Annotated in this window: 47 protein-coding genes; 26 read left to right on the forward strand and 21 right to left on the reverse strand. The window is 65.3% G+C overall.

Annotated features, from left to right (window positions below; translation table 11 throughout):
• Positions 1 to 70 precede the first annotated feature (70 nt).
• The 12 genes from KHO22_RS16610 (at position 71) to KHO22_RS16665 (ending at position 16,431) form a co-directional block, all read left to right on the forward strand.
• On the forward strand, positions 71 to 1,276 hold the full coding sequence (locus tag KHO22_RS16610; protein WP_211948247.1) for a benzoate/H(+) symporter BenE family transporter: 1,206 nt from the start codon (positions 71 to 73) through the stop codon (positions 1,274 to 1,276).
• Between the two features lie 580 nt (positions 1,277 to 1,856).
• Positions 1,857 to 2,723, forward strand: coding sequence for a helix-turn-helix transcriptional regulator (locus tag KHO22_RS16615; RefSeq protein ID WP_211948248.1), 867 nt, complete (start codon positions 1,857 to 1,859; stop codon positions 2,721 to 2,723).
• A gap of 223 nt (positions 2,724 to 2,946) precedes the next feature.
• Complete coding sequence (locus KHO22_RS16620) at positions 2,947 to 3,417, forward strand: response regulator transcription factor (protein ID WP_211948249.1); 471 nt, start codon at positions 2,947 to 2,949, stop codon at positions 3,415 to 3,417.
• 97 nt (positions 3,418 to 3,514) lie between these two features.
• A complete protein-coding gene (locus tag KHO22_RS16625; protein WP_211948250.1) occupies positions 3,515 to 3,793 on the forward strand; it encodes a hypothetical protein in 279 nt (92 codons plus the stop codon).
• A 656-nt stretch (positions 3,794 to 4,449) separates the two neighbouring features.
• Positions 4,450 to 5,433, forward strand: a complete 984-nt coding sequence (locus KHO22_RS16630) for a DUF1839 family protein (RefSeq protein ID WP_211948251.1) — start codon at positions 4,450 to 4,452, stop codon at positions 5,431 to 5,433.
• Positions 5,430 to 7,571: a glycoside hydrolase family 2 protein gene (locus KHO22_RS16635; RefSeq protein ID WP_211948252.1), complete on the forward strand. Its 2,142-nt coding sequence runs from the start codon at positions 5,430 to 5,432 to the stop codon at positions 7,569 to 7,571. Before KHO22_RS16630 ends, KHO22_RS16635 begins: the two co-directional genes overlap by 4 nt.
• A gap of 347 nt (positions 7,572 to 7,918) precedes the next feature.
• Positions 7,919 to 8,641, forward strand: a complete 723-nt coding sequence (locus KHO22_RS16640) for a Crp/Fnr family transcriptional regulator (protein WP_211948253.1) — start codon at positions 7,919 to 7,921, stop codon at positions 8,639 to 8,641.
• Between the two features lie 87 nt (positions 8,642 to 8,728).
• Complete coding sequence (locus KHO22_RS16645) at positions 8,729 to 11,140, forward strand: polysaccharide biosynthesis tyrosine autokinase (protein ID WP_211948254.1); 2,412 nt, start codon at positions 8,729 to 8,731, stop codon at positions 11,138 to 11,140.
• Between the two features lie 252 nt (positions 11,141 to 11,392).
• Entirely contained in the window at positions 11,393 to 11,644 is a 252-nt protein-coding gene (locus KHO22_RS16650) for an acyl carrier protein (protein ID WP_211948255.1), read from the forward strand.
• Positions 11,641 to 12,840: an acyl-CoA dehydrogenase family protein gene (locus KHO22_RS16655; RefSeq protein ID WP_211948256.1), complete on the forward strand. Its 1,200-nt coding sequence runs from the start codon at positions 11,641 to 11,643 to the stop codon at positions 12,838 to 12,840. The genes KHO22_RS16650 and KHO22_RS16655 overlap by 4 nt, the downstream gene beginning before the upstream one ends.
• Before the next feature lie 10 nt (positions 12,841 to 12,850).
• Positions 12,851 to 13,855, forward strand: a complete 1,005-nt coding sequence (locus KHO22_RS16660; RefSeq protein ID WP_211948257.1) for an amino acid--[acyl-carrier-protein] ligase — start codon at positions 12,851 to 12,853, stop codon at positions 13,853 to 13,855.
• A gap of 20 nt (positions 13,856 to 13,875) precedes the next feature.
• The gene (locus KHO22_RS16665; RefSeq protein WP_211948258.1) at positions 13,876 to 16,431 is read left to right on the forward strand and encodes a beta-mannosidase; all 2,556 of its coding nucleotides are present in this window, start codon (positions 13,876 to 13,878) and stop codon (positions 16,429 to 16,431) included.
• Positions 16,432 to 16,674: 243 nt separating this feature from the next.
• Here KHO22_RS16665 and KHO22_RS16670 read toward each other — a convergent pair whose 3' ends face one another.
• Entirely contained in the window at positions 16,675 to 17,709 is a 1,035-nt protein-coding gene (locus KHO22_RS16670; protein WP_211948259.1) for a DUF1839 family protein, read from the reverse strand.
• 257 nt (positions 17,710 to 17,966) lie between these two features.
• On the opposite strand from KHO22_RS16670, the gene KHO22_RS16675 reads away from it, so the two are divergent.
• The 3 genes from KHO22_RS16675 to KHO22_RS16685 all read left to right on the forward strand — a co-directional run bounded on the left by KHO22_RS16675 (position 17,967) and on the right by KHO22_RS16685 (position 20,661).
• Complete coding sequence (locus KHO22_RS16675) at positions 17,967 to 19,085, forward strand: acyltransferase family protein (protein ID WP_211948260.1); 1,119 nt, start codon at positions 17,967 to 17,969, stop codon at positions 19,083 to 19,085.
• 231 nt (positions 19,086 to 19,316) lie between these two features.
• Entirely contained in the window at positions 19,317 to 19,943 is a 627-nt protein-coding gene (locus tag KHO22_RS16680) for a sugar transferase (RefSeq protein WP_211948261.1), read from the forward strand.
• A 52-nt stretch (positions 19,944 to 19,995) separates the two neighbouring features.
• Entirely contained in the window at positions 19,996 to 20,661 is a 666-nt protein-coding gene (locus KHO22_RS16685; protein WP_211948262.1) for a hypothetical protein, read from the forward strand.
• 52 nt (positions 20,662 to 20,713) lie between these two features.
• Here the strand turns inward: KHO22_RS16685 and KHO22_RS16690 are convergent, their stop codons facing one another.
• From KHO22_RS16690 to KHO22_RS16700, 3 genes are all read right to left on the reverse strand, one after another.
• Positions 20,714 to 21,370, reverse strand: coding sequence for an acetyltransferase (locus KHO22_RS16690; protein WP_211948263.1), 657 nt, complete (start codon positions 21,368 to 21,370; stop codon positions 20,714 to 20,716).
• A gap of 83 nt (positions 21,371 to 21,453) precedes the next feature.
• On the reverse strand, positions 21,454 to 23,676 hold the full coding sequence (locus KHO22_RS16695; protein ID WP_211948264.1) for a polysaccharide biosynthesis tyrosine autokinase: 2,223 nt from the start codon (positions 23,674 to 23,676) through the stop codon (positions 21,454 to 21,456).
• 155 nt (positions 23,677 to 23,831) lie between these two features.
• Positions 23,832 to 24,929, reverse strand: coding sequence for a polysaccharide biosynthesis/export family protein (locus KHO22_RS16700; RefSeq protein ID WP_211948352.1), 1,098 nt, complete (start codon positions 24,927 to 24,929; stop codon positions 23,832 to 23,834).
• Between the two features lie 549 nt (positions 24,930 to 25,478).
• Here KHO22_RS16700 and KHO22_RS16705 point away from each other — a divergent pair.
• Positions 25,479 to 26,435, forward strand: a complete 957-nt coding sequence (locus KHO22_RS16705; protein WP_211948265.1) for a glycosyltransferase family 2 protein — start codon at positions 25,479 to 25,481, stop codon at positions 26,433 to 26,435.
• 79 nt (positions 26,436 to 26,514) lie between these two features.
• On the opposite strand, the gene KHO22_RS16710 is transcribed toward KHO22_RS16705, so the two are convergent.
• Positions 26,515 to 28,749, reverse strand: a complete 2,235-nt coding sequence (locus tag KHO22_RS16710; RefSeq protein WP_211948266.1) for a polysaccharide biosynthesis tyrosine autokinase — start codon at positions 28,747 to 28,749, stop codon at positions 26,515 to 26,517.
• Positions 28,746 to 29,210: a low molecular weight protein-tyrosine-phosphatase gene (locus KHO22_RS16715; protein WP_211948267.1), complete on the reverse strand. Its 465-nt coding sequence runs from the start codon at positions 29,208 to 29,210 to the stop codon at positions 28,746 to 28,748. Before KHO22_RS16715 ends, KHO22_RS16710 begins: the two co-directional genes overlap by 4 nt.
• A gap of 617 nt (positions 29,211 to 29,827) precedes the next feature.
• Between KHO22_RS16715 and tviB the strand changes: the two genes are divergently transcribed.
• The 5 genes from tviB (at position 29,828) to KHO22_RS16740 (ending at position 37,133) form a co-directional block, all read left to right on the forward strand.
• A complete protein-coding gene (gene tviB / locus KHO22_RS16720) occupies positions 29,828 to 31,105 on the forward strand; it encodes a Vi polysaccharide biosynthesis UDP-N-acetylglucosamine C-6 dehydrogenase TviB (protein ID WP_211948268.1) in 1,278 nt (425 codons plus the stop codon).
• Positions 31,092 to 32,255 (forward strand): NAD-dependent epimerase/dehydratase family protein, encoded by a 1,164-nt coding sequence (locus KHO22_RS16725; protein ID WP_211948269.1) that lies wholly within the window; start codon positions 31,092 to 31,094, stop codon positions 32,253 to 32,255. The genes tviB and KHO22_RS16725 overlap by 14 nt, the downstream gene beginning before the upstream one ends.
• A gap of 17 nt (positions 32,256 to 32,272) precedes the next feature.
• Positions 32,273 to 34,300: an asparagine synthase (glutamine-hydrolyzing) gene (gene asnB / locus KHO22_RS16730; protein ID WP_211948270.1), complete on the forward strand. Its 2,028-nt coding sequence runs from the start codon at positions 32,273 to 32,275 to the stop codon at positions 34,298 to 34,300.
• Positions 34,288 to 35,427: a glycosyltransferase family 4 protein gene (locus KHO22_RS16735; protein ID WP_211948271.1), complete on the forward strand. Its 1,140-nt coding sequence runs from the start codon at positions 34,288 to 34,290 to the stop codon at positions 35,425 to 35,427. The genes asnB and KHO22_RS16735 overlap by 13 nt, the downstream gene beginning before the upstream one ends.
• A 71-nt stretch (positions 35,428 to 35,498) precedes the next feature.
• Positions 35,499 to 37,133, forward strand: coding sequence for a hypothetical protein (locus KHO22_RS16740; protein ID WP_211948272.1), 1,635 nt, complete (start codon positions 35,499 to 35,501; stop codon positions 37,131 to 37,133).
• Positions 37,134 to 37,216: 83 nt separating this feature from the next.
• Here KHO22_RS16740 and KHO22_RS16745 read toward each other — a convergent pair whose 3' ends face one another.
• The 4 genes from KHO22_RS16745 to KHO22_RS16760 all read right to left on the reverse strand — a co-directional run bounded on the left by KHO22_RS16745 (position 37,217) and on the right by KHO22_RS16760 (position 43,245).
• Positions 37,217 to 38,542: an oligosaccharide flippase family protein gene (locus tag KHO22_RS16745; RefSeq protein ID WP_211948273.1), complete on the reverse strand. Its 1,326-nt coding sequence runs from the start codon at positions 38,540 to 38,542 to the stop codon at positions 37,217 to 37,219.
• A gap of 99 nt (positions 38,543 to 38,641) precedes the next feature.
• Positions 38,642 to 39,724 (reverse strand): glycosyltransferase family 4 protein, encoded by a 1,083-nt coding sequence (locus KHO22_RS16750; RefSeq protein WP_211948274.1) that lies wholly within the window; start codon positions 39,722 to 39,724, stop codon positions 38,642 to 38,644.
• On the reverse strand, positions 39,721 to 40,950 hold the full coding sequence (locus KHO22_RS16755; protein ID WP_211948275.1) for a hypothetical protein: 1,230 nt from the start codon (positions 40,948 to 40,950) through the stop codon (positions 39,721 to 39,723). Before KHO22_RS16755 ends, KHO22_RS16750 begins: the two co-directional genes overlap by 4 nt.
• A gap of 252 nt (positions 40,951 to 41,202) precedes the next feature.
• Entirely contained in the window at positions 41,203 to 43,245 is a 2,043-nt protein-coding gene (locus KHO22_RS16760; protein ID WP_211948276.1) for a polysaccharide biosynthesis protein, read from the reverse strand.
• 289 nt (positions 43,246 to 43,534) lie between these two features.
• Between KHO22_RS16760 and KHO22_RS16765 the strand changes: the two genes are divergently transcribed.
• Together KHO22_RS16765 and KHO22_RS16770 are read left to right on the forward strand one after the other, a co-directional pair.
• Entirely contained in the window at positions 43,535 to 44,731 is a 1,197-nt protein-coding gene (locus KHO22_RS16765) for a DegT/DnrJ/EryC1/StrS family aminotransferase (protein ID WP_211948277.1), read from the forward strand.
• A 217-nt stretch (positions 44,732 to 44,948) separates the two neighbouring features.
• The gene (locus tag KHO22_RS16770; protein WP_211948278.1) at positions 44,949 to 46,025 is read left to right on the forward strand and encodes a GNAT family N-acetyltransferase; all 1,077 of its coding nucleotides are present in this window, start codon (positions 44,949 to 44,951) and stop codon (positions 46,023 to 46,025) included.
• A 28-nt stretch (positions 46,026 to 46,053) separates the two neighbouring features.
• On the opposite strand, the gene KHO22_RS16775 is transcribed toward KHO22_RS16770, so the two are convergent.
• The 4 genes from KHO22_RS16775 to KHO22_RS32735 all read right to left on the reverse strand — a co-directional run bounded on the left by KHO22_RS16775 (position 46,054) and on the right by KHO22_RS32735 (position 49,189).
• Positions 46,054 to 46,971, reverse strand: coding sequence for a glycosyltransferase family 2 protein (locus KHO22_RS16775; protein WP_211948279.1), 918 nt, complete (start codon positions 46,969 to 46,971; stop codon positions 46,054 to 46,056).
• Between the two features lie 81 nt (positions 46,972 to 47,052).
• Positions 47,053 to 48,000, reverse strand: coding sequence for a LuxR C-terminal-related transcriptional regulator (locus tag KHO22_RS16780; protein WP_211948280.1), 948 nt, complete (start codon positions 47,998 to 48,000; stop codon positions 47,053 to 47,055).
• Positions 48,001 to 48,702: 702 nt separating this feature from the next.
• Positions 48,703 to 49,020, reverse strand: coding sequence for a YXWGXW repeat-containing protein (locus KHO22_RS16785; protein ID WP_211948281.1), 318 nt, complete (start codon positions 49,018 to 49,020; stop codon positions 48,703 to 48,705).
• Positions 49,021 to 49,063: 43 nt separating this feature from the next.
• Positions 49,064 to 49,189 (reverse strand): hypothetical protein, encoded by a 126-nt coding sequence (locus tag KHO22_RS32735; RefSeq protein ID WP_268914538.1) that lies wholly within the window; start codon positions 49,187 to 49,189, stop codon positions 49,064 to 49,066.
• A gap of 461 nt (positions 49,190 to 49,650) precedes the next feature.
• Here KHO22_RS32735 and KHO22_RS16790 point away from each other — a divergent pair, with 461 nt between their 5' ends.
• Positions 49,651 to 49,794: a hypothetical protein gene (locus tag KHO22_RS16790; protein WP_211948282.1), complete on the forward strand. Its 144-nt coding sequence runs from the start codon at positions 49,651 to 49,653 to the stop codon at positions 49,792 to 49,794.
• Between the two features lie 164 nt (positions 49,795 to 49,958).
• Here the strand turns inward: KHO22_RS16790 and KHO22_RS16795 are convergent, their stop codons facing one another.
• Together KHO22_RS16795 and KHO22_RS16800 are read right to left on the reverse strand one after the other, a co-directional pair.
• On the reverse strand, positions 49,959 to 51,179 hold the full coding sequence (locus tag KHO22_RS16795; RefSeq protein ID WP_211948283.1) for a cyanate transporter: 1,221 nt from the start codon (positions 51,177 to 51,179) through the stop codon (positions 49,959 to 49,961).
• Positions 51,180 to 51,183: 4 nt separating this feature from the next.
• Positions 51,184 to 51,642, reverse strand: a complete 459-nt coding sequence (locus KHO22_RS16800) for a nucleoside deaminase (RefSeq protein ID WP_211948284.1) — start codon at positions 51,640 to 51,642, stop codon at positions 51,184 to 51,186.
• A 174-nt stretch (positions 51,643 to 51,816) separates the two neighbouring features.
• Between KHO22_RS16800 and KHO22_RS16805 the strand changes: the two genes are divergently transcribed.
• Entirely contained in the window at positions 51,817 to 52,701 is an 885-nt protein-coding gene (locus tag KHO22_RS16805; RefSeq protein WP_211948285.1) for a LysR family transcriptional regulator, read from the forward strand.
• Here the strand turns inward: KHO22_RS16805 and KHO22_RS16810 are convergent.
• Complete coding sequence (locus KHO22_RS16810) at positions 52,694 to 52,858, reverse strand: hypothetical protein (RefSeq protein ID WP_211948286.1); 165 nt, start codon at positions 52,856 to 52,858, stop codon at positions 52,694 to 52,696. The genes KHO22_RS16805 and KHO22_RS16810 overlap by 8 nt on opposite strands.
• Before the next feature lie 241 nt (positions 52,859 to 53,099).
• On the opposite strand from KHO22_RS16810, the gene KHO22_RS16815 reads away from it, so the two are divergent.
• On the forward strand, positions 53,100 to 53,789 hold the full coding sequence (locus KHO22_RS16815; RefSeq protein WP_211948287.1) for a phosphoribosyltransferase: 690 nt from the start codon (positions 53,100 to 53,102) through the stop codon (positions 53,787 to 53,789).
• 16 nt (positions 53,790 to 53,805) lie between these two features.
• On the opposite strand, the gene KHO22_RS16820 is transcribed toward KHO22_RS16815, so the two are convergent.
• The 4 genes from KHO22_RS16820 to KHO22_RS16835 form a co-directional block, all read right to left on the reverse strand.
• Positions 53,806 to 54,312 (reverse strand): LeuD/DmdB family oxidoreductase small subunit, encoded by a 507-nt coding sequence (locus tag KHO22_RS16820; protein ID WP_211948288.1) that lies wholly within the window; start codon positions 54,310 to 54,312, stop codon positions 53,806 to 53,808.
• A 14-nt stretch (positions 54,313 to 54,326) separates the two neighbouring features.
• Positions 54,327 to 55,631, reverse strand: coding sequence for a 3-isopropylmalate dehydratase large subunit (locus KHO22_RS16825; protein ID WP_420839610.1), 1,305 nt, complete (start codon positions 55,629 to 55,631; stop codon positions 54,327 to 54,329).
• Positions 55,628 to 56,641: a tripartite tricarboxylate transporter substrate binding protein gene (locus KHO22_RS16830; RefSeq protein WP_211948290.1), complete on the reverse strand. Its 1,014-nt coding sequence runs from the start codon at positions 56,639 to 56,641 to the stop codon at positions 55,628 to 55,630. Before KHO22_RS16830 ends, KHO22_RS16825 begins: the two co-directional genes overlap by 4 nt.
• A 117-nt stretch (positions 56,642 to 56,758) precedes the next feature.
• A complete protein-coding gene (locus tag KHO22_RS16835; RefSeq protein ID WP_211948291.1) occupies positions 56,759 to 57,541 on the reverse strand; it encodes a GntR family transcriptional regulator in 783 nt (260 codons plus the stop codon).
• Positions 57,542 to 57,671 lie beyond the last annotated feature (130 nt).

Below are 57,671 nucleotides of genomic sequence, written 5' to 3' on the forward strand. Positions count from 1 at the left end.
CGGCTTGTCGGCGTCCCGCAGAAGAAGACCCGGAACGGAGACAAGAAGGACCCCGCGCCTTCACCACCCCATGCAAGAACCCCTCATCTCGTCCGCCCAGAGCCCCGCGGAACGCGCCGGCAGCGCGTGGTCGCTGTCCGCGATCACGGCCGGCTTCCTTGCCGTGCTGATCTCGTATTCCGGCCCGCTGGTGATCTTCTTCCAGGCGGCGCACGCGGCCAGCCTGCCGGCCGGGATGGTCACGTCGTGGGTGTGGGGAATCTCGATCGGCGCGGGCGTGTCGGGTTTGCTGTTGAGCTGGCGGCTCAGGGTGCCGGTCATCACGGCATGGTCCGCGCCCGGGACGGCGCTGCTGGTGACGCTGTTCCCGCAGCTGGGTCTTGCCGACGCAGTGGGCGCCTACGTGAGCGCTGCGGCGATCCTGTTCGTGATCGGGATCTCTGGCAGCTTCGACTGGCTGGTGCAACGGATTCCGCGCGGCATCGCGGCCGGCATGATGGCGGGCATCCTGTTCCAGTTCGGCGCGGGCGCATTCAAGGCCGCCGGAACCATGCCGCTGCTCGCGGGCGTGATGATCGTGACTTACCTCGTGTGCCGGCGCTGGTTGCAGCGCTACTGCATGGTGGTGGTGCTGGCCGTCGGTGTCGCGGTGGCCACGGCGCTGGGGCTCACGCACGCGGGCGATCTCCACCTGGCGCTGGCCAGGCCCGTCTTCACCGCGCCGCACTGGTCGCTCGGCGCGACGCTGAGCCTGGCCATCCCGCTGGTGATCGTCAGTCTCACCGGGCAGTTCCTGCCCGGCATGGCAATCCTGCACCTGTCGGGGTACCGCACGCCGGCGCGGCCCATTCTTGCGGCGACCAGCCTCGCCAGCGCCGCGGTTGCCTGCTTCGGCGGCATCACCATCGTGACGGCAGCCATTACCGCGGCGCTGTGCACGGGGAAGGATGCGCATGAAGATCCCGCGCGCCGCTATGTGGCGGGCATCGCCAATGGCGTGTTCTACCTCGTGGGCGGCACGTTCGCGGGCACCATCGTGCTGCTGTTCGATGCGCTGCCGCACGCCTTTGTCGCGGTCCTTGCCGGGCTGGCGCTGGTCGGCGCCATCATGTCCAACGTGATGGAGGCCATCTCGCAGGACGATCACCGTGAAGCGTCGGTCATCACCTTCCTTGCCACGGCTTCGGGCATGACCCTGTTCGGACTGGGCTCGGCCTTCTGGGGGATCGTTATTGGCAGCGTGGCCTGGCTCATCCTGCACTGGAAACGGCGCTAGGCAGCGGGAGCCTGGCCGGCACTGCAAGTGGCTTTCGCGCGATATCTGACACAAATTCAGGGCACCCCTCTTCAGCGGGGAGCGGCATTCAAGTCCATGTCGCCATACCACCCGATCGGGGGGCGTCAAGCGTGCGGATTTGCCAGCGAAGCATCGCTTTCCACACAGTGCGGGTACTGACGCGCCTGTCGCGCCACATTCAGCCTTTCGCGCTGCGATAGTTAACGGCCCGCGCGCATCATGAATATTGATCATGGGGAAAACCCGCGCGGGTTGGCCCAGTCTTGCTTTCGACAAGACCGTTTCATATGCTTGTTACCAGAGTTACGTTTTCTTACATCTGATTTCAATGGCGTCTAAGAACGCCATCGGGTTGATAAGCGTCGGATAGACGCAAACGGGGCGGTTTGACACCTCCAGGGGAAGGGACCCTCGGCTGGCCGGACGGGCAGGCTGAGGGGGCTGGAGCTCTGTCGGATCGTAGGGAAGATGCATCCCGCAGGATAGCGAGGCATTTTCCGACTGCAAGTGCGGGTTGTCTTTGGGTTCGCGCTTGCCGCTACAAGAAAAGAGAGCGGCCATGGCCACCATCCTCTTGATCGAGCCTCATCCACTGTTGCGCCTGGGGCTGCGCCATCTGCTGGCGCAAGCACATATACCCGGGGACCTGATCGATATCGATCCGCTGGCACCCATTGAATCTGACCTCTGGCTGCATGGTGCCGACCTGCTGGTGTTCGGACTGCCGTCCGACCATGGCAGCGGCTGCCAGCAGCTTGCCGACCTGTGCGAACAACTGCAGCCGCAGCGTGTGCTCGTACTGGCCGAGTCTCCGGCCGCCGCCCTTGCCAGCACCGGGTTGCCCGAGTCCGTGCGCGGCTGCATGCACAAGCACAGCAGCGCCGCGGCGCTGGACGCGGCGGTGCGCCTGGTGCTGGCCGGCGGCGAGTGTTTTCCGTCCCGCATCCAGATGGAAAGCGCGGCCGCTGCCATGATCGATACGGGCGTGCTGTCCGGCGCGGCGGCCTCAGGCGAGGACCGGAACGTCGTGGCGCTGCAACGCGGCCATGGCGTGCTGGCCATCGGGGGGACGGTCCACATCGAGGACGCGGCTCAGCCGGCGCCGCGCACCTTGTCGCTGGCGCATGTGGGCGGCTTCGAAACGCCGTCGGCCGGCGCGCACCTGCTCAATATCACCGAGCGGCAGTACGAGGTGCTCGCACTGCTTGCGCGCGGCTATCCGATCAAGACCGTCAGCCGGATCCTCAACATCTCCGTGGCCACCGCCAAGACGCATGCGTGCACGCTGTACCAGCGGCTGCATGTGCGCAACAAGGGCGAAGCGGTCTACGTCGCGCTGCAGCGTGGCGCCACGCTCAACTGGGCCGGTCCGCCGTCCGCCGGCCAGCCGCAGATCTCCGCGGGCGCGGGCATGGCGGCGGCATAGTCGCAGCCACGCCGTCTCATCCTTCTGGAGAGCCTGGCTCATCCAAAAGCATGAGGCAGCCGCTGCGGCGGGTTGCTACGTTCTAGGTGAAGGCACTGGCATGCACTTGCGCGCGGCGCGTGGCGCGCTCCGCATGCCGTGCCGGGCAGGCGGGGCACACCGTGCCCCGATTCTCCAACGGTGGTATTGCTTCTGCGGCCAGGCCCGCCACCCTGCACCATCAATGTCGACCTATCTGATTGCCAGCAACGAAGTGATGTGCCGGGTCCTGGCCCGCCGACTGCAGGCGCTCAGCCTGCCCAGCCCGATCCGCTGGCGCGCGCCGCAATGGCTCGACCAGGCCGATGCTTCCATTCTTTCCGAGCAAGCCCAAGACCCTGCCGACTTCGCACTGCTCGATTGCAGTGGAGTCGAAGGCGATCAACGGGCGCTGCTTGACCGCCTGCACGCCAGGCTGGCGCCGCGCCGCTGGCTGGTGATCTCCGACCGGCTCGATGCTTCGCTCATGCTGCATGCCGCGCTGTTGGGTGCGAGCGGCTGCCTGGCAGCGCCGGTATCGTCGGAACTCGTGTGCGCCGCGATGGCGCTGATCTGGGCCGGCGGCCAGTGTTTCCCGCGCACCGCGCTCACGCTGGGCGGCGGCACGCCCTTGTCCTCCCTCGTTTGCCCGGTGGGGACTACGGCCACCGGATGAGGGCGAACCGCGCGCAACGCGGCTATGCTTGATTTGCCTGCGACAGAAGCTGGTCCCCATTTCAGAGGCCGCCGCCGCGGGAGTGCAAGGGGGTCGTATGGAGTGCGGTCTGGAATTCCTCATCGTGCGCGGCTTCGCCGTGCGCGAAGGGCGAGGCAAGTGGGCTTGTTGCTTCGAAATCCGGCTGGCGACGCAGAGCGATGAACCGCTGCTGTACCGCGGTGAACTGCATGGCCGGCAATTCGACTGCGAACTGGCCGCAGCCGAAGCGGCACGCGAAGCGGGCGAACGTGAGGCCCGCTTGCGCGTGGAAAGCCTGAAGGCGCTCATCATTGCTCAGCACCGGCACCGGCTGCCGACGTCATTTGTTCCCTGAAATGTGGACCGCCGCGTGCGCTGCCGCGTGAGATGGGACGCGCCGGCGCCAGCGACGTTGATGCCAGAAGCGCCTCGCTGATGGCCAGCCGCCAGGCGACGCGCTACTTGCCTGCTCCCTGTCGCCCGGACACGTAGGTCGCCGCCTACGCCGGCGAAACAGCGGCGCATGCCAGGCGCGGCAACCCCATCATCACCCCCACCCCCCATCCTCCATTCCGCGAGGAACAAAAAAGAAGCCCGCCGACCGGGGGACCATGCGGGCTTTGAACCGTGCAAGCCACGTAGTGCACTTGCACGTCCCATCGACGATAGGCAATCGCGGTCCCGGCCTCCATCGGCCAGAAGCACCATGCGTGCGGGGCTGCACGCCAGGTGTTCATCCCTGTTTCAACCATGCCGCAGGCATGCGGCGACACGCTGCGCGACCCGCCGCGCGCAGGGCCGCGGAACTCTGTGCGCCGTCCAACAGACTGCCGGGAACGCGCCGCGCAATGATCGCCAGCACGACTGGTCAGGCAACAGTGGATACGGTCGAGGGAGGCGCGCAGGACAGGAGGAGATGCACGGGCAATCGAACTGCAGGCGCACTGGCGTTTGCAGCCCGGTCCGTGCGCGCCCGCGAACGCAATGTCTTGGCACGCGCGGAGGCCAATAGTGTACGGCGACACGAAGATGCGTGGGCGCGGCGGTCCGGGTTTGCGCGGTGGAAATCCGGTCTGGTCGCACGTGAACAGCCACGTCGATCTATGGATTGAACTGCTGCATGGCCTGGACCTGCCGCCGATAGCTGTGCTGCCTTGCACCGTCAGGCAGGCGTTTGAAGCGGACCATTTCACGCAATGCCGGATACCCGACGCCGATCTCGAGCGCTTGTTCGGCCTGAACATCCATGCGCTGACGTTGTATGACTCGCTCGAGAACCACGTAGCCGCGCAGACCAGCCGCGGCAACATCGTGGTGATGGAGGTCGACAGCAGCCAGCTGCCGCCTGCGCCGGGCACGGCTTACCACCGACAGCGGACGCTTTCGTGCATCGGCATCGACGTGATGATCCCCGATGCGCTGGCCGTGGGCTATTTCCATTCCGACGGCTATCACACTGCCAGCGGCGAGGACTACACCACCCTCTTCGGCCGGGGGCCCGGCGCACGCAACCCGGAAGTCCAGATCTTCACCCATGCCGACGTGGTGCGCCGCAATCCCTGCACGCACAGCGAGGCGTCGTTGCTGCAGGCATCCCTGGAGCTCTTTCGCTTTCACCTGGCGAACCGCCCGCCCGACAATCCGGTCAGCACCTTCCGCGCTGCGTTCCCCGAACATCTCGAGCGCCTGATGGCGCGCGGCGAGCCGGGCTTTCATCACTATGCGGCCGGCGTGCTGCGCCAGCTCGGTGCCAACTTCGAACTGCTCGCGCGCTATCTGCGCTGGCTGGTCATGCAGGGCGAGCAGGTGCCCGACAAGACGGCCGAGGCCTGCTACACGATGGCCTCGGAGGCGATGGTCATGCAGTTCCGGCTGATGCGCGCGGTGATCAGCCGCAAGCCCGACACCTGCGAGGACTGCCTGGACCAGCTCGAAGCCTCTTACCAGGCGTGCGTGCCGGTGCTGGCGCGGCACTTCGCGGGGAGCAAGACGTGACGGTTCCCGCCACCGCCGCGCGCAGCCGCGGCGATGCGCGTCCACCCGCCGTCCCGCGCGTGCCGGGCGACTGGTCGTGGCTGGAAACGCTGCCTGGTGCCGCGCACAGCCCGGCGTGCCTGGACGAGCGGGCCGCCTGGCTGCCGGCTCCGGTGCCGGGTACCGTGGCCGACGCCATGCGCGTAGCGGGCCGCTGGCAAGAGACAACGCCGGTCGCCGTGCATCGGCACGATTACTGGTACCGCCTGCGCTTTGCCGCCACCGGGCGCCGGCTGCTGCGCCTGCGCGGCGTGGCCGGCGCGGCGCAGGCATGGGTGAACGGGCGACCGATCGCCGCACCGCAGGCACTATGCGATGCCTGCGATGCCGAAGTGGAACTGGCCGGCATCAACACCCTGCATCTTTGCTTCCGGGCCAGCGTGCCGCGACTGCACGCGGCTCGCGGCACGCTGAGCTGGCGCTCGGCGCCGGCGTTCCAGTCGGCCCGCGTCATCGGGCATGCCGCGGCCGAGGACACGCCGCTGCACGCGGTCGGCCTGCTGCAGCCCATCGAGATGCTTGAACTGGGCGGCAGCGATGTCCTTGCCGATGCCGCGGTGGAGCTGTGCGCCGGGCTTCAGGATGGCGCGGGCCGTGTTTCGACGCGCCTGCACCTGCATCGCGAGGCACCGGCGCACGCGAGGCTGAGCCTCTGCGGCGCGGGTGGCGTTGTCCATGCGCCGCTCGTGCGCGCGGATGCCCGCGCGAATGCCCGCGTGAATGCCTTTACGCTGGCGGCCGATGTGCGCGTGGACGCTCCCCGGCTCTGGTGGCCCCATACGCATGGCCGGCCGGCGCAGTATCGCGTCCTGGCCGAAGCCGGTGGTCACGTGCTCGATTGCGGGCGGGTCGCCTTGCGCAGCGTGCGGGGCGACAGGCATGGACGCGATCCCTTTCCCCGCATCAATGATGTGCCGGTGTTCTGCCGCGGCGCGCGCCTGGACGCCGCCGCGCTGGCCGCACTCGTATCGTCGCCGCTGGCCGCGCGCCACTGGATGCGCCTCGCGCGCGGGGCCGGCATGAACGTGCTGGTGCTCGATCGCGACTGTGCGCCGTCTGCCGATTTGCGCAGTGCCTGCGATGCCGCCGGCATGCTGCTCTGGCGTGAAGGCATGAACCTGCCCGATGCCGCGTGCCTGCCCGAGATCGCCGGCGTGCCCTGCGCGCGCACGCTGGATGCACTCGGCTTGTCGCAAGCGCTTGGCGATCCGCGCTGGAAGGCCGGCGTCTTGCACCGGAGCGGCACGCTGTGGGATGCCGAGGACGCGCGCGACCGCTGCTTGCGCACCCTGTATGGCGTGGATCCGCCGCAGCTGCGCCGCGCGGATCCGCAGCGCTACCTGCGCCTGTCGCGCGCGCTCGCCGCCGAACTGGCGAGCGACTTCATCGCCGGTTGCCGCCGTGAAGGCGGCCGGTCCGGACTGGCGCTGGTGCCTGCGCTGCGCGATGTGGCGCTCGCCAATGGTGCGGGTGTCGTCGATGTGCAGGGCCGCCCCAAGTCGGCCTGGCATGCGATGCGCGCCGCGTGCCGCCCGCTGCAGGTCCTGCTCGGGACCGATGCCGAGGGCCGCATCCGCGTGGACCTGCTGAACGAGACCGCGGGCGCGCGAGACGTCCGCATCCGGGTTTGCTGGATCCGGAACGGCATGCAGGTGCAGGCCGAGGCCGGGCACGTGCTGCAGTTGGGGGCGCATCAGTCCCTCGTGCTGACGCCGCGTCCGCAGCTCGGCGGATCGCCCGACGCGGCCGATGTCGTGCTGGCCACGCTGTCGGACGCTCGCACTGGCGAGCCGCTCAGCCAGGCGGCGCACCTGCCGGATCGTCGCGCCGAAGCGCTGCCGCAGGCGGGCCTGCAAGTCGAAATGCTGCAAGACGCGGGGCACTGGTGGCTGGAGATATCGGCCACGCGCTTCGCGCGCTGGGTGCATATCGAGGATCATGTGCTTCAGCCGGCGCAGGACTGGTTCCATCTCGCGCCCGGCGGGCGCACCCGCATCCGCCTTTTGCATGAAGGCGGAGGCCCGTCTCAACCCGACATGGCCCCCGCCGGCAAGGTGTGGGCGCTCAACCAGGACGACCCCGTCCACTACGGCGGCTAGCCGTGCCGTTGCGTGCCCGCCTGTTCACGGACAGGCGCGCGCACCCGCTGCCGGGATGACCGCTTTCCGGCCGACCTACCAATGGATGACGGCGCACCAGCCGTCTGCCTACTGTCCGATCGACGATCCATAGCGCTAAATACAGACACGGGGTCAGGTGCGTTGCCGCATGGTTCGGGTCGCGGCAGGCCTGGCTCGGAGGAGACGAATGCCAAGCGCCGGCATGGCGGGACAAGCCGGCGGCCGACCGGCCTGGTGCGGCCGGCCCCTGTGGCAGCGCGACGGGGCGGGCGACACCGGCAGGTAGATTCTTGCCCGGATACGGGATGGGACAGGGGGGTACGAAAATGATCACGCATCGCTCGGATCTGAATGCCAACTATCTGCTCAGTGCATTGCCGCGCAATGAATGGGAAATCCTGGCGCAGCATGTCGAGCTGGTGCGCCTGCGTGCCGGGGAGCTGCTGACCGACTCCGGACAACGCATTGTCCATGTGTACTTTCCGACCACGTCGGTGGTATCGCTGCTGTCGCTGCTCGAAGACGGTGCCACCGTGGAAATCGCCGCGGTCGGCAACGAAGGCCTGGTGGGCGTGCCGGTGGTCACCGGCGGCGACACCATGCCCTGCCGCGTCGAAGTGCGCAGTCCGGGCCTGGCCTACCGCATCCCCGCGCGCCTGCTGCGCAGCGAGCTGCCGCGCACGCCCTCGCTGCAACGGATCACGCTGCTCTACGTGCAGGCCATGCTGACGCAGATCGCGCAGACGGCCGCCTGCAACCGGCACCATTCCCTGAACAAGCAACTGTGTCGCTGGCTGCTGCTGGCGGTGGACCGCCTGAGCTCGAACGAGCTGGTGATCACGCAGCAGGTCATCGCCAACATGCTCGGCGTGCGCCGCGAGGGCGTGACCGAAGCCGCCGGCAAGCTCGAAGACCTCGGCCTGATCCATCACAGCCGCGGCCACATCACGGTGCTGGACCGCTGCGGCCTGGAGAAGCATTCCTGCGAGTGCTACAAGCTGGTCAAGCGCGAATACGACCGCCTGCTGCCAGCCCTGGCGCATGCCTGAAGCCGCCAGGCGGCGCTTGAACAGATCTGGCCGGTGCCGCAGCGCATGCTGCGTGACCGGCCTTCATCGCATTGAGGAGCAGTGTCCGTGAGCAGACTGTCCTATGCCGGTGCGCCGGCCGACCGGGAGATCCCCCGGCGTGAAGCCCCGGTGGCGCGGGCCCTGCAGGCTCGCGTACTGCTGGACCACGTGGGATGGATCGTCGCCGCGGGAGCGGTCGGTGCCGCGATCGGCGGCGTGGTGGCGCTGTCGTCCCCGCCGGAATACCGTGCCCAGGCGCTCGTGCAGGTGGAGGGCAAGGATGCCAGCGCGCGCAATGCCGGACAGCCGCAGCCGGGCGCGCAGCTCGACGCCGGCCTGCTGCGCAGTCGCGCGGTGGTGGCGCCGGTGATCGAACAACTGCACCTGGACATCACCGCGAACCCTGTGCGCGCGCCGCTGCTTGGCGTGCTGTTCGAGCGGTGGTCCACGCCGGGCCAGCCGCGTGGCGCGTGGCTGGGCTATGCATGGGGCGGCGAGCGGCTCTTGCTGGACCGCCTGGCGGTGCCCGAGCGGCTGGTGGACCAGCCCATGGTGTTCGAAGTGCTGCAGGATGGCAGCTACCGCATCAGCTACCGGGACACGCCGCTCGTCGAAGGCGTGGTCGGCGAGAATGCCGCCGGCAACGGCGTGGAACTGCGCGTGGCGCGCATCGAAGCCGCGCCCGGCACGCGCTTCCTGCTGACGCGCCACGACCCGGCACGCACCGCCGATGCGATCCGGCAAGGCCTTGCCGTCGAAAGCGAAAGTGCGGAGGCCGGTGGCAGCACGGTCCGCGTCGCCTGGCAGTATCGGAACCCGGACGCGGCCGCCGCGCTCGTCAACGGCGTGACGCGCGCCTACATCAGCGGGCAGACCGCCCAGCGCCGCGGCGACGCCGCCGACTCGCTGGCCTTCCTGAGCGGCGAATTGCCGCGCGTGCAGGCCGAACTGGCGCGCGCCGAGGAGGCGCAGAGCCGCTATCGCGCCCGCACCGGCTCCATGCAACCGAGCCGTGACGCGCAATCGTTCCTGAACAACAGCATGGAGTACCAGCGCCAGATCACCGCGCTCAGGATGGAACGCACCAAGCTGCTGCAGCGCTTCACCACGGATGCGAACGAGGTCAAGACCGTCGACAGCCAGATCCAGCAGATGACACGCGATCGCGCGGAGATCGACGCCCGCATGCAGAGCCTGTCGGCTTCGGAACGTGAGTCGGTGGCGCTGGCGCGCGACGTCAAGGTGGCCGAAGACATGTACATGACGCTGCGCACCAAGGTCGAGCAGTTGTCGCTGCTGCGCTCGGACACCTCCAGCCAGATGCGCCTGATCGACAAGGCCATCGTCCCGGCACGGTCGGTCGGGCCCGGTGCGTGGCCATTCGTGTCCGGCGGCATGCTGCTGGGGCTGTGCCTTGGCGTGGCCGGTGTCGGCGTGCGTCAGCGCCTCAAGCCATCGGTGGGCACCGCCAACGATGCCGAGCAGCGGCTTGGCATTGCCATGCTTGCCGATGTTGCCTTCAGCGAGGAACAGGCGGAGCTCGAGCGCGAGATCGATGCCAAGCGGCGCCTGGGCATTGCCGCGGGCTTTGCCCTGCGCGCGAACGGCCGCCTCGAGGCCCCGCGCCCGGGCACCGCGCTGGTCGATGCATCGGTCCTCGATGGCACCGACAGCGACTACACGGAAAGCGAACGACTCCTCAGGCAGGGGCTGCATGACCATTTCCTGCTGGCCAGGCGGGCGCCGCATTCGCTCGCCGTCGAGGGGCTGCGCACCCTGCGCGCGGCGCTGCATTTCTCGCTGCGCTCGGCACCTGATGGCGTGGTGGCCGTCACCAGCCCCGCGGTGGGTGCTGGCAAGACCTTCTCCGCAGTCAATCTCGCCGTGCTGTTCGCGGAAGCGGGCCAGCGCGTGCTGCTCGTCGATGCGGACCTGCGCCGCGGAAAGATTGCCGACTGGTTCGACCAGCCCGCCGAAGGCGGCCTTGCCGAAGTCCTGGCCGGCCGTCTGCCGATTGCCGAGGCGGTCCGGCCGACCGTGGTCAACGGCCTGTTCATTCTCACCCATGGCCTGACGCCGCCCAACCCGTCCGAGCTGCTGATGCTGCCAACGCTGGCGGACAACCTGCGTCGCTGCGCGGGCCGCTTCGACCTGGTCATCGTCGACACGCCGCCGGTGATGGCGGTTGCGGACGCGACGCTGGTCGCCAGCCTGGCGGGTTCGACGCTGCTGGTCATTCGTGCCGACGTCACCCCGGCGGAGCAGGTCAACGAAACCCTCAAGCGCCTGGCGCGCGCCGATGCCCGCCTGATGGGCGGCATCCTGAACGGCGTAGTGCAGCGGCGCAGCAACCGCGCGGAATTCAACAGCATCAATCCGTACCTGGGGATGCCGTTGCCGCGCGCCGAGGTCAAGCACCCGGCGCTGGCGAACCACGCCGCCGAGGCAGGGAACGCCTCGGACACGAAAGCCGCGTGACCTAGCCCGGCGGCAGCCGGGCGTACCCGTTTCTGCGTGACCCGGCTGGCGCCCGATGCCAGTCGGGTCGCACGCAGTTGCCTGCGCCAAGTTTCCCCTCTCAAGACGAATGCACGTCCATCCGGCAAGGGCATCACCAGGGTGGATGATTCCAAATTGCAACGTTAGTGTGGCAGCGCACCGATGCGTTCCTTTGGTTTAGGCCAAATAGGCGAAACACACGGGTAAAAAACCCGCCACGGGAGCGCAAGCATGAAAGCAGCCATACGTACCATCCTTTCGGAAGTCGCCCGGCTCGATGTACCGGTGGAGTCGTTGGACGACCAGGCCGACCTGTATGCGGCAGGACTTTCGTCGCTGGCTACGGTGCATGTCATGCTCGCGATGGAGAACGAGTTCGGCATCGAGATTCCCGATCGGCTGCTGACCCGCCAGCTGTTCCGCAGTATCAGCTCGCTGGCCGCCGCGGCCGAGCAGATCAAGCAAGAACAGGAGGCCGCATGAAACCCGTTCTTGCCAGCGTGGAACTGGCGCATCCGCTGCCGGATGCCATGGATGCCGGCCACTGGCTGGCCGCCGCGCAACTGGCGGTGCCCGAGGCGGCCCGGCACGCGGACCCGGTTGACGGTGACGCGCGCTTTCCGCACGAGGCCTTTGCGGTCCTGCGCGAACAGAAACTGCTCGGTGCCATGGTGCCGGTTGCCTTCGGCGGCGGCGGTGCGTCGCTGGAGACCATCGCCGGGGTCTGCCGCATCCTTGGCGGCGCCTGTGCTTCGACCGGGATGATCTACGCCATGCATCAGATCCAGGTGGCGTGCCTGGTCAACCATGCAAGCGACAGCGCATGGCATGCGCAGCTATTGCGGCGCCTTGCCGGCGAGCAGTTGCTGCTGGCCTCGGCCACCTCCGAAGAAGCCATCGGCGGCGCCCTGCGCAACAGCGGCTGCGCCGTCAATGTCGACGGCGCCAGCCTGCACCTGCTCAAGATGGCGCCGACCATTTCCTATGGCGCGCACGCGGACGGCATCCTCGTGACCGCGCGGCGCAGTCCCGATGCTTCGCCGTCGGACCAGGTCATGATCAGTGTGCTCAAGCCCGACTACGCGCTGGAAAGCCTGTCGGCGTGGGATACGCTGGGCATGCGGGGCACGTGCAGCAATGGCTTCAGGCTGGAGGCCCGCGGCCATACCGACCAGATTCTCCCGGTGCCGTTCGGCGAGATCGCCGACGCCACCATGACCCCGGTGTCGCACATCCTGTGGTCCGCGTTGTGGACCGGCATCGCGGCGGATGCCGTCCAGCGTGCCAAGTCGCTGTTCCAGGGGCAGGCCCGCGCCCGCCCCGGCACGCTGCCGCCATCGGCCACGCGGGTGGCGGAAGCCGTGGCCATCATCCAGATGCTGGAAGGCAGGCTGGAACTCGCGTTGACTCACCAGCGCGAGCGTGACGCTGGCCAGAGCATGTCGGCGATCTTCAACCTGGCGGCGGAGATGAACGGCCTCAAGACCAGCGTGTCGGCCATGGCGCTGGAAGCGGTGCATATCGCGATGCTCGTATGCGGCATGGCGGGCTACAAGCATGGCACGCCCTTCAGCCTGGGTCGCCACCTGCGGGACCTGTGGTCCGCGCCGCTCATGATCAACAACGATCGCATCCTGACCAACACCGCCAACCTGTTGCTGGCGGACCGGTCCGCCTGAGGAGCCGACAATGGAAGATGCCAGCAACACTTACGCGCCGGGCGACGAATCGCCGGCCGCTTCCGGCAGCAGCTATGCCGCACCAACGCCCGCGCCGGATCCGGACATCGGCCGCAGGGCCTTTCGCCAGGCGCTGATCGATGCGCGCTTGCTGTATGCGAGCGCGGTCGACGGCATCTACGGCCGCAGTGGCTTGTTCGAGAGCATCGCCGATGGCTTGAACGCCGCCATCAGCAAGCTTGGCGCCGACCAGCACGCGGAGGTGATGCGCTTTCCTCCCGCCATGCCGCGCCGGGATTTCGAGGCCAGCGAGTACCTCAAGAGCTTTCCGCAACTGGCGGGTACGGTGCATTGCTTCTGCGGCAGTGACCGCGACCACCACCGCCTGCTGGCCCGGCTTGAACAAGGCGAGGAATGGGCCGACCAGCAGCGCCCGACGGATGTCGTGCTGGCGCCCGCCGCGTGCTATCCGGTGTATCCGGTGGTGGCGGCGCGTGGGCCCATGTCCGCCGAGGGGATGGTGGTTGACGTGCTGACGTACTGCTTCCGTCATGAGCCGTCGATCGATCCGGCACGCATGCAGATGTTCCGGCAGCGCGAATATGTGCGGCTCGGTACGGCCGGGCAGATCGTCGCGTTCCGGCAGGTGTGGATCGAGCGCGGCAGGCAGCTTGCCGGCATGCTGGAGCTGCCCCATGAGGTCGATCTGGCGAACGACCCGTTCTTTGGCCGCGGCGGCAAGATCGTCGCCGACAGCCAGCGCGAACTGAAGCTGAAGTTCGAACTGCTGGTGCCGATCAACGATGGCGCGCCGCCTACGGCCTGCATGAGCTTCAACTACCACATGGACCATTTCGCCCATGCCTGGCCATTGCGCACGGCGGACGGCGAACCGGCCCACACCGGTTGCGTCGGCTTCGGCATCGAGCGCCTGACGCTGGCGCTGCTGCGCCACCATGGCTTCGAACTGGCGAAGTGGCCGCGGCGCGTGCGCGAGACGCTCGGGGGCCTCTGACCCGCAGTGACGAGCGCCTCATGACGCAGCAGAACTGCCTGGACACAAGCCTGGTGCCGATCTGGCGAGCCGTGCCGGTCAGCCGTGCCGGGATTGGCATCGTCAGCGCCGCGCTGGACGGCGCATGGACCTGGGCGCAAACCGCCGCCGGCGCCGCGCAGAGTCCCGCGGCATTGCCGGCGGGCATTGCGTGGTTGCCGGCCCCCGTGCCGGGCACCGTCGCCAGCGCGCTGCGCGCCGCAGGGCGCTGGGACGACGCGGCGCCGACCCCGTTGCACGTGCACGACCATTGGTATCGCGCAGCGTTTTCGGGCCTTGGGCGGAAGACGCTGCGCTTCAACGGCCTTGCCACGGTCGCCGAGATCTGGCTGAACGGCACGCTGGTACTGAGCACGCGGCACATGTTCGTCGCGCACGAGGTCGACGTCGACCTGGCTGGCGACAACGTGCTGCACATCTGTTTTCGCGCGCTCGAACCGTGGTTGCGCAAGCAGCGCGGTCCGGTGCGCTGGAAGCCAAGGATGATCGTGCCGGCGCAGTTGCGCGCGGTCCGCACGACGCTGCTTGGCCACATGCCGGGCTGGTGCCCGCCGGTCCATGCGGTCGGGCCCTGGCGGCCGGTGGAACTGCTCGATCCGGCCAGTGAAGACATCCTGCATGGCCTGCGCGCCGACCTGTGGGCGCGCGTGCAGGAGCAGAATGGCGAGGTCACGGTGCGCCTGCACTTCCTGGCGCCGGCGCCGGATTCCGCATCGTTCGAGATCCGCGACGAGGCGGGACTGCGCCATCCGGGCCGGTTGTCGCGCATCGACGATCACACGCTGGAAGGCGTCGTCCGGGTCGAGCACCCTCGGCTGTGGTGGCCGCATACGCATGGCGAGCCGCACCTCTACGGTGTCGAAGCGACCATTGACGGCCGCGCCGTCCACTGTGGACGGGTCGGCTTTCGCAGCGTATCGCTCGGCCAGGATGAGTCGGGCGCGTTCGCGCTGCACCTCAACGGCGAACGGATATTCTGTCGCGGGGCCTGTATTTCGAGCATGGATCTGCCGGGGCTCGCGGATGTCGATGAAGCTTCCAGGCACTGGCTGGATCTTGCGCGCGCCGGCGGCATGAACATGGTCCGCGTGAGCGGGGTGACGTGCTATCCGGGAGACGCGTTCTATCGCGTCTGCGACGAACTTGGCCTGCTGGTCTGGCAGGACTTCATGTTCGCCAACTTCGACTACGGCAGCATCGGACCTGGCGTTGGCCTGTCGGATGACATTGCACGGGAAGTCGCAGAGTGGCTCTCCTCCACCCGTACCCACCCGAGTGTCGCGGTAGTCTGCGGCGGCAGCGAAGCGGAGCAGCAGGCCGCCATGCTCGGTGCCGCGCGCGGCGACTGGAAGCAACCGCTGTTCGACGCGCTGATCCCGGACCTGGTCGCGACCCATCGGCCCGATATCGTGTATGTCGGCAACTCGCCCACCGGAGGCGCGTTGCCATTCCAGCCCGATACCGGCGTCAGCCACTATTACGGCGTGGGTGCCTACCAGCGTCCGCTGGCCGATGCGCGCCTGGCGCAGGTACGGTTCGCCTCCGAATGCCTGGCCTTCGCCAATGTCCCGTGCGACCGCACGCTCGCGGAGAGCGGCTCGCCGCCGCTGCATTCCCCGCGCTGGAAAGCCAGGGTGCCACGCGATGCCGGTGCATCGTGGGACTTCGAGGACGTGCGCGAACACTACCTGCGCACCTTGTATGACGTCGACCCCGCGCGCCTGCGGTACGAACAGCCGCAACGGTACCTGATGCTGTCGCGCGCGGTGGTCGCCGAGGTGATGAGCGATGTCTTCGCCGAATGGCGGCGCGTCGGGTCGAGTTGCGCGGGCGGCCTGGTCTGGCAGTTCCAGGATCTGCTGCCGGGCGCCGGCTGGGGCATCGTCGATGCCTGCGGCCGTCCCAAATCGGCCTGGCACGCACTGAGGCAGGCCTGGCAGCCGCTGCAGGTGCTGATCACCGACGAAGGCCTCAACGGCCTGCACCTTCACGTGCTCAACGAAACGGCGCAGGCGCGCGCGTTGTGGCTGGAGTTGCGTTGCCTGCGTGATGGCGAAGTCGTCGTGGCCCAGGCGCGCCGGCTTCTGCGGCTGCCTGCCCACGGTGCAGAGTGCGTGGAGGCGGCCGCGCTGCTCGACCGGTTCTTTGATTTCACCTACGCCTACCGTTTCGGTCCACCCACGCACGACGTGGTGCAGGCGACGCTGCTTGCGGGAGAGGGCGGCGAGCCGCTCAGCCAGGCCGTGTATCTGCCCGATCGTCGCGCTGCCGCACTCAAGGCGCCCGATCTGCAGGCCCGGCTCGAACGCGTGAGTGACGACTGGTGGATCACCGTCACGGCCCGGCGCTTTGCCCGATGGGTGCATATCGAAGACCGCGCCTACCACGCCAGCGAGAACTGGTTCCATCTCGCGCCGGGCGGCGGCCGGCGGTTGCGGCTCGTGTTCGATGGCAAGGCCGGCGGCGATGCCGCGCCAGCGCCCTCTGGCGAGATCTACGCGCTCAATGCCGAGCACCCGCTTGGCTACGACGGATGACGGCTGGTCACTTGCCGGGCGCAGTGGGCGAGGTGTGTGCGATAGCGCGCCGCATGCGAGGCGACGCGAATCGCCGACAATTCTAGTGTCCTGAGTTACAAGTTCGTTGCATAAGTCCGCCGATAAGGCGCACGATCCGTCGTCGCGAATGCTCGCAAGGCTCCAGCCTTGCTGTGCTTCACTCCTAGGCTCGCACACATTCTCGACAGACTTATTTCTGCAACGAACTTCCAACTCAGGACACTAGGCGGCTGCCGCGACCGCGCCGCCGAAGGCCGCAACCAGACTGTCGATCGTCTTGTCGTAGCTGGTTTCCAAAGCCTCGAGGCTCTGCGTGCAAGGGTCGGCACGGCGCCGCGCGACCGCACGGGCCAGGCGGAACTGCAGGACCTTCGCTTCCGTTGCGATGGCGCATGCGGCGTCTGCGGCCAGAGCGGTCAACGGACTGCCGCCACCCTGCTCGGCCAGCCACCGCAGCCAGTGATGCAGCATCTCGAAGTTCGCGCCGAGCTGGCGCGGCAGATTGAAGGTGTAGAGGTGGAAGTAGGCCTCGTCGCGCGCCAGCAGCGTGTCCATGTGCTCGTCGAAGTCCTGTCGCCAGTGGCTGACGGGATTGATAGAGGGCAGCCGCTCCAGGTGCTGGCGCATCAGCGCGACCGAGGCGTCGGCCATGGCTGGCATGGCGAGCGCGGGCCGTACGCGCTTCGCGCATTCGGCATAGGGAAAGAGGATGTTGCCGTTGCCGTGCAGTTCCGGCGACAGCCTCAGCAGGCCGCGATAGTCCTCGTCCTGCGCGCTGTGATATCCCAGGCTGTGGAAATATGAGAGCCGTTGCGCCTGGGGGTTGATGTCATCGATCGCCACCGTGGTCTTGACGTGCTCGCGCCGGTACGCCGTTGCGTGAGTGTCGGGCAGGTAGTAGCTGTCGACCTCGACCAGGACCGTATGCCCGCGTTCGACCTGCGTCACGATATGGGCCTGCAGCGTGTCATAGACCGCCATTTCCTGGACGACCGTGCCGTACAAAGTCTCCAGATCGGCTTGCGGGTATTTGAAGAACGTGAAGTGGTCGCCTTCGAAGTCCTGCGCGACCGTGAACGGCAGCGCGGCGCGCGGGTCGAGTCCCCAGGCATGCAGCAGCTCGATCCACAGGTCGATATAGCAGTTGGTTTCCTGCCAGATCGCGTCCGGACCGTGCAGCGGGTGAGGTTGAGCAGACGCTGGCGTGGTGGCATCGAGTCCGCCACCGCCCTCGCCGGGTACGGTCGTAGATTTCATGTGGATCCTCTGCACCGGTCAACTCCGGGCGCGCGGCCTGCCCGATCGTCGACGCTGACTGTACCGATGCCGCCGCGCGGCTTCGGTGCGCTCTCCAACAGAACCGCTGATCCCCGGGGCATGGCAGCACCGCGCAGCAACACGGCATGTGTGAGATGGGTAACAGTGTCGACGTTTGCCGTGGCTCAGAATGGCACGACACGGCCCCCGTTTGGGGGTACGTAGTCGCTCAAGCCACGATCGGAGCAAAGGAACCCATGTCCAAGCAAAGGCTGTCTTCCGTCCAGTGCTTGCGCGCCATCGCGGCGATGGCGGTCGTTGCCTATCACGCCGCCGCGACGATACAGATCCACGGCTGGAAGCCAGGGATCGTGAGCCACGCGGCGGCGTGGGGATGGGCCGGTGTCGACATCTTCTTCTTCATATCCGGCTTCGTCATGGTGATGACGACCGCGGGGCGAGACCGGGGCCTTGGTGCGGCAAGGGAATTCATGGCCGCCCGGATTGCGCGCATTGCCCCGATGTACTGGCTTCTCACGAGCCTGATGCTGGCGATCGTGTGGATCGCACCGGGCCTGAAAACGACGGAGTTCACGCTGATGCAGGCGGTGACCTCCTATCTCTTCGTCCCATACGAGGTCAGGGAAAGCGGCAGCTATTACCCGGTCCTCTATGTTGGCTGGACGCTGACCTATGAGATGTTCTTCTATGCCGTGTTCGCGGTGTCGCTCTGTTTCGCGGAACGACGCAGCCGGCTGGTCCTCACCGTCTTTTTCGCAGGGCTTTCCATCCTGTCACTGACGCGACCGTCGGCGTACATCTTCAGGTTCCTGACCGATCCGTTGTTGCTGGAGTTCATATTCGGCTGCGTCTTCGCCTGGGCCTATCGATCCGGCTTCAGAGTTTCCAGGCGGACTTCCGCTGTCATCATTGCCGCGGGCGTGCTGGGCTTCTGCATCGGGACGCCCAGCTCCGACATGGCGCACCGGGTCATTTTTGCGGGGATTCCGGCGGCGTTGCTGGTAGCGGGGGTGATCCTCAGGGAAGCCGCAGGCGGCTGGAAGGGGAGTGACCTCCTGCAGCAGGTCGGTGACGCATCGTATTCCCTGTACCTGCTGCAGGCATTCACGATTCCCGCATTTGCGCGGGTGCTGACCGGAGCGGACAAGCTTCGCCTCTTGCCGGGGGACCTGATCTGTCTAACGCTGGTGTTTGCGTCGGTGCTTGTGGCGGCACTTGTCTACCGCATTGTCGAGCGCTCCATCGATATCAAGGTTCGCGCGTGGATCAGGAGCTATCGCCAGGCGAGCGACGCTGATCATGTCGCGCTGGTGAAGCAGACGGCGAGGGTCACGCAGCGCGACCGCGGGATGTAAGGGTGAACGACGTACTGTGCCCGTCGCCACATATCGATCGTCGGGACACACTCCCGTTCGATTATATTTAGCGAATGGTGCGAATCGGTCATGGTCTGTCTTCGCGGCAGATGGCCGGGGCACAATATCAGGCGAGTCCAAGCCTCGTCCTGCGGTGTTCAACATCCATACTGCGAACGTAGTGGCTTGCATCGTCAAAGACCGAGTCTCAATGATCTGGCAGGAAGCATCATGAAGCGCATCTTTGACGTTGTTCTATCCTCGGTGGGCCTGCTGCTGCTCGCCATCCCCCTTCTCATCCTGATCTGCGCAGTCCGCCTGAGGCTGGGTACTCCCGTGTTCTTTCGGCAAGTGCGGCCGGGACTGCATGGCAAGCCATTTCAGATTCTCAAGTTTCGCACCATGACGGATGCGAGAGGGCCGGATGGCGAATTGCTGCCCGATCCGGACCGCCTCACGAAGTTCGGCGCCTTTCTTCGCTCCACCAGTCTCGACGAATTGCCTGAGCTCTGGAACGTTTTGAAAGGGGATATGAGCCTGGTCGGGCCGCGCCCGCTACTGATGGAGTACTTGCCGCTCTATTCGCCGGAACAGGCGCGTCGCCACGACGTCCCGCCGGGCATCACCGGACTCGCGCAGATCAGCGGACGCAACGCGATCAGCTGGGAGGAGAAGTTCAGGCTGGACGTTTGGTACGTGGATCATGTATCGGTATGGCTGGACATCGTGATCTTGTGGCGAACGGTCAGCAAGGTCCTGGCGCGTGATGGGATCAGCGCGGCCGGAGAGTTCTCGGCGCCGCGGTTCCGGGGGGACAAACAGGGTGCTCCGGATGTTGGATGTCGCGTGAAGCCATGAGCCGGATTCCGCGTTTCGCCGACCCGGACGGGGTCGACAACCTGGAGCCATCGTGCATATTCCCTGGTCTCTCGTAGCCCGTTTTGGCGAGGCCTCGTTCCTGGTTCCGCTTGCAGCGTTCGTTGCGCTTCGTCTCACATTCCAGGGACTGTGGCGGCAGGCCTTCTATTGGATTTTCACGCTTTGCGCCGGCGCGGCCGTCATCGTAGCCGGCAAGCTGGCGTTTGAATTCGGTGGGTGGTCCATTCCGGCTGCCAACCTTTACAGCATCAGCGGGCACGCCATGCTGACGGCTTCCGTCTATCCGATGTTATTGACCGTGCTGGGTTCGATCTGGAGCGAAAGGACAGCCCGGATCGGCATGAAGGCCGGCATAAGCGTGGCGATGCTCGCGGCCACTGCGCTGATCGCAGGCCACTATCACACGGTCGCGGAAACCCTGATCGGTACGGGAGTCGGGTTCGTGGTTGCATGGGCAAATCTGCGTCCTTCGTGCCGGCATATGCCGGTCGTGCCGGCGCCGACGCTGAACCGGTTCATGCTAGGCATGGTTCTGGTCGTGATGGTTCCCGTGTCGATCTATCCGGTTCGGGTTCGTCTGTGGTCGCAAGGGCTGGACTGGATCGGTGTCACCGAGCGCTATTCGCGGAAGATCGGCATCGACCCAGTGTCCGGCCGGACCGTCGTGACCATTATCCAGGGGCGCCTGCGCTCCTGATGCCGCATTCTGCCAGCCAGACGCACGCCTTCCGATCTACGGCGCAGCGGTCCTATTCATCGCGAATACGGCGTGAAGCAATCTGGTAAGCGCCGGAGGTGATGAATTGCCTGTCTTTCACGTTGGCAGACACCCCGGTGTGGGAGTCCACCGTGCATTCCGCTCCGATCCTCACGCCCGGATACAAGGTGGCGCGGGTGCCCAGGAAGCATCCGGGTCCCACGGCAGAGTTTCCGTTCAGCACGACATGAGGTGAAAGCACCGAGCACGGTCCGACGTAGGCCCCGTGGCCGATTCCGCAGAAGGCATTGGCAACCACGCCGTCCTCGACCGACGCGTCCCGGCTGACCACAGTGAAGGGAAATATCAGCGCAGCAACGCCAAGGCGGGACGAGGGCGAAACCAGTGCTGTGGCATGGACGTACGACGGCACCGCCGTGCCGCGTTGTATCAGCCAGGAGAGTACGTCGCGGCGTGCCGCAGGCGAACCAATCGCGACCATCACCCCCTGATGTGGCGCGGGAGTGAACTGCCGGATCGGACCAAGGTTGGGCAGGTCCACGCCGTCGGGCACCTTGCCGGGCGTGTCGTCAATGAAACCGGCCACGGGCAAGGCCTCGCCGCTAAGGTAGTCGTAGAGTTCCAGCCCCAGGCCGCCAGCTCCGGCGATCACGACGGAAACGAGGCTTGGGGCGTGAAGAAGCGGCATGACGGCTTTCCCTCCGGAAAGGCGAACGGCATCAGAGCGGCGTCGGACCCGCTAGCCAGGACGAATCCGACCTGGGGCCACGGTCAGGCGCGTTTGGACTGGGCGGCCCCGTATTCGCTGAGATAGCGGTATCTGCCAAAGTACTGATGAGACCGATACCACCGACCCTCGATCACAAGCCCGTTGAACAGCGCACCCTTGACGTCGGCCCCGGCCTGCCGGATCGCGCGACGGGCAGCGACCAGTTCGTCGATCGTGGTCTGCTCTGCGCGGGCAACCAGGAACACCGTACCGGCTTTGGCAGCCAGGATGCCTGCGTCGGCAGCGGCGAGTACCGGAGGCGTATCGATCAGGATCAGGTCATAACGCGACTTGAGCTGATCGAGCAGGGCGTCCATGGCAGGACTCAGCAACAAGTCCGCGACATGGGGCGGCTTGGTGCCGGTGCAAATGAAGTCCAACCCCGGTGCGACCTGTCGTTGCAGCACCTGCTCGAGCGGCGCACCCAGCAGCACTTCGGCCAGGCCCGGACCATGCTTGGCTTCGAGGGTTTCATGCAGGCAGCCGCGGCGCAGGTCGGCATCGATGAGCACCACGCGCCGGCCTGCCGCGGCAATCGCGGCGAAATTCGCGCATACGAACGACTTTCCGACGCCCGGGGCGGGGCCGGAGATCACCACCGTCCGGCTGGCGCTGCCCGCCATGGCAAACTGCAGTGCGGTGCGGAAGCTGCGCAAGCTCTCGATGGTCGGGTCATCGGGCTGCTGATGGGCCAGCAAGCCGCCTCCGGACGCCAGCAGCGACTGCTGCTTGCTGAACGGTATGGTCGAGTAGACCGTCATGCCGGTTTGCCGCTCGATCTCGTCGGGGTCGGCAACACCGCCATTGAGCAAGTGGCGCCCGATGATCGACAGCAGCCCGGCAAGCAGGCCCAGCACCAGGGACATCACGGAAATCATCACCCGATCAGGGCGTACTGGCCGCAGCGGCACCTCCGCCGCGTCGACCACCCGTGCGGTGCCAACCTTGCTGGCCTTGATGAGCTTGAGCTGCTGGATGTCGTTAAGCAGCGACTGAAGCAACTCGGTGCTGACCTTGACGTCGCGCATCAGGCGCAAGACATTCTGCTCGACGTCCGGCAACTTGTGGATTTGCCCCGATACGCCGTTCAGCTGCGACGCCAGGCTGGCAATCTGGCTGTCGATCAGCGAGATAGCCGGATGGCTGGCGGTGAAGCGCGAAGCCAGTTCCTGGCGCTTTTGCCGCAGTTCCTGAAGCTTTGTCTGGATCTGGACGGACTGAGCAAGGATGAGCTTCGATTCCTCGCTCAGGTCGATGGTGCCGCGCTGGTTGCGCATGGCGTTGTACCGTGTCTCGGCAGCATCGACCTGCTGTTGCAGCTGCGGCAGCTGTTGTTCAAGAAATGTCAGCGACTTCTCGGCTTCCGCAGCCTTGCGGCGCACGTTCTGTCCTACGTACGCGTTGCCGATTTCATTGAGGATGGCAGCCGTCAGCGCTGGCGACGTCCCCGCCAGCGACACACCAATGACGCCGCTCTCCTTGCCTCGCTCACCGATCATCAGCCGTTCCTGCAACTGCGAGATGGCCGCGTTCCGCGGCAGGTGTCGAAGGACGAACTGGCTGCCGGCGCGGCCATCGAGTCGATCCACCCGCACGGTGACGGGTCCGCTCGGGGTGACGACGACGGTTGAGGCCCCCACCTGACCGGTGGCTTCACTGCCGTCACTGCTCAGCCGGACGCGATACTGCCCCCCGCCCAGCGCCGTCAGAACGATCTTGCGTTCCTCCATCGCAGCCGGCACATCGAGCTGCGATACCACGATGGATTCATGTCCCCAAACGAACCCTCCCCACCCGAACAGTCCCGGGGTGGAAAGCTCCGGGTTGAAGTTGGCGACTGCCGCGCCGATCAGCGGGAAATAGCGAGGGCTCGCCTCGATATACAGGCGAAGGTTATCGACGGCCTTTCCGACCACCATGCGCGAGCGCAGCAGTTCTATCTCTGCCGAAGCGGCTGGCTTCACGTCGAATACCGGCGAGATGCTGGTTACGGCACGGGCCGCAGTGTTGGTGTTCGACTCCTCGACCTGTACGGTCATGTCGGCTCGATAGACCGGACCGGCAATGAGTGCATAGAACAAGCCGGAGCAGATGACCACTGCCGCGACGGAAACGAAGGTCCGGCGATAGCGCACGAACACATCGAGGTATGCTGTCAGGTCCATGGCCGTCTTGTTGTCTTCCATGCCGGTGTGGCCATTGTCCCGCGTGTTGACGATTCTCATAATGCCTCCCTGGACTGACACTTCCACCGGCCCGTTCGTCTCGGAACGGGGAAGTGTGTTGTCATGGCTTGCCAGACGCAACGCCTGATTTGCGATCCCCGGACCATCACGCCCCGAACGGGCGGATGGGTCAGGCGGATTGCGCGCTGGCCCCCTTATTTCAGTGCAGTCGCGGTGCTGAACACCGGCTGCGTACTCGGTATCAATTGGTTGATCACGCGACTCCAGCGAACCACTTGACTTGCATCCACGTACACAACATCCTTGGGCTCAAGCTCGAAGCCCTCGGCAATCGCCATTGCCACGGGCGAGTTGCCGTCCAGATGAAAGACATTGGGTTCACCATCGGATGCCTTGCGGATGACGTAGATCTGTTCCGCATTGGCCGAGGTCGGGTTGACCCCGCCTGCATCGCCCAACGCTTCGTTCAGGGTCATCCTGCCGTTGCGCATCAGTAGTGACGACGGTCGGACGACTTCGCCGGTCACAAATATCTTGTTGTCCTCGCGCTGCTCCACACGCACGATGTCGCCGGAGCGCAGAAGGATCCGTGCCGGATCAACGCCCTTGGCCAGCAGCGCGGGGACGTTGACATACCAGCTGCGCTCACCTCGGGTGACACGGATGCGGCTGTTATCGCCGGTCTGGCTGAGCACACCGCCTGCGCGGTTGATGGCTTCCACCAGCGTCATGGGCGCATCGTCGATCGCTTGCATGCCGGGAATCTTGACTTCGCCGTCGACATACACCCGCTGGCTGCGGAAGCCGAGCACGCGCACCGTCATCTGCGGGTCCCTGACCACCCGCGACAGCACTCGCGCCATCTGGTCACGCACCTCGTTTGCGGTCTTGCCGCCCACCTTCATGACGCCCGCATAGGGAAACTGAATGTCTCCCTGCGCGCTGACGACATAACCGGGGACGTTGGACCCGCCGCTTGACGTCGGAATCTCGAAGGCCGCGCCGATACTGTAAGTCTGCGTCGGAAAGACCAGTTCAGGATGGTCCCATACGACCACCGAGATGATGTCGCCCGGGCCGATCTGGTAGGGCTTCGGCGTCGCGTACAGCTCCTCGACGTGCTCGTTGTCGGCGCGGGTCTTATTGCGGAGCTCGCGGACGAGATCCAGGGTGATCGGTGTTACCTTGGGTACGACATCGGGCCCGATGGCACTTACCGCGGCATTCTTGTCGAAGTACATGCCCGGTGCTGCGCATGCAGCCAGCAAAAAGGTGGCGGCGCCGACAGCCATTGCGGAGAAGAACCTGTTGCGATTTCCAGCAGGCTTCGGCGAATGAATGCAGGAATTAGACGGTCTCACGGCATTCTCCTTGCAGGAAGACGTTGGACGTGCAATGCATATGCGCAGTCCTCCCAGTAGGCGCAGTCTAGGAGTGCACACCTGTCGAATCGGTGCGTTGTCGCACACTGGTTTCGGGCGGCCCTGGCGACACGCCTGGCCTGGCTCGCCGGCCTGCTCTGGCGCTCTCATGCCACGCCGGCAGCGTTGCGCAGTGACCGGGACGAACCCTTTGCAGGTGTATCTGCGTGCACCCGCTGCAGGCCTGTAGCGCAAGAGCGCCGGTTCTCCATGCGGACTGTCGATGGCCGGGCTCGAGGATCCCTCAGACCGGTGGAAGGGCTTAAGCCATCAGGCCGATTACATCGGCCGGTTTGCCGATGGCACCATCTACATGGCTGTATCCGAAGTCCGGATGAATGTGCAGGAGGCTCGATCGCCGTTGCACGACGCTCGTATGGCAACGGGTACCTTGGCGATGCTAGCCGGATGGAGTGGAGAATGACTCAATCAAGTCTTGACGGCACGCTGGATATCGTCATCGTCAACTGGAACGGCGGGAGCCAGCTTCTCGATGCCGTCCGCAGCATTCAAGAACACCATGCGGACCTGGTCGGAACCGTTATCGTCGTCGACAACGCATCGTCGGATGATTCGCTGGCCAGGGTCGCGGACATACAGTCTGAGCTGCCGTTCAGGCTCAGGATCGTTGCCAATACCGAGAACCGCGGATTCGGGGCTGCCTGCAACCAGGGCGCGGCAGTCGCTTCCGCGAGATTCCTGTTATTCCTGAATCCTGACACTCGCCTGTTCAGAGAGTCCCTGTCCACGCCGGTCGCATACCTGATGAAGCCGGAGAACGCAGGTGTCGGCGTCGCGGGCATTCAACTCATAGACCAGTCCGGAGCGGTTTCACGAAGCTGCAGCAGGTTTCCCGACTTCGCCGTCTTTCTCGCGCAGGCCACGGGCCTGAACCGGGTTCCTGCGTTTTCCAGGCTGAGCACCCATATGGCTGACTGGTCGCATGACGAGACGCGACGCGTCGACCATGTGATCGGCGCGTTCTACCTGATGCCGCGCGAGCTGTTCGAAGCATTGGATGGCTTCGATGAGCGCTTCTTCGTTTATCTCGAGGATCTCGATCTGTCGCTTCGCGTGCGCCGCGCCGGCTATGAAGTCGTTTACCTGTCCACCGCACAGGCATTTCACGCGGGTGGTGGCACATCCCGGCAGGTTCGGGCACATCGACTGTTCTATTCGCTGAGGAGCCGGCTTCTCTACGGCCGCAAGCATTTCAAGCCTGCCCGTGCCGCGGCACTGGTTGCGCTCACGCTGGGTATCGAGCCCCTGACGCGCACGGCATTCTCGTTGATACGCGGAAACATTGACGATGTCCGCAACACCTGGAAAGCCTATGCAATGCTGGTCGGCGATCTTCCGAGGATCCTGCGGCACTGAAGCGGTACCGCTGCATTGCGTGCTCCGCTTTCCGACCGGGGACGACGCCAGGCGGCGCCCCCCGGTGGAGTCCGGATCCTCACGCGCGCTTTGGCTTCTGCTGGTAATGGCTGAGGTAGCGGTACTTGCCGAAGTAATAGTGCGATCGATACCAGCGACCCTCGACGTTGAGTCCGTTGAACAGCACCCCCTTGACCTCGGCTCCAGCCTGCCGTAGCTCGCGCTGGGAAGACATCAGTTCATCGATTGTCGTGGTGTCCGCACGCGCTACCAGGAACACGGCATCGGCCTTGCTCGCAAGAATGGCAGCGTCTGAGGCTGCCAGTACCGGCGGCGTATCAAGGAGAACCAGGTCATAGCGAGACGAGAGGTGGTCAAGAAGCTTCAGCATTTCCTGGCCTGACAGGAGGTCGGCGGCGTTTGGAGGTTCGGAGCCGGTCGGGATGAAGTCAAGTCCGGGCGCCACTTCGTGCCGCACCACCCGGTCCATGGGCGCACCCATCAGCAACTCGGACAATCCGGGGCTGCGCGGTTGGCTAAAGCGCTGGTGCAGCCGGCCGCGCCGCAAGTCCGCATCAACGAGTATCACGCGGCGTCCGGTTGAGGCAATGGCAGCGAAGTTGGCGCAGACGAATGATTTTCCGACGCCGGGCGAGGGACCCGTAAACGCCACGATCCGGCGCTTGCTGCTGGCGAGCGCGAATTGCAATGCAGTACGGAAGTTGCGCAAGCTCTCGGTTGCCGGATCATCGGGATGATCGCGAGCCAGCAGTGTGCCTGCCGCCTCGCCAACGGGCTCCTGGTGTCCCTGCAGCAGGCTGAAGGGAATGGTCCCGTATACCGTCATGCCCGTCTGCTGTTCGATTTCGTCAGCGTCGGCGACACCGCCATCCATGGCGTGGCGCACGATCACCAGCACCACGCCGCCAACGACGCCCAGGACCAGCGAGAACATCACGATCATGCCCGGATTCGGGCGCACGGGCTTGATCGGAACTTCTGCGGGGTCGATCAGGCGCGCGTTACCGACCTTGCTGGCCTTCATCAGCCGAAGCTGTTGCACGTCGTTGAGCAGTGACTTGAGCGTGTCGGTGCTGACCTTGACGTCCTGCATCGAGCGCAGCACCTGCTGTTCGACGTCGGGGACTTTCCGGATCCGCGCGGAAACCTCGTTGAGCTGAGCGGTCAGGCTGGCGATCTGGCTGTCGACCAGTCCGATGGACGGATGATTGGCGGTGAAGCGTGCTGCCAGTTCCTGGCGGCGCTGCCTGAGTTCCTGGAGCTTCGTTTGAATCTGCACCGATTGGGCAAGGATAAGCTTGGATTCCTCGCCGAGGTCAACCGTACCGCGCTGGTTGCGCGTGGCGTTGTACTTGGATTCCGCGGCTTCGGCCTGCTGCCTGAGCCGGGGGAGCTGACTTTCAAGGAATGACAGCGAGTTCTCCGCCTCCTCGGCCATGCGGCGCACATTCTGGTCGACATAGGCCTGTCCGATATCGTTGAGGATCGCTGCAGTTTTCTCGGGCGAAGTTCCCTCCAGGGAAATGCCGATGACGCCGCTTTCCTTGCCACGCTCGCTGATGTTCAGGCTCCCCTGGAGCTGGGCGATGGCGTCGTTGCGTGCAAGTCTGCGCAGTACATAGCGGGTTCCGGGATTGCCCGAGATGTCACTGACAAGGAGATTGACGGTCCCCGCAGCGGTTTCGATCGACAAGGGGTGCCCGATCGAGCCTGTCGCGGACGCATTGTCGCTGCTGAATTCCACCTTGTAGCTGCCATGGCCCAGTGCCGTCAGCAGGATCTTGCGGCCCTCCATCGTGGCTGGGGTATCGAGCCGATCCACGACGATTGATTCGTTACCCCAGGCGAAGCCGCCCCAGCCAAACAGGCCGGGTACGGAGAGTCCCGTCCTGAAGCTGGCGATGGCCTTGCCCAGCAGCGGGAAGTAGCGCGGCGTCGCTTCGATGTGGAGCCGCAGGTTGTCGACGGCCTTGCCCACGATCATGCGCGAACGCAGCAGCTCGACCTCGGCGTTGGCCACGGGCTTGTGATTGAAGAGGGGAGCGAAGGTGCTGTTCAAACTGGGTGCCGCGGGGTCGCTGCGGCTCTGTTCCAGCTGCACCACGATATCGCTCCGGTAGATCGGGCGCGAAAGAACCGCATAGAGGACCCCCGCTGCGACCGTCAGCACAATCGTGATTACGAACGTCCAGCGGTATCGCACCACTACGTCAATGTAGGCGGTCAGATCGACCGCAGCCGTGCGAGCGTCCCGGCCTGAGGTCGTTTCCTCGCCCAACCCCGCTGTCTTCATGGCTCGTCTCCGACGGAGGACGCGGACTCTGCCGCCTGGATCTGGGCTGACCAGGTTGCGATGCCTTGCTTGATCAGGCCCAGCACGATGCTGAACATGTTGAAGGAGCCGCCATAGGGATCCGGTACGTCTACATGGACGAATTCGCACAGGCGAAACGTCTTTCCCCTGGCTTGCGGAAAGAGCGACTCCATCTCTCTGCGCTGTTCGCTGTCCATGACCAGAACGAGGTCCGCCTGGGCTACCATGGTCTCGTCGACGGCGCGCGCGCGATGGTCGGCAAGGTCGCAACCCTCGTCGGCGAGCAGGCGGATCGCGCGCGAATCGGCGTTCGCGCCCACCGGCGGAGAAAGCCCCGCCGAAGTGACGTCGCATTCCGGCAAGGCACGCCTAAGCAGGCAGGCGGCCATCGGGCTGCGGCAAATGTTGCCAATGCAGATGACAAGAACCGAGCGGATCATGCCGTTTCACCTGTCGGGCCGTTGCAGCCGCATTGCGCACGGCCCGGATCCGAGACGTTGCTTTGTGCCCCGGGGCATTGCTGGTTGAATCCAGCAACCTTCTCGGCGTCGGAAGCAACGCGTCCGGCCTCGATCAACGCCGCGGCGCGTCCTGAACTGACTTCACCTGATTCCGTGCCCCGTGGGTTCGGTCTCATGGCCGTCTCCCTTCTGGATGCTGAAGGATGCTGCGGGACATGGCGCCGGACGCTCGTCCCGCAGTGCCAGAATAGGAAGTCGGCAGCCATGCTTCGGTGCGCTCTCGCACAATGCCGGCAACGCCTCGAAACGTGGTAGCGCGCAAGCGATTTCTGGTGCCCGCCGGGTCATACCTAAGGCTGAGAAGCTGGCGGTGAAGCGTCACTTCTTCATGCCTTCGCAACCGTGCAACGTCGCCTTCCACCAGCCGGACGACAGCCGTCCGCAGGAGTCGATCGGCACCCGCGCAGGCGTCGGATCCTCTGTACGGCAAGACACCAAGCCCAGCGCACAAGTCGAAGTCATTCCTCGATAATCCGGGAAAAGTCAACCTGCCCACGCCGCAGCGGTCTTGGCTGGTCACCCCGGAGATCACGGTAATGGACCTGAGCAGTGCACAAATTGCCATCATTGGCCTGGGCTATGTCGGTCTGCCGCTCGCCGTGGAATTTGGCAAACACAGACCTGTCGTGGGCTTCGATATCAACGGCGCCCGCATCGATGAACTGCGTGGCGGCCACGATGCGACGCTGGAGGTTGGCGCCGACGAACTGCGCAGCGCCAGGCATCTCCGTTATAGCAGCGATCCCGCGGAGCTGAAGAGCTGCCAGATATTTGTCGTTACCGTACCCACGCCTGTGGACAGGGCCAAGCGCCCGGACCTGACACCGCTGATTCGCGCCAGCGAACTCGTCGGCGAAGCGATGGCCGACGGTGCGGTCGTGATCTACGAGTCGACGGTGTATCCGGGCGCTACCGAGGAGATCTGCGTACCGGTGCTGGAGCGTTGCAGCGGCCTCAGGTTCAACGACGGGTTTTTCTGCGGCTACAGCCCGGAACGTATCAACCCCGGCGACAAGGAACACCGGTTGCCCGACATTCGAAAGGTGACCAGCGGCAGCACGCCGGAGGTCGCCGACGCGGTCGACGAACTCTACCGAAAGATCATCGTCGCGGGGACCCACCGTGCGAGCAGCATCCGTGTGGCCGAAGCCGCAAAGGTCATCGAGAACACGCAGCGCGACGTCAATATTGCCCTGATCAACGAACTCAGCCTGTTGTTCCACAAGTTGGGCATCGACACGCTCGAAGTGCTCAAGGCGGCGGGCACCAAATGGAATTTCCTGCCATTTCGGCCGGGTCTCGTTGGCGGTCACTGCATCGGCGTGGACCCGTACTATCTGACGCACAAGGCCCAGGAGGTCGGCTATCACCCGCAAGTGATCCTGGCCGGGCGACGCATCAATGACCGGATGGCCATCCATGTTGCCGAAGAGGTGGTCAAGCTGATGCTGCGCCGGGGCATCCCTGTACTGGGCAGCCGCGTTCTTATGCTCGGGCTGGCGTTCAAGGAAAATTGCCCGGACGTTCGCAATACCAAGGCGGTCGACATCGTCACCACGCTGCGCGGTTACAACGCAGAGGTCGATGTTTACGACCCGTGGATCAACGTCGAGCAAGCCGAGGAAGAATACGGTCTCGCATGCCTGCGCGAACTTCCGCGACATGACGAGTACGACGCCATTGTCCTCGCGGTTCCGCACAGCCAGTTCGTTTCCATGGGAGTCCGGGCGATCAAGGCCTTTGGCAAGTCCCACGCGGTGCTGTTTGATGTGAAGGGCATTCTGCCCAGGAGCGAAGTCGATGCACGACTGTAGCCGCACGTGCCCGGCCGACGGATCGGATGCGCCGGAAGCGAGCGAGTTGCTGCCCGAACCGGAAGCCTACGGGAACCTCAAGATACGCCTTGCGGCCACGCCGCGGACGTGGCTTGTCACCGGGGTGGCAGGGTTCATCGGGAGCAATCTGCTCGAGGCGTTGCTGCGGCTCGACCAGCGTGTCGTCGGTCTCGACAACTTCTCGACCGGCCATCGCGGCAATCTCGACGAGGTCAGGGGCTTGGTATTGCCGCGGCAATGGGCAAATTTCCAGTTCATCGAAGGCGATATCCGAAACCTCGAACACTGCCGGCGCGCGATGCGCTTCGAGACGGACCAGTCCTGTGAAAAGGCGGGCGATTTCCGCCCGGTGGAATTCGTGCTGCACCAGGCCGCGCTCGGCTCGGTTCCGCGCAGCCTGGAAGACCCGCTCTCGACTCACAGCGTCAATATCTCCGGCTTCCTCAATATGCTTGTCGCGGCCCGCGACGCCAGGGTCGCAAGCTTCGTCTACGCGGCGAGCAGCAGCACGTACGGCGATCACCCGGGCCTGCCGAAGGTGGAGGAGCGCATTGGCAAGCCGCTCAGTCCTTACGCGGTCACCAAGTACGCCAACGAGCTGTACGCGGATGTCTTCGCCCGTTGCTATGGGGTGCACGCGACGGGATTGCGCTATTTCAATGTATTCGGCCAGCGGCAGGATCCGAATGGCGCGTATGCGGCCGTCATCCCGAAATGGATTGCTGCGCTTCTGCGTGGCGAAGCGGTTTACATCAATGGTGACGGAGAGACCAGCCGTGACTTCTGCTATGTCGCCAACGCCGTTCAGGCGAATCTGCTTGCCGCCCTGAGCGAGCCTCGGGCGGGGCAGGGCGCGGCCTTCAATGTCGCGGTGGGCGACCGCACCACGCTGAGCACATTGTTTCAGCTTCTGCGCGACGGCCTCGTCCCATACGGCATTGCTGCAAACAGTGAGCCCGTCTATCGCGGCTTCCGGGCGGGCGATGTGCGCCACAGCCAGGCTGACATCGGCAAGGCGCAAGGAATCCTTGGATACCGGCCGACGCACCGCATCCGCGAAGGACTGGCTGAGGCGATGCACTGGTACGTGCAGGTGCATCGGGCGCAGGATGCCTGTACTCAACAGTGAGTTAGCGGAAGACAACAATGTGTGGATTCGTAGGAGTACTTGGCGGGTCGCTTGCCCCAGTGGATCGTGCTGCGATGCTTGCCGGCATGGCCGACCGGATCCGGCACCGCGGCCCCGACCATGGTGACCTCTGGTGCGATCACGACGTGCCGTTCGGCATCGCGCACCGGCGCCTGGCCATCGTCGATCTTTCCCCTGCCGGACAGCAGCCCATGCTGGCGGCCAGCGGTCGCTATGTCATCGTATTCAATGGCGAAATCTACAACCACCTGGAGATTCGCGAGGAACTCGAAATGGCGGGGGTCACGGTGCCATGGCGAGGCCATTCGGACACGGAGACCCTGCTCGCCGCGATCGATGCCTGGGGGGCGCAGGAGGCCGTGCGCCGAACCGTTGGCATGTTCGCCTTTGCACTGTGGGACCGCCAGACACGCGTGCTGACGCTGGCGCGAGACCGGCTTGGCGAGAAGCCGCTTTACTATGGGTGGCAAGGCGCAGGCAGGAGCCGCACCTTCATGTTTGGCTCGGAGCTCAAGGCGCTGCGCGCTCATCCTGCCTTTGAAGGTCGTATCGACCGGGACGCGCTCAGGCTGTACATGCGGCACAACAACGTTGGCGGCGCCCATTCCATCTATCAAGGTATCGCCAAGCTGCCTCCGGCGCACCTGTTGACGGTCTCCATGCAAAGTCAGGAGCCCGTGCTGCGCGCTTACTGGTCCGGAGTCACCGCTGCACTGGAAGGCAGGCAGCATCCCTTCGAGGGGAGCGACGAGGAAGCGGTGGAAGCACTGGACACGCTGCTTGCCGACGCCGTGCGCCGCCAGATGATGGCGGATGTGCCGCTGGGGGCATTCCTTTCCGGCGGCGTGGATTCGTCCACTGTGGTTGCCCTGATGCAAGCGCAGTCCTCGCAGCCGATCCGTACTTTCTCGATCGGCCTCCATGGCACGCCTTACAACGAGGCCGAGTATGCGAAGGCTGTCGCGACGCATCTGGGCACCCGTCATACCGAGCTGTACATCACTCCGGAACACGCCCGGACGATCATTCCAGAGCTCCCGGGGATCTATGATGAGCCGTTCTCCGACTCCTCGCAGATCCCGACACTGCTTGTCAGCGAGCTTGCCAGGCAGCACGTTACGGTTTCCCTGTCGGGCGATGCGGGCGACGAACTGTTCGGCGGCTATAACCGCTACCAGATCACCGCAGAACTCTGGCATCGCCTCGCACCTGTCCCGCGCTCGTTGCGCGCTGCGGCGGCATGGGGACTGACTCGTCTCTCGCCAAGCCAGATCAACCGGATCGCGGCATCGCTACCCGTGTCGGCGCGCTGGGCGAATCTCGGCGAAAAGATCCACAAGGGCGCCGGCGTGATGGCCGCGCGTACGGCCGCCGAACTCTATCGCGGCATGGTTTCGCAATGGTCGACACCGGAGGCCGTCGTCATCGGCGGCACCGAGCCGCCCGCACTGCTGGACCAGGCCATGGGACAGCTTGCTCCGTTTTCCGACGTAGAACGAATGATGGCATCCGACATGCTTGGCTATCTGCCCGATGACATCCTGACCAAGGTAGATCGTGCGGCGATGGCGCACAGCCTTGAGACGCGCATCCCGTTCCTCGACCATCGCGTGGTCGAGTTCGCGTGGCGTCTCCCGATGGCCTGCAAGATCCGCCAGGAAGAAGGCGGCTACACCACCAAGTGGGTGCTGCGGCGCGTGCTGGATCGCTATGTCCCGCGCGCGCTGATAGAGCGGCCAAAGATGGGATTCGGCGTTCCGATCGACGTCTGGCTGCGCGGACCGTTGCGCGACTGGGCCGAAGACCTGCTCGATGCCGGGCGCCTGCAGCGCGAGGGATATCTGAATCCGGAGCCGATTCGCAGGCGCTGGTCGGAGCACCTGTCGGGTCGAAGGAACTGGCAGCATCCCCTCTGGTGTGTCCTCATGTTTCAATCCTGGCTGGCAACCGAGGGCGCACGAGGCCACGCGCCGCAGCCCGCTTGCGCAACGGCATTCCAGTGGAGGGCAGCATGCGCTTCCTGATGATCGCAAGCCTGGCGGAGTCGCTGGTCGCATTCCGGGGGCCGCTGCTCGAGGCGTTGCAGGAGCGAGGCCTGGAAGTCCATGTCGCCGCGCCTGACCTGTCGCCGGGCAATCCCGTTCAGGCGGACCTGGAGGCGAGAGGCCTGATCGTGCATCCCGTTCCGCTTGAACGCACCGGCAAGAACATCGTGGCCGACGTACGCACATTGCTGGCACTGCATCGGCTGATGCGGCGGGTCCGGCCGGACTTCGTGATGAGCTACACCATCAAGCCCGTGATCTATGGCATGCTGGCCGCCTGGATGGCGCGCGTACCCAGGCGCTTCGCGTTGATCACGGGACTTGGCTATGCCTTTGGCGACGACAAGAAACGGACGACGTTGCGCGCCGTGGTGAAGCTGATGTATGGAATGGCGCTGGGCCGCGCCCATACGATCTTCTTCCAGAACCCCGATGATGAGGCCCTGTTCCGCAGCACAGAGATTCTGTCGCCTGGCAAACATTCCTGCGTCGTCAACGGATCAGGCGTCGACACGGCAAGCTTCTGGGTTGCGCCGTTGCCCGAGGACGGGCCCCGCTTTCTGCTGATTGCCCGTCTGCTCGGCGACAAGGGGGTGCGCGAGTATGCCGAAGCCGCGCGCCGCATCCGCGCGCGCGGGGCCAGGGCGCGCTTCGGTCTGGTGGGCTGGATCGATAGCGGCCCCGATGCGATCGCACAGCAGGAGCTGGACGCATGGGTAGCGGATGGCAGCATCGACTACCTTGGCCGGCTGACGGACGTTCGGCCCGCCATCGCCGGCTGCAACATCTACGTGCTGCCGTCCTACCGGGAAGGAACGCCGCGTTCCGTGCTGGAGGCCATGGCGATGGGACGCCCGATCATCACGACGGATGCGCCAGGCTGTCGCGAGACAGTCATTGACGGCGAAAATGGCTTGCTGGTGCCGGTCAAGTCGGTCAGTGGGCTGGAGCAGGCCATGTTGCGCCTGATCGAAGACTGGGAGATGGTGGTGCGCATGGGCCAGCGTTCGCGCCAGATTGCCGAGAGCAAGTACGACGTCCATAAAGTCAATGCCACCATGCTGCACGAAATGGGGTTTGACGACGCGATGCCGGTCGTTGACTGAAGGCCTCGGCGTCGCGGCCTCAGCGTACGCGCCGGGGATCGGAAATCCTGACAGTGGGAGCTTGTCCAGCCATGAGCGATCCAAGACGCCGATTCGTGACCGGTCTCGCGCTGAGCGCCGGCACCCTGTTGGCTGCGAAGTCTGCTCCGACAATCGGTCAGGAGGAGTCATCCAGGCCGCGAGCCTCCCGGGACGTGATCAACCTGAGGGAGTTTGGCGCCAAGATGGACGGCTCGGACGAGACCGCCATCCTGCAGGCTGCAATCAACGCAGCCCGCGGGAAGACACTGCTCATTCCCGACGGACAGATCATGGCCGGCGGCGTCACGATGCTGGACGCGTCATACAACAACACGACGATCTCGTTTCTCGGGGAATTGCTGCTCAAGCCCATGCCCCAGGGCCGGCCCAGTTTCGGAGGGGCGTGGGTTGGTCTCCTTATCGGGCGATGCGACGGCGTGAAGCTGGAGTTTCGCGGACACGGCAACAGGCTGCGCCAGCCTGCTCGCGAGCATATATTTCTGGTCGGCATCGCCGGTGCGACGAATCTGGAAATCCCGAGCTTTCGCGCGCGCGAGGTGCGGGGCGATGCCTTGTACATCGGCCAGTCCGACTGGCTGGCGAACAGCGCCAATCCGGTCGGCATCAACATCGGCGTATTTGATGCCTACAACTCGGAAGACGATGGACGAAACGCGCTGTCGATTATCAGCGGGGACAATATCAGCATTGGTTCATTCCGGTCATTTCGCGTCGGCGGCACCATCAATGGGGCGATCATGCCGGGCGGACTTGACGTCGAGCTGGACCACCCCTACCAGTCGGTTACCAACCTCAGCATCGGATCGCTCTCGGTCGTGACCAGTGGCGCCTCGGGCCTCGGAATCAGTGGGAACAGCGAAGGGAACTCGGCCAACGTTGTAGGCGTCTCGGTGGGATCGTTCGTGGTCAAGAACACATGCGCACCCACGGTCAAGGACGAATTCAAGGCCGTGACGCAGACCATCAACCACTGTTTTGTGGTTGGCAACGCCGTCAGGAACCTGATTGCGAAGGGCTCCACGACATTTACGCGTGCGCGCGGCGACGCGGTGATCGTGGCGGATTGCGAGTCCATTCATATCGAGGTCAACGTCCAGCATGTCAGGGAAGGCGCAAGAATCGGCAGCGATACGGGGGCAAGGACAGGGCCAGTCAACAGCAGCATCCATATCAATGCGGACAATACCTGCCAGCGTGGCATCCGCGTGGGCAAGGCGATGAACACGCGTATCAGCGGGAGCGTGGTGAATCCGGAAAAGGGGCACTATTCCACGATTTCCGGGGTGTACCTGCTGAATCCGGAGATGAAGGATGTCGTGCTGTCCGTGGACATCGGCTATAGCCCGTCGTGGACAAGGACTTACCGCCAGGACGGAACAGTGAAGTACGAGAACTGCGCGATCCGGGATTGCGCGGTGAACGGTCCCTACTCCGACTGGACGGTTTGGGTGGGCGATGTCCAACTGCCACGCATCAATGTCCAGGGCATTACCGAGCAGGGCGCACTACCAAAGGGCGGCAGCTGGGCCCGAGGGACCTTCGTGCGCAATACCTCACCATCGGAGCAGGCCGGAAAGCTGTTGCTGGGCTGGGTGCGCCTGACCGATGGCAACGGCACCACCCTTGGCGTCGACTGGTCCCCGGCCTACGCCGTCATGCGGTAAGTCAGCCAGCCGGAGAGCGACCGCGGAACACGGTCTGACCGGACCGTGCTGCGAACGGGTCCGGCCGTTCGTCGCAAGACGGATCAGCCCTCTCGTGCCCCGACGGCTCGATGTACCGGCCATCTCAGGATTCTGTGCAGCAGTCCACTCTCCGCTGCAATCACCAGCAGGATCGCGTCGACCACCAGTCGCAGCACCCATGCATAGGCTGCTCCGGCAATGCCGAATTGCTGAATCAGCACGTAGGTCAGCAAAAGGAATATCGGAAATTCGACGAGATTGATCTTGGCCGTCACGCTGGTACGGCCGGCCGAGTGCAGCAACGCAATGTACATTGAGCCGATCGTAAAGGGTATAAGCCCAAGACTCAGAATCCGGACGATCTCGTCGGCGCCAGGGGGGATAGCCTTACCCAGCCACAAGGTCAGCAGCGAATGCCCGAAAAAGCCGAAGATTGCCGCCACCACTGACATGACGAGCAGCGAGAGCGCGAGCACGATGTAGAACAGGCGCCTGGCGTCGTCCGGTGCACTGACGCGGCGTTGGCTCAGATACGGGAACGCTACCGTGGTGACGGCGCCGATCAGGATAAGGCTTTGCGCGACCATCTCATACGGGATCACATAGGCGGCCGCTGCCGCCGATGAAACGATCGACGCCACAAAAAATCGGTCCGCTGTCGAAACGATCGGGCTAAGCACGCCGCTGAGCGTGAACCATCCCCCGAAGCGGGCAAGCTTGCGGGCGAGGTCGCGGGAGTATGGTGGCGTTGGCGAACCCGGTTTCAGGCCGATGCAGCGCCTCGCCAGCCATCGATACATCCATGCGGCAATCGCTCTCGAAAGCACCAGGCTGAGCACCAGCCAGTAAAGCTTCGGGCTGAAGAGCGCAACCAGGTATGGAATCCCGAAGTTCGCGGCACCGAGCAGCATGCGCAGAATGCTGACGCCCCGGAAGTTCAGATAGGCCTCGTTCACGCCGCGATAGGCCGCGGTGATCGCCTGCAGCGGCAGCGCAAGCGCCAGCAGTGCCATGGCCCAGCGTATCTCGGCCCTCGGCACGTGGTCGACCTTTAGCAGCGCATCGGCACCACAAGCCAGCAGGAGCAAGATGGCAGCGGTGCCCACGAAGCCGGTTATCAGGGTAATGCGCTCAGCGGTCTTCAGTACGCCGGGAATGGAATCATCCTGAGGGGGCGTGGCGCCGCGCAGCGCCGCGATCTGCTGCGTGGCGGCGCGGCCGATGCCGAAGTCCAGGGCTGTCGCATAGCCGATCAACCCCCACGCCAGTGTCAACAGTCCAAACCGCGGTGCGCCCAGGAGCTGAAGCAGCATCGGCACCGTCAGGGCTGCAATCACGACCGGGACACCAAGCCCTACCAGATTCCAGGAAATGTGAGCAGTTCTCATACACGGCGTCCGCGACAAGAGGCATGGGATGCGGACGGCGGCCGGACTTCGGCTTTCGACCGGGAGAACCAGGGCACGACACAAGGAAGTCTTTGCATGTCATCGGACCGAAGCCGCAGCCTGCGACAGCATCGCCGCCATCCTGGGGCCAACCATTTGTACGCAATAGCACTGCTCGACCATGCCGCGCCCGGCGCTTCCCATGCGGTGTCGTCGTTCCGTGCTTTCGAGCAGGTGTGACAACTTCGCGACCCAGTCTGCTTCGCTGTGTGCAAGAAAGCCATTGACACCGTCCTGCACGATTTCCTGGTTGACCCCTACCGGCGAGGCCACCACCGGTAATCCGCATGCCATGTACTGGATCAGCTTATAGCCGCACTTGCCGCGTTCCCACGGGGTATCCATCAGTGGCATGATGCCGATATCGCAATCGCCGATGGAAGCGGCTTCCGTCTCTTCCGTCCATGGTACGCACTCGACTTCGACACCCGGCGCGACGAACTCGCTGCCAATCACGCGCAAGACAAAGCGATGGCGGTCGGCGAGCGAAGCCAGCGCCGTCCTGAGCCCGTCAAGATACCGGACGGTCGAAGGTGAGCCGATCCAGACGATGCGCAGTGGTGCCGATCCGCCTGTGCTCGGTCTGGGACGGATGCCGTACCGATTCAGGTCGATGACTGTCGGGATAATCTCCACCCAGTCCGCGCCGGCACGCCGCGCTCGTTCCGCAAGATACTCGTTGCCTGCCACGACAAGGCGCGCGCCCGACATCAACGCGTCGAGGCGCCCACCATACACGCGCCGAACAAGGTTCGATCGGTGCAGATCATAGACATGGAACTGCGCATCGTCATAGTCCAGTACGTACGGTATGCCTTTGAGCAGGGCACGTTCCAGCCACGCCGGAAGCCAGGGCAGCGCTTCTTTCTCGATCCAGATCAGGTCGAAGTCTCGCTGTCCTGCCAGGGCAAGCAACCGTCTGGCATAGGAACCAAGCAGGGCGGTTATGCCGTAGCGCGAGCGGGCGTACCTCTTGCTGAGGACAGCATCCGGCAGCAGCGGCTGTACGGTCGTTGACAGGCCGGCACGCTCGAACCATGGCAGGAACTGCAAGCCTCGCAGGCGCGACGACGCGCCAAGCCGGCCATACCTGGTCAGCGCCAGGACGCGTGCCCCCGTCATTGCCGAGCTCCGTTGCGGGCGCTGCCCCGATTCAGCAGATGTGCCGTCGGCAGGATGTACATCCACTGGAATGTAAAGGCTTCGACGTAGGGGTTGGTATTGGAAGCCAGGAAGGCAGTAACGAAGCCGGCGAAGAAGAAGATATCCAGCTCCGATAGCCGTCGCGCAGACCATCGGCGCAGGAAGACCACGACGTAAGTCAGGAACGGGAGCAGGTAGATCAGGCTGCCGATCACGCCGACACGCAGGATCGTCGCAACCCAGACGAGTTCATAGCGCCACGGATAGTCGTCGTTTCTCAGGTAGTTGACCCCTATGCCGTGACCGCTGCCGAGTGCCCAGTGGCGTGCCACGCCATCCATCAAAGCGTTGAACTGTTCAGCCCGGGCAGGTCCGCCACCCGATGTAAGTTTCTCGACCATGTTGGAGAAGATATACGGGAGGCTGATATCGTCGAGCGTCATTGCCATCGCCAGCAGGATTGCACAGATGACGAGACCTGTCTGGAGGACGGAGCGGAAGCCCCGAGCTGACCTCGGCGACGCTGCGGATGGGGCCATGCGGGAATTCAGAACAAGACCGAGCAACACGCCGGTCGGGATCGAGATCATGAGGGCGGAACGACCGGACGTGATTGCAACGGCCGCCAGCGCTGACAGGACCAAGACTCTGGCCGCATTGCCGCGTACAAGCCCCGGCGCGGCGAACATGCCGCCAGACAGAAAAATGAAGGAACCGTAGACGTGGATGGTCGCTGCAACGTTGCCCTCAGTCAGGTCGACATTGGCTTCCTTGATAAAAAAGTGCACCGCGTCGTCATAGCCCTGCAGGAACAGATAAAAGAACAGCGGGACCGTCGAGACGCACAGCATCATGAACACCATGATCCAGCGTCGGAACGCCTCGTCGTCGAGAAGGTTCGTCAAGCCGGAGACGATCAGTATCCACAGCAGCGGAGACAGGATGTAGATGATGACCGTCTGTTGTACGGCTTCCTGGACCGCACCTGCCGACAGGCCCACGAGGATGTAGAAGACGGTAACCGCGCAGGACAGGAGATAGAGCGACAGCAATAGTTGGAAGTTGCGGTTCAGCCGGATATTGGGCAGCGCGAACACCGCGCAAAGGACCAGGCAGGCGGCAGTTGCGTTCTGCATGGAATTGGGTATGACAACCGACAGAAAGAATAGGACGATCGAGCCCAATAGCAGGAGGATCTTGAACATTTCGATTCGGTGCCCTGTGGACGTCTTGGCGCAGCATGCCACCATCTCACCTGCCATTATGGGCAAGGAGGCATATGCGTTGAGGTTCAATTGGTGCGTCGCCGAACGAATGGCGTCGGCAACCGGGGACCATGGCCTCAGTAACGGAGCGTGCATGGGAAGCCGTGCAGGAGAACTGCTACTTTGAGGGTTCGCGCGCGCGGTTCGATGCGCGCAATCGCCAGGCTTGTGCCGCGCCGCCGATACACGCGATCAGCCCGTACTGCCACCCCCCATCGCACTGGCTGCGGGTACCTGTTGGTCGGCATCTTCGCCCAGCAGGCCGCGCGCAGCGATTTTTCGTATGGTGGCTTGCAGGATGTCTTGGGAATCGCCAGCGGAGATCAGCTCTTCTGGTGGGGAGCGGACCTCTTCCAAAGAACTATATGGTGCGTACTCTGGCACGATCGACTGTACTGCCGTCTGGATCGCCAATTCGTCGCGCGATTCGCAGGCAGCAAACAGCTGGTCGAGCTTCCGGTGCAACTCATCCGCGCCGAGAAACGGCTCATGTGAGCACATGATGCGTTCGTGCTCGCTGGGCGTGACGTCGTCACTGATCAGCAACTCCTCGTAAAGCTTCTCGCCGGGGCGCAGGCCGACGAACTTGATTTCGATATCGCCACTCGGATTCTTGCGTGTGCGCTCGACGAGCCCGGACATTTCGATCATTGTGCGCGCCAGTTCGACGATGCGCACGGGTTTGCCCATGTCCAGCACGAAGACTTCGCCGCCCCTGGCCATCGCCCCAGCCTGGATCACGAGCTGCGCAGCTTCCGGTATGAGCATGAAAAAGCGAATCACGTCCGGGTGCGTGATCGTGACCGGGCCGCCGGAGCGGATCTGGCGCCGGAACAGTGGTACGACCGAGCCCGATGAGCCGAGGACATTGCCAAAGCGCACCATCGCGAAGGTCGTTCGTGTGCTTGCCCGGGCTGCGGACGCCTGGAATACCAGCTCGGCCATGCGCTTGCTTGCGCCCATGATGTTAGTAGGGCGCACGGCCTTGTCAGTCGAGACGAGGATGCAGGTTTGCACCCCGAAATGATCCGCCAGGGTGGCGATGTTGAGCGTGCCCTGTACGTTGTTCCGGATGCCTTCGGGCATGTTCTCTTCAACCAGGGGAACATGCTTGTAGGCTGCCGCATGATAGATCGTGTCGATCTGCTGGCCGCGCATCGTCGCGGCAAGGGCTTCAGCATTGCAGACGGAACCAATCCGGCTGAGCAACTGCAGCCCCGGAAACTTCTGGCGCAGTTCCTGTTCGATGCGGTAAAGCGCAAACTCGGAATGGTCGAGCAGGATCAGTTTGCGGGGGGACTGAGTCGCGATCTGGCGACACAGTTCGCTGCCAATGGAGCCGCCCGCGCCCGTGACCAGCACCACTTTTCGATGGGTGCATTTGGCAAAGAGCTCTTCACGCGGCGGCACGATATCTCGGCCGAGCAGGTCCTCGATCTTGATGTCGCGGATCGATTGCATGGTGATCTTTCCGTCCACCAGCTCGAGCAACGTAGGCAGCGTACGGACGCTGACGCCGTATCGGTGCAGCTTCTCTACGATCTGGCGGCGACGGTTGATCGAAAGAGAGGGAACCGCAAGGACCACTTCGTTGACGCCAAGCCGATGGATGTGCTCCTTCATGTTGTCGCTGAAGTACACGCGCAGATCGGCAAAGATCTTTCTGTCCAGGCTGTAGTCGTCGTCAAAGAAGCAGACGGGCTTGTGTCCTGTGCTGCGGCGCATGGCGCTGACAAGCTGGAAGCCGGCCTCTCCGGCGCCGAAGATGGCCGCCTTCACGACGCTGGTCTGGCTTTCGCCTTCATTGCGTTGTCTGGCATGACTGAGAATAGCGCGGGCAACGAAGCGGGAAATGACCACATAGGCAAAGGCAATGAACCAGTAGATCAGCAGGCCGGTGCGCGGAAGCTGGCTGAAGTTCACGAGGAACGAAAGGGCGTACGTCATTCCGACCAGGCAAGCCAGGCTGCCGCCCGATGTCCATAGCACCTTCAGGTCGAAGTAGCGGACCACCATGCGGTAGAGCCCGCTGTACGTGAACACAGGGATCGTGCACGCGGCGATGATGAGCGACGGCGCGATGCCGTATTGCTCAAGCAACGCGGTGTTGCCGGCTCGCAGGAACAAGGCGAGCGAAAAACACAGCGGCAATGCCACGAGATCGGCGCAGACCATCAAGGCAATCTTGCCGCGTCGCGGAAGGGCGGTCAGCCAGTTCGAAAGGTAGGTATTCATGCCTCGGCGGCTCCCGCTGCGTTCTTCTCAAGTTCGTTCTTCTTGCACGCGTGACCAAGGCCGCGGCGGCCCCATGTGTCCATGTTGCTTCCCATGAAGCAATTATTGTTTTCGCGGCGTGTGCTGCAATGCGTAAACGTGCGCTTCCGAACGCACGGGACGGCCCGGCCGAGGCAGTATGGCGTGGAGGTTCTCTAGGTACCGACTCTGGTCGCTTGCAACGGTCGCCATGGTGGCGCTTCCAGATTGCGGTTCGACTTCCAAGAGGAAGGAAAACTGGGACACAGACATGCTGGATACGCAATTTGCCCCCTGGCCCAGCTTTACAGCTGACGAGGCCGATGCCATCCGAGAGGTACTGCTCTCAAACCGGGTCAATTACTGGACCGGCTCTCTATGTCGGGAGTTCGAAACCGAGTTTGCCCGCTGGACAGGCGCTGCGCACGCCGTCTCGCTCGCCAATGGCACGCTTGCGCTGGACGTTGCGCTGAAAGCGCTGGACATCGGGTCGGGCGATGATGTCATCGTGACGCCGCGCACCTTCATCGCCAGCATCTCCAGCGTGATCAATGCGGGCGCCCGGCCAGTCTTTGCGGATATCGAACTGGATAGCGGGAACATTTCCGCTGCAACCATCCGGGCCGTCCTCACGCCGCGTACGCGTGCCATTGTCTGTGTGCACCTGGCCGGACTGCCATGCGAGATGGATCCGATCATGGCGCTTGCACGCGATCACGGCATCAAGGTGATTGAAGACTGCGCGCAGGCACACGGAGCGAAGTACAGGAACCGTGCGGTGGGAACCATTGGCGATGTGGGCGCATGGTCATTTTGTCAGGACAAGATCATGACGACCGGCGGCGAGGGTGGGATGGTCACCACCAATGACCGCGAACTGTGGTCGCGCATGTGGTCATTCAAGGATCATGGCAAGAGCTGGGAGGCCATCTACGAGCGCCAGCATCCGCCGGGCTTCCGCTGGGTGCATGACTCGTTCGGCACGAACTGGCGGATGATGGAACTGCAGGCCGCGATCGGCCGCATTCAGCTTGGCCGGATGCCCCAGTGGCATTCGCGGCGCACGGATCACGCAGCGATGCTGGCGGAGGCCTTGCGGTCATGTGCGGCATTGAGGTTGCCCGTATGTCCTCCCCATATGGAGCATGCCTGGTACAAGTTCTACGCCTTCGTGCGGCCGGATGCGTTGCGCGAAGGATGGAGCAGGGACCGGATGGTGGCAGAAATCAGTGCACGAGGTGTGCCGTGTTACGCCGGCAGTTGCTCCGAGGTCTATCGGGAAAAGGCGTTTGAAGGCACCGGGTTGAGACCCCAGCAAAGGTTGCCGGCGGCGCGCGAACTCGGTGAGACCAGCCTCATGTTCCTCGTGCATCCTACGCTGACGGAAGCTCACATGCGCAAGACGGCCGAGGTCGTTGCAGAGGTGGCATCCCAGGCGGCGCTAACTGACGCGACCGCGGTCCTCTGATGGGAGGGGCACTGCAATTTACCCTGCAGGATCGATGGTGCCGGAGCGGACTATGCAATGGTCGGAAGCGACAAGGAGGGACTACTATCGTGAGATGGGAGTCGATCTGCAGGCAGAACGTCCCGTGATGGCTGTTGATCGCATTGTCCCGATGCCGGCACGTGGCATGCTCACTGACCATGTCAGCGGTTCATGATGCGATTTCGGGGGGAAGAAGATGATTCGAGTCACAATCCTGGGGTCCTCTGCAAGGGAATGGTTGGCTGTGCTCAAGCGCTGTTCGCACGACTGTTACCATCTGCCGGGTTGGATGCGGGCAGCCGAATTTGGCGACGGCGGCAAGGCATGCGCGGTCTACGCTACCGATGGCGAGAATGAATTGCTCGTGCCCATCATACGCAGAGAGGTCGACGCCGGCGGATGGGACGCCGTGTCGCCATATGGATACGGCGGACCGGCTGTCAGTGATGCCGTTTCGCAGGACTTCCTTGATCAGGCGATGGCTGCAATTGTGAACCGCCTGCGGGAAGCAGGCTGCATCTCCTGGTTCATACGGCTGCATCCTCTGCTGAACGTGGACTGGCACAGCGCCGTGGGAGAACTCGTTGAGCAAGGCAGGACCGTCTCGATCGACCTTGCCAAGACAGCGGAGGAGCACTGGCAGGAGACATGCAGCAGTCACCGACGAAACATCCGGAAGTCGCTGGAAGCAGGCGTGACAGCCCGCATCGATCAGGATTTCGAGGCGATGCCGACGTTCATCAAGTTATACAGACAGTCGATGGAGCGGCTGGACGCCGCGGACTACTACCATTTCGACGATCGCTACTATGAAGCTCTGACGGGCGGCCTCGGAGCCAGCCTCAAGCTGTTTGTCGCGGAGGAAGGCGGGGCCATTATTGCTGCCGCGCTGGTCACAGTCGCGCGCGCGGCCGGGATCATTCAGGCCCATCTCTATGGGATGGACGAACGATACGCCCATCGCCAGCCCCAGAAGATCATCACACATGCCGTGCGCGCCTGGGGACGCGAATCCGGTCTCAAACGCTTTCACCTGGGCGGCGGCGTCGGCGGCTCTTCCTCGGATTCCCTGTTCCACTTCAAGAAGGGGTTTTCTCCCGACACCCACGCCTTCCGGACACATCGGGTCATCGTCCATCCGGAAAAATATCTGACGCTGTGCGGGGGAGACAGGTCAGTGCTGTCCGACATGACGCGCTACTTCCCCGCCTACCGGCGAGAAGCGGCCACGGTCGATGCCGGCGGCGGCAGCGAAGCCCTGGCGAACGGTTGAAGCCGTTGTCCGGCGAGCCGGGGGCGGGCTACGCCGCCTTGCCTTCCCGGCCGAGGCCGGATCCGGATGGCGTGCTTTCGCGCAACAACCCGCGGATATGCTTGAGGGTACGCCAGGCAGTGCCGGCGCCTTGCAGGCCCTGGGTCCGCACATGCCGGCACAGGATGTCGCCCGATGCGAGCAGGACGAATGCCAGCGCCGTCACGGAACGGTGGCGAAGACGCTGATAGCCGCGAAACGTCGCATAGAACCGCGAGGCATCGTTGAGCTCGGCCTCCTCGGCGGCAGCCGTCGTGGCGAGACTCCGGTTCACCGCACTCGGCACCAGTTCAATGCGATGCCCTCGTTCATGCACAGCATGATCGACCAGTTCCACGGTGTCATAGCCGCAGGAGAGCTGTTCATTGAAGCGCCCATGCTCGAACAGCTGGCGCGGGAACACCGCGCAATGCAGCACCACCGAATTTGGCCGTTCACCACATCGGTATTCGGGTGACGGATAGCCGAGGAATGATGCCTTGCAGGGCCTGCAGCAGCGACCGCCCCGCATTTCCATGCCTGTCAGGATCAACGGCGCCACCGTCTCCCCAACCTGGGCCCGGTGGATATAGTCATCCGCGATCCGCTCGGCCATCTGCTGCAGGAAGGTCTCGCCCAGCAGGGTCATGTCGTCGATGAACAGCACGTGCGAGCCGGTCGCGGCGCGCACGAGCCGGTTGCGGTTTGCCGCCGGCGTGCGCCGTGGGCCTTCGAGATACGGGATCGCGGCATACTGCTCGCGCATCATCTGCCGCGTGTCGTAGTTGCGGCTGTCGTCGGACACCAGGATCTGGTGCGGCGGCATGGTGGACTCCAGGACCGAGCGCAGTGTTTCGCGCAAGCCGTCCGGATTGTCGCGCGTGCAGATGCACACGGAAAACGTAGGCAGGAAAGTGCTGGCGTGCATGGCTGACCCCTTCGGTCCCCGGCATGGCCCGGGGCAGCGCCGGCCCGCTTGTCTCGCGGGTCTCGGCGCCGGTGCTGGCGTTCAGATCGTCGGGCTTGCGACTTCGTAGACGGCCGCTTCGCCGTGGCGTGCGATCACGGGGCGCATGCTGCTGTCCCGCGTGACGCGCTCGTCGCCGCTTACCCATTCGAGCGTGGCGCCACGCTGCAAGGCGGCGTAGACGGCCTCGCCCTTGTTGCGCACCTTGAGGCGCTGGTAGAGCGTGCAGGCATGGCTCTTCACCGTGGCCACGGAGATGTTCAGCATGCGGCTGACGGTCTTGATCGGATAGCCGCGCGCCAGCAGCACCAGCACTTCATACTGGCGCGGCGTGATCTTGAGCATCTCGGCTTCGTCGTAGCTCGGTTCGGCCTCGGCATGCGGCTCTTCGACCGGGCGCGCGCTGCCCGACAATGGCAGGCCGGGCTTGAGACCGGTGAGGTCGCGCACGGCAACGTTGCTGCGCAAGGCGCTGCGCGGAGAGCTGGCGCACGTGGCCAGCGAGAGCTGCTCGGGCGGCGCCGCGGCCGGCAGCGGCGTGGCGGACGCGAGCGATTGCGTGACTGGCATGGCCGGACGCGATGCCGACGGCAGGGTGCCGGTCTCGGCGCTGAACAGCAAGCCCTGCACGGAGGAAACCGCGAGCCGGATGGCTGCCTCGATGACCGCCAGCGATGCCGATTTGGGCAGGCATCCGCATACACCGCGCGCGCTTTCGGCGTCAGGCATGTGCAGCGGCAATTGGTCGGCGAGGATCAGGATGCGCTGGGGCGAAAGCAACTCGCGGGCGACCTGCAGTTGCGCCCATCCGATGCGTGTGTCGGTGGGCATGCCGAAGACCAGCAGGTCGGCGTTGTGCGGCACATTGTCGTGTCGTCCGAGTTCGTCAGGCGCGAGCGCTGCGACGTGACCGGAATCCTGGATGTTCTCGAGCATCTGCAGCAGCCCGAGACGGAGCAGAGGATGCTCCTCGATCAGCAAGGCGTTCATTTGTTTCACTCCCCGTTACTCGGGAGGGAATGCGGGCGCTTTGCGTATGGGGAGACATTGCACGGCAAGCGGACGCGCGCTGCGGTCCGCTGACTGCCCTGACCCCCGTGCTTCCATGTCCGGCCTGTTCCGTTTTCTGCTCGGAACTTGTCGGCGGCTGGAAGATGACCCGAACCCAAACCCGAAACTTACTCGCTCCTAAATCGGCTTAAAACCATCTTATGGGGTGGTGGTATGGATTGCAAGCGGCGCTAATTGGCGGGGGGTGAAGGATGAATGAAGGGGACTTCATAATACGCGCCCAAAATCCCTCCATTTGGTGGGGGAATGTTGTGAGAGCGCCATGCAGACGGGCGTTGGCAACCGTATCACATCTGAGACATCACTTTGCCGAATGGTTGCAGGCGTGCAACCGATTTGATTATTCAGGGGCTTGCCGTGCCGAGTTTATAACCCCTTCGGGGGGCAAGAGAAAATCAAGGGATATTTAGTGACGCAATTATGAAACGACCTCATTCGATCGTATTTCTCCATATTTGCGCCGCTCGCTGCGCACGCCCGGACACGCGATCTAATGCTTCTGGATGAGAGAGGCTTGCCACCTCGGGATGAGGCCGGAGCAGCGTGCGGCACAGCTGCTGCGCAGGCTTGCCACCAACCTGGACGGGCCATGTCAGGCGAGGCAGGTTGGTGGGCCGCGCGTCAGCGCGCCCAGTAGCCGGGGCGCATGACCCAGCCATGCGGGCTTCGTACCCAGCGGTCCGGCACGTAGCGTTGGCCGGGTCGCTGCGCCTGCCAGTAGCCGCCGCGCCAGTCATAGTGGCCGCCGCGGGAGGCCCAGTGGCCGGGCACCCACGCCTGGCCCGGCCGTGCCGGAGGGCGGGGCTCGTAGCGCGGCGGCGGCGGCGGGTGGCCGTAGGCGTAGGCGCCGGGACCGTCGTGGGCTTGCGCGGGGCTGAGCAGGCCGAAGGTGCCTCCGGCGGCGAGGACGGCTGCGGCGAGAAGGAGCTGGCGTTTCATCGTGGTTCTCCTGGTGTCGGGTTGACGGACCGGGCGGTGTCCATCAGTAGCGGTCGTGGTAGTGGTAGTAGCGGGGCGGCGGGCCGCCGCGCGGCGGTACCACGATGCAGGCGGAAAGCAGCGCTGCGGTGGTGGACAGCAGCACGGCCAGGCAGAGGGCGCGTTTCATGTCGGGCTCCGGATCGTTCGCGTTGAACACGGCTTCAATGTAGCGACGCGGCCCCGCGCTGCGTGCTTGCACTTGTAAGTCTGTCTCACATGACGCATGCGTTGCGCGGCGCCCCGGCTGCTTCGGGGAATGGCCCGCAAAGCCTTGCCGCACAAGGGTTCGGTGGTGGCATGCCGGCCTGGTCCGAGTGCCTGCCCTTTCCCTGCAAGGGGTAATGTGGCGTTACATCGGAAATAAACCTTGCAAAGGATTTGGCGGGGGGCGCCTCGCAGCATGGCCCGCGTGCTGCCATGGTGGTCGCGAAGTCGTACGCAGAATTGGGTACGCCCGGCACGGTCGTGCGTCAGGTTGGCGCAGGATTTCCCTGGTCCGGTGCCGCGCGTGGTCCGGGAAGGCGCCAGGGCATTGGCACGAAGCTTGCGCGCGTTGTGGCGTTCCCCGCCAGCCATGCAGGAGGTGCCATGCCAGTCATGCTCATCGTGCTGGCCCTGCGCATCGTGCAGGGGCTGACGCCGGCTGCGGGCGCGCTGTTCGCGCTGCCGCCCAACACCGGGCCCGATCCGGCCGATGTCAGTGTGGCCATCGAGCGGGCCATGCCGCGCTGAGTGGCGGGCCGGCCAGCGTGTGAAGCCCTCCCGGGACGCCCTTTTCGCTCGACAACGCAGACGTCATGAACGGCAGCGCGAGCCCGGCCCCAATGGCGACCGCGTGCACGATGCCGGCTAGATCCTGCCGTACAAGAGCTGTTGAGCCGTCGACGGGCGGCCGACTACGCCGGATGGGCCGCGGCGCCAGCCATGGACCTGGCGTAGCGCTCGGGATCCAGACGCATGGTGAGTGCGGCCACGAACGCCACGCAGCCAAGGTGGTACCACCATCCGATCACGAAATCGCCGGAGTGCGAATGCAGTGCCGCGGTGATCCACGGCGCCAGTGAGGCCAGCAGGAAGCCGCCACCCTGCATCAATGCGCTCAGTGCGCCCGCGCCGTCGGGGTCCGGCAGGTGGTCGAGGGCCACCACCAGGTACAGGGCGAAGCAGCCGCCCAGTCCGGCGCCGCCGATGGCAGCCCAGGCATAGGGCGACCATTCGGGCCACAGCGCCAGGCCGGCAAAGCCCACGGCCTGCATGGCCAGTGCCGCGGCCATCCACGCGCGGCGGTCCTGGCGGCTGGCTGCGAGCGTGGGCAGCAGCAGCGCGGCGGCGGCCTGGGCAACCGCCATCGCCGCCACCAGGCTGCCGCTGCGCGCCACGCTCCAGCCATGCTGCTGGTAGAACGGCGCCAGCCATGCCACGAGCGAGGCATAGCCGCCGTTCATCGCGCCGAAGCAGGCCATCAGCATCCACGTGCGGCGTCGGCGCAGCAACTGGCTGGCCGGCCGGTGCGCGGCGCGGGCGGCGGGCCCAGCCGTGGCTGCGGCCGGCAGGGCCCGCCAGGCCAGGACGAGCGCTGCAGCGATTGGGAGCGCCCACCAGGCCAGGCCTTGCTGCCAGGAACCGGAAAGGTCCGAGATCAGCGGAGCAAGCTGCGCCCCCAGCGCGCCTCCGCCCATCAGCGCGGCGGAATACAGGCCCATGACCGGGGCCACGCGCCGGGGGAATTCCTGCTTGATGATGCCCGGGAAGGCTGCCTGCACCACGGCCACGCCAAGGCCGCACAGGGCCGCGGTGGCCACCAGGATCGCGCCGTCCGTCGCCAGCGCGCGCAGCGCCGATCCCGCGCCGAGCACGGCCAGCGCGGCCAGCACCGCCCGGCGTGCTCCCAGCCGCTGGCGGATGGCCGGTGCGGCAAACGCGCCGGCGCCCATCAGCAGCATGGGCAGCAGCGTCAGCCACGCCATGCCTTCGTAGTCCAGTCCGGTGCCGGCGCGAATGATGGCGGCCAGCGGCCCGACGGCCGTCAGGAACGGCCGCAGGTTCAGGCCGATCGCCACGACCGCGGCCAGGATCAGCCAGCGCGGTGGCGCGCGGTGCGATGCGTCGAACGGCATGCCTTCAATCGCGCGGCGCGCGCGAGCCGTAAAGCTGCGCGGCGGAGATATCCACCGGCACCCGTTGCAGCGGCAGCGGCGGCGGCACCAGCGACAGGCGCAGGGCCTGGTAGGCGGCTTCGCTGGACAGGCCGTAGGGGGCGGCGTCGTCATTGTCAAAGGCGTAGTAGACCGCCTGCACGCCGGCCATGGTCATCGCTGCCAGGCACATCGGGCACGGATGTCCGCTGGCGTAGACCACGCTGCCGCTCAGGTCTGGCCGGCCGAGCTTGCGGGCGGCGGCGCGCACGGCTTCCATCTCGGCATGGGTGGTCGGGTCGTGGCTGTGGACGATGTCGTTGACGCCCGTCGCCACGACTTCGCCGTCGATCGCCAGCAGCGCGCCGAAGGGGCGGCCGCCGCGGCCCCGGTTGATCAGGGCCAGGTCGACCGCCTCGTGCATGAGTTGTTCGTGGGTTGCCATAGCGTAGGTAAAGTAAGCGCCGGCTCACCGTGCGAGGGCACTGTCAAAGCGGCCCGCGCGGATGTGGCGCGGATAAGGGAGATAAGGGAGAGCCGTCAATCTACGCCCTGTCTTGGCGATTGGGAAATTAAATGATGAAATCTCCATTAGTGGAAAATCAAATACCTCATCACCGTGCATGACGCCCGCCTCGATCCCGCGCTGTTGCAGAGCTTTGTCGCCGTTGCCGAGAGCGGCAGCTTCACGCGCGCGGCCCAGCGCGTGCACCTGACCCAGTCGACCGTCAGCCAGCAGGTGCGCAGGCTGGAGGAGCAACTCGGCTGCGAATTGCTGGACCGGGGTGGCCGCTACGTCACCACCACGCCCGAAGGCGAGCGCCTGCTGGGCTATGCGCGGCGCTTGCAGCAGTTGATGGCGGAAGCCGTGGAGCAGGTGCGCCAGACCTCAGGCCAGGGCGAGATCCGGCTGGGTGTGCCGGAGGATTTCGCGGCGCAGCCGCTGACCGCGGTCCTGGCCGGGTTTGCGGATACCTGGCCGGGTATCCGGCTGGAGGTGACCAGCGGGCTCAGCCACGATCTCTGGCAACGCTTCCAGGACGGTGAACTGGACCTGGCACTGGTCAAGCAGCGCGTCGGCCATGCCGCCGGGGTGGCGTGCTGGCCCGAGCCGCTGGCGTGGATCGACAGCCGCACGCGCCCGGCCGTGGCGCGCGACCCGGTGCCGCTGGTGGCGTTCCCGAGCGGCGGCCTTTACCGGGGCGAGATGACGCATGCGCTCGACGCCAGCGGGCGCCGCTGGCGCATTGGCTTCGTGAGCGCCAGCCTGGCCAGTATCAGCGCGGCCGTGGCCGACGGCCTGGGCATCAGCCTGCTGCCGCGCCGGCTGGCGTCGGCGCCGCATCGCCTGCTTGACGACCAGCCATGGCTCGGCACCGTACCGGCCATCGAACTCACGCTGCACGCGCAGCCGGAGCCATCCGCCGCCGCGCGCGACATGATGGAGCGCCTGGTCGCGCTGTGCGACCAGGCCATGGGTGTGAACCCGGCGCCACTCAGCTGAAGAACTCGCGGAAGTACTGTGTGCAGGTGCCGGTCTGGCGGAAGGTGTAAGGCAGTTCGACCATGGCGGCCGCATCCAGCGAACCGAACGGGATGTCCGGCTCGTTGTCCAGGCGGGCAATGTCTTGTTCGTTGCTGGCAGGGTGTTGCGAAGTCATGTCAGGCTCACTGGTGGCGCGGCCGTACTGGCCGCCTCGACGATCCTGGCGGGGTTGCCGCCTGACAAACATGCTAGCGGGCCTGGCCGCGGCGATCAGCCTGCCGCAGTGCAACACACTGTTGCCGTATCGGATCCAATGCGAAGCCGGCCCATGCCGGCGGAGCGCGAACTATAGTGGCTGAGGGGTTTCCATCCTGCCCCGTGTGCCCGTCACGCCGACCATCCTGCAGGAGCGCGCCATGCCAATGCCGCCGTGCTTTGCCGACCGACGTGAGGCCGGCCTCTACCTGGGGCGCCGCCTGGCCGAACTCGGTGTCGGCCAGCCGCGCGATGGCACTCCCGCCCTGGTGCTGGCGCTGCCGCGCGGCGGCGTGCCGGTGGCGTTCGAGGTGGCGCGCGCCATCGGTGCCCGCCTGGACGTGCTGCTGGTGCGCAAGATCGGCGCGCCGGGCTACCCCGAACTGGCGCTGGGCGCGGTGGTGGAAGGCGATGCCGGACGGGACTCGCATACCGTGGTCAATGACGATCCGTGGGTACAGCGTGCCGTCGAAAGCGGATCCTTCGATGCCGAACGCGGGCGCCAGCTCGACGAGATCGTGCGGCGCCAGCAACGCTACCGTAACGGCGCGCCGTTGCCGCGCCTGGCGGGGCGCACGGTGATCGTCGTCGACGATGGCGTGGCGACCGGCGCGACGATGCGCGCGGCGCTCGAAGGCGTACGCATGGCCGGCGCCGCGGAGGTGATCGCCGCCGTGCCCGTGGGCTCCGTCGATGGCCTGGCCAGCCTGGAAGCCGCCGCCGACCAGGTCATCTGCCTAAACACGCCGGCGAACTTTGGCGCGGTGGGCGCCTTCTACCTGGACTTCACCCAGACCAGCGACAACGAAGCCCTGGCGTTGCTGCGCGACGCGGCGTCGTGGCCGGCCTGAGCGCCGGACAGGCGCGTCAGCCGCGTGCCAGCCTGGCTTTCAGATGCGGGATCAGCCCGCCCGCGCCCAGGATCTCGCGCAGGAACGCGGGCACCGGCTCGCAGGCGACGGTGGTGCCATCGTCCAGCTGCAGCACGGCATTTTCCAGATCCACGGTGGCCGTCGCGCCATCCGCCAGGCGGCTCGTGTCCGGGCAGACCAGCACCGGCAGGCCGAGGTTGATGGCGTTGCGGTAGAACAGCCCGCCAAACGACGGCGCCACCACGGCCCGTACGCCCAGATGGCGCAGCGCCTGCGGCGCCTGCTCGCGCGAAGAGCCGATGCCGAAGTTGGCACCCGCTACCACCACATCGCCCTGGCGCACATGGCCTGGGAATTCCGGACGCAGGCCTTCGAGGCAATGCGAGGCAAGGACTTCCGGCGTGGCCTTCATCCATACCGCCGGGGCCATGGCGTCGGTATCGATGTTGTCGCCAAAGCGCCAGATGCGGCCGGCGGACGCGGGAAGGGAGGGCTCGGTCATGCGCAAAACCTGGTTCAGAGCAGGGTACGGGGATCGGTGATGCGCCCGGTCACGGCGCTGGCGGCGACCGTCAGCGGCGAGGCCAGCCACACGGCGCTGCCGGCATCGCCCATGCGCCCGGAGAAATTACGCGCGGTCGAGGCAATGGCCCGGCTGCCGGAGGGGAAGCGCGCGGCGCCATAGCCGGCGCAGGCGCCGCAGGCATTGGGAAGCAGTTCGGCGCCGGCCTCGGCAAGGATGGCCAGGGTGCCTTCGCGCTGCGCCTGCTGCTGGTCGCGCACGGAGGCAGGCGCCACCTGCAGGCTGACGCCGGGTGCCACGCGCCGGCCCCGCAGCACCTGCGCGGCCATGCGCAGGTCGTCCAGCTTGGCGCCGGTGCAGGCGCCAAGGTAGGCGATCTGCACGGCTTCGCCGGCAGCCTGCTCCACCGGCGCACTGTTGGCCGGCGAATGGGGCGCGGCCACCTGGGGCGGCAGGGCGCCGGCATCGAAAACGTGGGTGGCCAGCAGCGGCGCGCCGGCATCGGTGCGCCAGTGGGCAAGGTCGATGCCGGCCAGAGTCGGCGCCGGCACGCCTGCCGCCGCAAGCCAGTCCAGCGTGATGGCATCGGGCGCCACCAGGCCGGTCTGCGCGCCAAGCTCGGCGCTCATATTGGCGAGCGTCATGCGCTCCTGCATGGAAAGGGCCGCCACGGCGCTGCCGGCGTACTCGATGGCTTCGTAGCGGCCGCCGCCCAGGCCCAGCCGCGCGCACAGGAACAGCATCATGTCCTTGGCACAGACGCCGGGCGCAAGCGCGCCGTCCCATTGCAGCCGGATGGTCTGCGGCACGCGCAGCCAGATCTCGCCCGTGGCCAGCACGCCGGCCATCTCGGTGGCGCCCACGCCGAACATGTAGGCGCCGAACGCGCCGCCGGTCGGGCTGTGGCTGTCGCCGCCGACGATCAACCGGCCGGGGAGCACATGGCCGTGCTCGGGCAGCACGACATGGCAGATGCCCTCGCCGTCGATCAGGTGCGCGCCGCTGCGGCGCGTCCAGTCGCGCGTGAAGTGCAGGATCGCTTCGGCCGCCGGGTCGCTGGCCGGCACGAAGTGGTCGGTCACGACCACGTAGCGCGACGGGTCCCACACGGTCGTGCCCAGCGTCTCCAGCAGCGGTGCGACACGGCGCGGACCGCTGGAGTCGTGCGACATCGCAAGGTCGACCCGGCATATCGCCAGCGAACCCGGTTCGGCATATTCCTGCCCGCTGGCGCGTGCCACCAGCTTCTGGGCGAGCGTTGCCGGACGGGTGGGCGCGGAGACAGCGGCCATGTTCATTCCGGGGTGGCTCCCGAATATTTCACCACGGTGGCCCAGCGCTTCACGTCCTGCTTCACGAACGCGGCGAACGATTCCGGCGTGGTGCCGAGCGGCTGCGCGCCGTCCGCCTCCAGCCGCTTGCGCACGGCCGGCGCCTCCAGGCCCTTGTGGGCAGCCTGGTAGAGGGCCTGCGTCACGTCCGCCGGCAGCCCGGCCGGTCCGAACAGTCCAAACCAGGCGCTGGACTCGAAGCCCTTGACGGTCGCGCCGATCGGCGCGGCGCCCGGAAACTGCGGCAGCGGCGCGGCGCTGGTCACGCCCAGCACCTTGAGCTTGCCCGCCCGCACGTGCGGCAGGACATTGAGCGTGCTCGCGAACATCAGGTCGCACTGCCCGGCAAGCAGGTCCGTGATGGCCGGCGCGGTGCCCTTGTACGGAATGTTCACGATGTAGGTATGGGTCATCATCTTGAACATGTCGCCGGCCAGGTGCACCGACGAACCGACCGAGCCGATGGCGAAGTTCAGCTTGCCGGGCTGCGAGCGCGCCAGCTGGATCAGTTCGGGTACGTTGTTGGCGGGCAGCCGCGGGTTTGCCACGAGCACGCTGGGCACCGTGGCCACCAGCGTGATGGGCGTGAAGTCCTGCACCGGATCGAAGGGCAGCTTCTTGTAGAGCGTCGCGTTGATGGTATGGCTGGTGAAGCTCATCAGCAGCGTGGACCCGTCGGGCGCGCTCTTGGCGACCAGGTCGGCGGCGATGTTGCCGCCCGCGCCGGGGCGGTTCTCGACCACGACTGGCTGCCCCAGTTGATGGGACATTTCCTGGGCGATGCTGCGGGCCAGCGTGTCCGTGGTGCCGCCGGCCGGTGCGCCCACCAGGATGCGGACGGCCTTGCCGCCGGCGATCTGCGCATCAGCCGTCATCGGGATCGCGCACAACGCCAGCACACAGGCACCTGCAGCGGCGCGAAGTCGGGGGGCGAGTGAACGTCCATGGGGGGACGTGCGCGGACGGAACGACGGCATGACGGCAGCTCCTTGCGAAAAGTGATCACGAGTGCGCAGTATCGCCCGGGATCGCGCCCGCGTGGGGCCATCCCAATGGCGTGGCAGGGCGCTTGACGCGCCTGCGGTGGCCCGGCGTCAGTCGCGCAGGCCGGGGCGGGTTTCGTTCTCCACCCAGACGTTGGTGCTGTCGGCACCGGCCGGGGACAGCTCCATGCGGTACTCGTAGCGATCCGGCCGGTACTGGCCCAGCAGGAACTGGACCGGGCGGCCGTCGGCGTCCTTGACCACGCGGCGCACCGCCAGCAAGGCGCCACCGACCGGCACGTCGAGCAGCGGCGCGACCACCACGTCGGCGAGGCGCGCCGACAGGACCTGGCTGGCGCGGCCAAGCCGCACGCCGCTGCTTTCCAGCAGGCGCAGCACCGGCTGCTCCTCGAGCGCCTTGCGCGTGATCGTGCGGCCCAGTTCGGCGGGCAGGTAGACCGTGATATGCGACAGGGGCCGGTTGCGGTAGTGCCGCACGCGGATGATCTTCACCACCGGATCGCCGGGCGAGAGCCCGAGCGCCTCGGCCACTTCCGGCGTGGCGTGGACCTCGTCGATCGAGATCACCTTCACCGCCGTCTTCTGGCCCATGTCGATGATGTTGTCGAGCAGGCTGGCGCCGCGCTCTTCGGTCGTCGTGGCCGGCTTGACCGGATGTGGGTTGACGAAGGTCCCCAGCCCGCGGTGCCGGCGCACCAGCCCTTCCTGGACCAGCCGGTCGAACACCCGCCGCATGGTCACGCGCGATGCGTGGAATTGTTTGGCCAGGTCAATTTCGCCCGGCAGCGGTCCCTGGCCAAAGCGGCCTTCGACGATCTGCTGGCGCAGTACCACGTAAATCTGGTGATACAGGGGAACGACGGCTTCGCTCATGGTTTCGCTTGCGGGGACATGACAAGTCTGTAATGCCTCTAATGTACTGTAGATCAGACATAAGTCCTAGATGGACAGTGCAATGAGCGGGTTTCGGCACCGCGGCGACCGCAAATCTGTTGCAACGGTG

This window comes from Cupriavidus yeoncheonensis (assembly GCF_905397275.1).
Classification (GTDB): Bacteria; Pseudomonadota; Gammaproteobacteria; order Burkholderiales; family Burkholderiaceae; genus Cupriavidus; species Cupriavidus yeoncheonensis.

Bases quoted from the DNA above. Each gene is read 5' to 3' on its own strand.
- KHO22_RS16610 (WP_211948247.1), top strand. From the start codon at position 71: ATGCAAGAACCCCTCATCTCGTCCGCCCAGAGCCCCGCGGAACGCGCC.
- KHO22_RS16615 (WP_211948248.1), top strand. From the start codon at position 1,857: ATGGCCACCATCCTCTTGATCGAGCCTCATCCACTGTTGCGCCTGGGG.
- KHO22_RS16620 (WP_211948249.1), top strand. From the start codon at position 2,947: ATGTCGACCTATCTGATTGCCAGCAACGAAGTGATGTGCCGGGTCCTG.
- KHO22_RS16625 (WP_211948250.1), top strand. From the start codon at position 3,515: ATGGAGTGCGGTCTGGAATTCCTCATCGTGCGCGGCTTCGCCGTGCGC.
- KHO22_RS16640 (WP_211948253.1), top strand. From the start codon at position 7,919: ATGATCACGCATCGCTCGGATCTGAATGCCAACTATCTGCTCAGTGCA.
- KHO22_RS16650 (WP_211948255.1), top strand. From the start codon at position 11,393: ATGAAAGCAGCCATACGTACCATCCTTTCGGAAGTCGCCCGGCTCGAT.
- KHO22_RS16655 (WP_211948256.1), top strand. From the start codon at position 11,641: ATGAAACCCGTTCTTGCCAGCGTGGAACTGGCGCATCCGCTGCCGGAT.
- KHO22_RS16660 (WP_211948257.1), top strand. From the start codon at position 12,851: ATGGAAGATGCCAGCAACACTTACGCGCCGGGCGACGAATCGCCGGCC.
- KHO22_RS16665 (WP_211948258.1), top strand. From the start codon at position 13,876: ATGACGCAGCAGAACTGCCTGGACACAAGCCTGGTGCCGATCTGGCGA.
- KHO22_RS16670 (WP_211948259.1), bottom strand. From the start codon at position 17,709: ATGAAATCTACGACCGTACCCGGCGAGGGCGGTGGCGGACTCGATGCC.
- KHO22_RS16675 (WP_211948260.1), top strand. From the start codon at position 17,967: ATGTCCAAGCAAAGGCTGTCTTCCGTCCAGTGCTTGCGCGCCATCGCG.
- KHO22_RS16680 (WP_211948261.1), top strand. From the start codon at position 19,317: ATGAAGCGCATCTTTGACGTTGTTCTATCCTCGGTGGGCCTGCTGCTG.
- KHO22_RS16690 (WP_211948263.1), bottom strand. From the start codon at position 21,370: ATGCCGCTTCTTCACGCCCCAAGCCTCGTTTCCGTCGTGATCGCCGGA.
- KHO22_RS16695 (WP_211948264.1), bottom strand. From the start codon at position 23,676: ATGAGAATCGTCAACACGCGGGACAATGGCCACACCGGCATGGAAGAC.
- KHO22_RS16700 (WP_211948352.1), bottom strand. From the start codon at position 24,929: ATGGCTGTCGGCGCCGCCACCTTTTTGCTGGCTGCATGCGCAGCACCG.
- KHO22_RS16705 (WP_211948265.1), top strand. From the start codon at position 25,479: ATGACTCAATCAAGTCTTGACGGCACGCTGGATATCGTCATCGTCAAC.
- KHO22_RS16710 (WP_211948266.1), bottom strand. From the start codon at position 28,749: ATGAAGACAGCGGGGTTGGGCGAGGAAACGACCTCAGGCCGGGACGCT.
- KHO22_RS16715 (WP_211948267.1), bottom strand. From the start codon at position 29,210: ATGATCCGCTCGGTTCTTGTCATCTGCATTGGCAACATTTGCCGCAGC.
- tviB (WP_211948268.1), top strand. From the start codon at position 29,828: ATGGACCTGAGCAGTGCACAAATTGCCATCATTGGCCTGGGCTATGTC.
- KHO22_RS16725 (WP_211948269.1), top strand. From the start codon at position 31,092: ATGCACGACTGTAGCCGCACGTGCCCGGCCGACGGATCGGATGCGCCG.
- asnB (WP_211948270.1), top strand. From the start codon at position 32,273: ATGTGTGGATTCGTAGGAGTACTTGGCGGGTCGCTTGCCCCAGTGGAT.
- KHO22_RS16735 (WP_211948271.1), top strand. From the start codon at position 34,288: ATGCGCTTCCTGATGATCGCAAGCCTGGCGGAGTCGCTGGTCGCATTC.
- KHO22_RS16740 (WP_211948272.1), top strand. From the start codon at position 35,499: ATGAGCGATCCAAGACGCCGATTCGTGACCGGTCTCGCGCTGAGCGCC.
- KHO22_RS16745 (WP_211948273.1), bottom strand. From the start codon at position 38,542: ATGAGAACTGCTCACATTTCCTGGAATCTGGTAGGGCTTGGTGTCCCG.
- KHO22_RS16750 (WP_211948274.1), bottom strand. From the start codon at position 39,724: ATGACGGGGGCACGCGTCCTGGCGCTGACCAGGTATGGCCGGCTTGGC.
- KHO22_RS16755 (WP_211948275.1), bottom strand. From the start codon at position 40,950: ATGTTCAAGATCCTCCTGCTATTGGGCTCGATCGTCCTATTCTTTCTG.
- KHO22_RS16760 (WP_211948276.1), bottom strand. From the start codon at position 43,245: ATGAATACCTACCTTTCGAACTGGCTGACCGCCCTTCCGCGACGCGGC.
- KHO22_RS16765 (WP_211948277.1), top strand. From the start codon at position 43,535: ATGCTGGATACGCAATTTGCCCCCTGGCCCAGCTTTACAGCTGACGAG.
- KHO22_RS16770 (WP_211948278.1), top strand. From the start codon at position 44,949: ATGATTCGAGTCACAATCCTGGGGTCCTCTGCAAGGGAATGGTTGGCT.
- KHO22_RS16775 (WP_211948279.1), bottom strand. From the start codon at position 46,971: ATGCACGCCAGCACTTTCCTGCCTACGTTTTCCGTGTGCATCTGCACG.
- KHO22_RS16780 (WP_211948280.1), bottom strand. From the start codon at position 48,000: ATGAACGCCTTGCTGATCGAGGAGCATCCTCTGCTCCGTCTCGGGCTG.
- KHO22_RS16785 (WP_211948281.1), bottom strand. From the start codon at position 49,020: ATGAAACGCCAGCTCCTTCTCGCCGCAGCCGTCCTCGCCGCCGGAGGC.
- KHO22_RS32735 (WP_268914538.1), bottom strand. From the start codon at position 49,189: ATGAAACGCGCCCTCTGCCTGGCCGTGCTGCTGTCCACCACCGCAGCG.
- KHO22_RS16790 (WP_211948282.1), top strand. From the start codon at position 49,651: ATGCCAGTCATGCTCATCGTGCTGGCCCTGCGCATCGTGCAGGGGCTG.
- KHO22_RS16795 (WP_211948283.1), bottom strand. From the start codon at position 51,179: ATGCCGTTCGACGCATCGCACCGCGCGCCACCGCGCTGGCTGATCCTG.
- KHO22_RS16800 (WP_211948284.1), bottom strand. From the start codon at position 51,642: ATGGCAACCCACGAACAACTCATGCACGAGGCGGTCGACCTGGCCCTG.
- KHO22_RS16810 (WP_211948286.1), bottom strand. From the start codon at position 52,858: ATGACTTCGCAACACCCTGCCAGCAACGAACAAGACATTGCCCGCCTG.
- KHO22_RS16815 (WP_211948287.1), top strand. From the start codon at position 53,100: ATGCCAATGCCGCCGTGCTTTGCCGACCGACGTGAGGCCGGCCTCTAC.
- KHO22_RS16820 (WP_211948288.1), bottom strand. From the start codon at position 54,312: ATGACCGAGCCCTCCCTTCCCGCGTCCGCCGGCCGCATCTGGCGCTTT.
- KHO22_RS16825 (WP_420839610.1), bottom strand. From the start codon at position 55,631: ATGAACATGGCCGCTGTCTCCGCGCCCACCCGTCCGGCAACGCTCGCC.
- KHO22_RS16830 (WP_211948290.1), bottom strand. From the start codon at position 56,641: ATGCCGTCGTTCCGTCCGCGCACGTCCCCCCATGGACGTTCACTCGCC.
- KHO22_RS16835 (WP_211948291.1), bottom strand. From the start codon at position 57,541: ATGAGCGAAGCCGTCGTTCCCCTGTATCACCAGATTTACGTGGTACTG.